Raw genomic sequence first — 57,671 nt, forward strand, 5'->3', positions numbered from 1 at the left:
CCTCCAATACATTTATTAGGGTATAGACTGGATCGTCAGCAGGTAAACCTATTGTGTAAAGATTAAAATTAATAACCTGTTGTCCTTTTTCAAAAAATTGGTTATAATATTGTTTCATGGGCAGTTATATTATAAAATATAACGGGAAAAGATGGCAATATATTTTGTCATTTTTTTTTGCATTAAAAAAAGCGAACTAGTCGCTTTTTTCTTTGGGGGCTATTTACCGACAGCCCCTTTTAATATTTATGCTACATTGTCATATTCAATATTAATATTATCAATATTAGTTTTTATTACCTCTCTTAAATCAACCAATTCTGGATATCCGTAAAAAAAGTTTATTTTTTGACTCGTCACTGAATTATCGTCGGGTTTATCATTCATAACAAAAGAAATGAAGGTCTCGCAAATATCTTCAGCTGTATCAGTCGCGGCATAAGAGGTTACAAAATCCGATTTATGTCTCAAATAGAACAAATATCGGTCTACCGTATTTTGATTTTCAAATCTTAACAAATCCCAAAAACTCATGCTGAACAAATTAAGATAAGAATCCAGTTTTGTAACTACTTCGTAGTCGTAATATGTGTATATATTAGGTTCTTGAGAATATGATACCTGAGTTTCATTAAGTGTTACATAGTGGAAATATTCGTGTATTACTGTCTCATAAAATAATTCTTTATCTGAAGTATCATCTGGATCTACAGAAATGCTCCATCTGCTTCCAATTGAGTCATTTGTTATTACATAACCCAAATTATTCATTTCTCCATCTGAAGTAATCATTAAATTATCAAAACCATTGAAATATTCATAAGGTATTATTGATAGGATTTCATTCCATATATCTGGATATTTTTCTTTTATCCGATGATCTTTTGTACTTAGAGTGACATGAGGAATTTCTTCATAATTAAGATTTCCTTCATCAATCGTGTATACTGCGAGCAAATTCTCGCTCCCACCTAATATATGACGAATAAGCTGTTCTGAGTTCAGTTTATTGTATTTAACTAATATGACCTTTACTTCTTCTACTATTTTTTCTACCTCATTATCACTTATAGTGTAGTCTCTCTCATATTTTTCACAAAGTACATACAGCCTTTCGTAATCAACTGTCGTAATTACAGTTTTAAGATTCTCTAAAACATAATTAGTATAATTCATATTAATAAAAGTGTTGTCATAATTACCGTCAAAATAATATTTAACAGTGTACTCATCCAATTTTTTTATAAGTTCTTTCATGGCCTGTACCTCTTTAGATGAAGGTTTTCCTTTTTGAATATCAATCCTGTCTTCATAGAGAGATTTCCAATTCTTTACGAGCATAGATATTTTTTGTTTTTCAAAGCTGTTGATTTTATTCTCCAGCTCTCCCATGAATATAGTAGCTGCTTCACTATTACTGTATTGTCTCAGAGGCTTTACTAGAGCATGGGAAAAGCTTGTAAGCGAAACTATTAGAATCATTGTCAGGCTTAAAATTTTCTTATTTATAGAATTCATAGCTTCTCCTTTACTTGGCTTTAAAAGTAATTATCTTGAATTTATAATAACATTGATATCGTCAAGTTACAACTTACTTTTACCATTCTTGCGGGCACCTTAAACAAGTTTTTATGATAATGTAAGATTACTATGCCTTATTTAGTGGTATATATCTGATGAATAGTTTTAATAATATTTCTAATCAATCATTAGTCAGAGAGAGGAGTGTCTTATATGCCAAAAGTATTTCCAAATAATAAAAGATGGGAAAGAGGAGGAAGACTCAACCAAAAAAGACAGGTAGAAATGAGTGAGGATGAGAAATCACTTGTCGCAAAATGTGATGGCATAAAACAACAACACCCTTGTAACAATCCTGTTTTTCGCTGTTCTGAGTGTGGAAATTATGGTTGCTCTCAGGAAGTAGCAGACAAATGTACTAAGCAAGGCTTTAAGAATGACAAATGCCTGCATTGCGGTTCAGTCGATACACAGATTCCCGTTATGAAAGATGATCTTGAAAAATTTGTGGCTGAGTGGGAAAATGAAATATAGTGATAAAAAATCTCTCTTTTAAAGTCAAAAGAGAGATTTTTGTTGTAAAATATTAAATTTTTTTAAAACCATTTTTTCTTCTTAAAAAATGCTATGCACATTAAAAATACTGACAAACTAACCATAATAACGAATTGATATCCATTGTGCCAGTTAAATTCAGGCATTTTCAAGTTCATACCATACCAGCCCACAATAAGAGTCAAAGGGAGAAAAATAGATGTTACGACCGTGAAAGTTCTCATGATAACATTTTGTTCAATGTCTACCTGGGCCTGATATGCTTCTCTTACCTGTGATACATAATCCTGAATATGCAAAACAGACAAAAAAAGCCTGTCTATTCTATTATCAAGCACTTTAAAATACCTCATGTGCGATTGTGAAATAAGATCATTATCATTTTCAAGCAGCTCTTCAAAAATACTGTTAAGCTGCTCATAGTATCTTTTTAATAAAGACAAGCTCCTTCTAAATGAAACAATCTCTCTTGCTAAGTCTATTTTGGTGTTTCTTAATAAATCGTCTTCAAATTTAAAAATCTGATCTTCTATATTTTCAAGGTTATCCATATCAAATTTTAAAAGTTCAATAAAAAAAGATGATAAAATCTTTTCTGAGCTGATATGTTCTTTAACTTTTAAATCAAGCATTTCTTTGGCCATATCATCTCTGCATATAAATATAATGTTATTTTCGGTGAAATAGATTATTATCCTGCAAGTTTCCTGGCTTGGATCAAAAACGTTGTGCCAGTCAAAAGCTATTAAGTCAAATCCCTCTAAACACTCAAGCCTTTCTACCGTGTTTGATTCTATTTTATCATAAGCCTGCTTTTCAATCATTTGGCTAACCTTGAAAAGCTCATCAATTTTAATAACCTTAAACATTTTTTATACCTCTACACCATTTTTCACAAGTTTCACTGCGTTTTCTACACCCAACTTTTTCCGAGTTACATTCTGGACATATAAAATGATCATCTTCTTGTTTTACTTCATATATTTTTCCGCAATTACCACACTTTAGCTCACAGTTTCTTGTGGTATAATGACCCCCACCTATCTTTATGGCTTTTCCTTGTGTAAGAGCTATTGCTATTACTTTTCTTGCATTATCAATTACATTTTGAAATGTTTGTCTTGAAATATGCATTTTTTCTGCGCACTCTTCTTGATTAAGGCCTTCAATATCCTTTAATCTAATTGCTTCTAGCTCTTCTATTTTCAGATTCACTTCCTCTATTTCACATTTAGGCTTATTCAAAGGCACAAAATATGTGTCCTTTGGAAAAAATTCTACTCTTCTAAACTTTGTTGGTCTGGGCACAATTATCCTCCTGTTATTTCTCTTTTATTCAATCCCGTGTCTTTTTAATCAAATCATATGAAACTATATATATACTACCATATTTATCAAATTATAGTATATTCAAAATTATTTTTTTATTTTTTCAAGTGACAATATTCATTTGTTTATTGATGCTGCAAGTATGGTATAACTATACAAAGCGTTAATTTTATATACGCTTAAAAACTGATATTTATTTCTTAAATTATTAAGGAGGATTAAAAATGAGCATGTTTTGTTATCAATGCCAGGAAACAGCCAAAGGTACAGGTTGTGAAGTAAGAGGAGTATGTGGCAAAAACGAGGAAGTTGCAAAGCTCCAGGATTTACTTATTTATGTAAGCAAAGGTATATCTGAAATAGTTTTAAAAGGAAATATCGATATCAATTCAATACCTGAAGTAAACCATGAAGTTCTAAACAATCTCTTCATGACAATAACAAATGCCAATTTTGATGAGCAAGCTATAGAAAATCAGATCAACCGTGTGATATCTTTAAGAAATGACTTGAGAGCAAAAGTTTCAGTTTCCGAACTTGGTGATGCTTCTAATTTTGATGTTGGTGATAGGGCCTCTATGCTCGAAAAAGCATCAACTGTTGGAGTTTTGTCAACAGATAATGAAGATGTCCGTTCACTTAGAGAAATGATTATATACGGTCTTAAGGGAATGGCTGCCTATACACACCACGCTCTTAACGCAGGAAAAGAAAATCTCGAAATAAATGCTTTTATTTATGAAGCCCTTGCTTCTACACTTGATGATTCACTTACTGCAGATGACCTGGTTGCTCTTACTCTTAAAACTGGCCAGTTTGGAGTTTCTGCAATGGCTCTTCTTGACGAAGCAAATACTTCTAAATACGGAAACCCCGAAATCACAAATGTAAATATTGGAGTAGGTAAAAATCCGGCAATACTTATATCTGGTCACGACCTTACAGATCTTGAGCAACTACTTGAGCAGACAAAGGGAACTGGAGTAGACGTGTATACTCACAGTGAGATGCTTCCAGCTCATTACTATCCAGCATTTAAAAAATATGACAACTTTGTTGGAAACTATGGCGGTTCATGGTGGAGACAAGTTACAGAATTTGAAACTTTCAATGGGCCGGTTCTCTTTACCACTAACTGTATAGTTCCTCCGAGAAAAGAAGAAATCAGAGACCGAATATTCACTACAGGAACAGCTGGTTATCCAGGAAGCATGCATATTAATGTTGAAGAAAATGGCAAAAAAGATTTTTCAGCTATAATAGAAATGGCAAAGAAATGTCCAGCTCCAACTGAAATAGAAACTGGTTCAATTGTAGGCGGATTTGCTCATAACCAGGTGTTTGCACTTGCAGACAAAGTAGTAGATGCTGTTAAAACTGGAGCTATAAAGAAATTCTTTGTTATGGCCGGATGTGACGGGAGAATGAAGTCAAGAGAGTACTACACTGAGTTTGCAGAAAAACTACCAAAAGATACAGTGATTCTTACAGCAGGGTGTGCTAAATATCGTTATAACAAGCTTAACCTTGGAGATATTGGAGGAATTCCAAGAGTGCTTGATGCAGGACAGTGTAATGACTCATATTCACTTGCTGTAATCGCACTTAAACTCAAAGAGATATTTGGGCTTGAAGACATAAACGACCTGCCAATAGCATATAATATAGCATGGTATGAGCAAAAAGCAGTTATTGTACTTCTGGCACTTCTTTCTCTTGGAGTGAAAAATATACACCTTGGACCAACACTTCCAGGTTTCCTTTCTCCAAATGTTGCGAAAGTACTTGTAGAAAAATTTGGAATAGCTGGAATAGGTACACCAGAAGACGATATAAATTTATTCCTGTCTTAAAATATAACCATAAAAAAAGCTGTATGTTTTTATACGGCTTTTTTTATACACTATAGTATCTCTATTTTCCTGGATCTGTCTTCTTTTTGTTTCTTAGGTATAGTAAGATTCAAAACTCCATTGTCGAGTTTTGCCACAATACCGTTCTCAAGAGCATCAGCTAAATAAATGCTTCTGTTAAGTGAACTATGCTTTCTCTCACGATGGATATAATTCTTCTTTATTTCTTCACTGGATTCATCTTTTTCAATTGAAATCTGAAGTCGTCCTCTATCTATCTTAACTTCTATTTCTTCTTTACTTATGCCAGGAAGTTCAGCTTCTACAACATAGTCATCGTCATTTTCCTGCACATCTATTCTGAAAGTTTCTGCAAGAAGATTCTTTTTTCCCCATAGTCCGTCATCAAAAAAATCCCCCAACATATTGTCGAAATTATTAAAGTCTGACATCAAAACATCTTGCTTTCTTCTGTTCATTGGAACTAGACCTAACATAATAACCTCCTTTCATTTCAAAAAAACTTCATAATATCATTTTACCCCTATTTATTCAATTTAATCAAATGCGTTTTACCTGCGAATCGATTTAATGAAATAAAAAAAGCAGAATGACTTAACATTCTACTTTTTTGAATATATTATATAATTATTTTTGTTCTCCAAAGAATAGATTTATATCGTCTTCTACTGTTCCTATTCCAGCTATTCCAAAGTTTTCTACAAGTACTTTTGTAACATTTGGTGAAAGGAATGCAGGTAGTGTAGGTCCAAGATGGATATCCTTAACTCCAAGAGAAAGAAGTGCCAGTAGTACAATAACTGCTTTTTGCTCATACCAGGCAATATTATATACTATTGGAAGATCATTAATATCTTCAAGTCCAAATACCTCTTTGAGTTTAAGTGCGATTACAGCAAGTGAATATGAGTCATTACACTGCCCTGCATCAAGTACTCTTGGGATTCCACCAATGTCTCCAAGGTTAAGCTTGTTGTATTTATACTTTGCACATCCTGCCGTAAGAATTACTGCATCCTTTGGCAATGCTTCTGCAAAATCTGTATAGTAGTTTCTTGATTTAGCTCTTCCGTCACATCCGGCCATAACAACAAATTTCTTTATTGCTCCAGTTTTAACAGCATCTACTACTTTGTCTGCAAGTGCAATTACCTGAGCATGTGCAAATCCGCCAACTATTGAACCTGTTTCTATTTCAATTGGTGAATCGCATTTCTTTGCCATTTCTATTATAGCTGAAAAATCTTTTTCTTCTCCTATGCTGCCTGGTATATGTGCACAACCAGGGAATCCTGATGCACCTGTAGTGAAAATACGCTCTTTGTAACTATCTTTTGGAGCTACTATACAGTTTGTTGTCATAAGGATAGGTCCATTAAATGATTCAAACTCTTCTTTTTGTTTCCACCATGCATTTCCATAGTTTCCAACAAAATTGTCATATTTTTTAAATTCTGGATAATAATGAGCTGGAAGCATCTCACTGTGAGTATATACGTCTACGCCAGTTCCTTTTGTCTGCTCAAGAAGCATTTCAAGGTCTCTTAAGTCATGTCCTGAAACAAGTATTCCTGGTTTTTTACCTACTCCAATATTTACACTTGTTACTTCCGGATTACCATATGTCGAAGTGTTTGCACCGTCAAGCATTGCCATACCAGAAACTCCATATTTACCAGTTTCAAGAGTAAGCGCCACAAGCTCATCCACTGACAAAGTATCATCTAATGTAGCTGCAAGAGCTCTTTGAAGGAAAGCGTCTACTTCTTCATTATCTTCTTTAAGAACATTTGCATGTTTTGAATATGCTGAAAGTCCTTTTAATCCATAAGTTATTAATTCTCTTAGTGAGCGAATATCTTCATTTTCTGTTGATAAAACTCCCACAATTCTTGATTTTGAATCCCAGTCGCTCTTGTCAGCATTCCATGTTGCTGCTTCAGAAAGACCTGATTTGTCATCAAGCATATTAAGTAATTCAGCTCTTGCGTCTAAAGTTTCTTGTATTTTAGCTACTATTGCTTCGTCATCAAAGTTTGCATTAGTAATTGTTGTAAACAGATTTAATGTAATAATATGGTTTGCATCCTTAGACACAGGTTTTCCTTCTTTACGAAGTCTTGTAGTGATTTCAGATATCCCTTTACTTACCCAAACTAGTAAATCTTGCATTGCTGCTACCTGAGGATTTTTACCACATACCCCTAATCTTGTACATCCCGTAGATCCTGCCGTCTCTTGACACTGATAACAAAACATTAAATTTTCCATTATTTTTTCTCCTTTAGATTTATTGAATTTATTTTTACAATCTTGTTAATATAGTTTTTAACAAACTTATCTTCTAATACATAATATCATTTATAAAAAAATAAAACCGTAACATTGGTTACGATTTTATTTTTTATAATAATTTTTTAATTGAATTATTTATAATTAATGTTTTATTTAATATTTCATCTAATATTTTATGCCTTTCCAATAAATTGGAGAACTCACTTCTGCTTTTTCAGATAATACTACATCTTTCAATGCCCACTTTTTATATTCTTCAAATCCAGTACGATCTATTATATATCCAATATGCTCTTTTCCTCCTGGAGCATCTTTTTCAATATATTCAGTTACATAGCCGTAAGTGTTTAATATTATTTTTGTAATGCTCTCTTCATCAGCCCACTTTATAAAATCTTCACCAAGTCTGGGATTCTTTTTACCGGTCCTTCCCATTAAAGTGAATCTGTAATATTTTTCCTCACTTCTTGTCCATGCTGAATTTGGACAACTAAGTATGCATTCTCCACATCCTATGCATTTTGATTCATTTCGGCGAGGTCTGAAATTTACAGTCTCTAAGGCTTCTACTGATTTTTTCTTACATACTTTAACGCATGCACCGCAACTTACACACCTGTCAGCATTAAACTGTGGCTCTGTCATACCCATTATACCAAAATCATGCATACGCACCTTTGCACAGTCATTAGGACATCCAGTAAGGGCAATTTTAAAATGCAGGTCATTTGGGAAAATAACTTTTTCAATTCTTTGAGCAAAAGCCGACGTATCATAACAACCGTAAGGACATACTCTATTTCCTATACAAGCTGTTACATTCCTGGTTCCCGCTGCAGGGTATCCCGTGCCTTCTTCAATTTGATTTATATCAAGACCTTCAATCACAGGCTGCAACAACTCATTTACCCTGTCTATATCTTCAAATTTTATCCCAGGTAACTCAAATCCCTGTCTGCTTGTGATATGAACCGTACCATTTCCATAAGTCTGAGCAATATTTTGAATTACTGAAAGAAACTCTGCATTCAAATGTCCACCAGGGACTCTTATTCTTGATGCAGTTATTCCTCTTTGCTTGGTTATCCTAAATGCATTCTTTTTCAGTTTTTTAGTATTTATATCCATATCCATCATCCTTTTCTAATCAATCAAAGTCTTTCCCTTTGTGTAATTGAATACGGGACCTTCAAGGCATACATAAACATCTCCAATTTTACAGTGTCCGCATTTCCCTAAGCCACAGCACATTTTTCTTTCCTGAGAAATCCATATATTTTCTTCTTTGAATCCATAATCAATCAAACCTTGCGCGGAAAATCTCATCATTGCTGGCGGACCTACAACAATTGCATTGGCCGTTTCTAAATCTTTTATTTCAAGTTTTGGTATATATTGTGTTACCAGTCCCACCTGACAAGCGCTGTTGTCATCTGCACAATCCACAGTCAATATGACATTCATATTCTTTTTCCAGCTTCCAAAATCTTCCAGAAATAAAATATCATTTGGGGTTTTAAATCCTGCAATGAAAGTCATTCCATTTGTCTGATCTATATTTTTACTGAAATAATCTACCACACCTCTTACTGGGGACACACCTGTTCCTCCTGCTACTACAACAAGTTCTTTACCTTTATACAAGTTTACATCAAATCCATTACCATAAGGCCCTCTAATGAAAAAATGCTGCCCTTCATAAAGTTCAAATACTTCATTAGTAACTTTTCCTACTTTTCTTATCGTGAGATCTACTGTCCCATCACCTATTCCACTTACTGAAATCGGGGCTTCTCCATACTTTGGTATGGACACCTCAAAAAATTGTCCTGGCTTTACTTCTCCTTCGTATTTCATTCTAAAAGTATATTCTATATCTGTATGTTTTATTATCTCTATTATTTCAGAAGCGAAAGGCAAATAATTATTTTCCATTTTCACTTACCTCCTTCATGGCCATTTCCAGTTTATTTATTGTATTTGAAAAAGATATATATTCAGGGCAGACATCATCACATCTTCCACATCCTGTACACATGTGATATCCATTTCTTTGTTTGTAATCAAGTACCTTATGAAGGACTTTAAACCTCATCCTTTGTCCATTTTTCTGACGGTAACTTCCTCCACCTGCAACATCTGTGAATCCATCAACCATGCATGAAGCCCATACTCTTCTTCTTTCTCCTGCTTTCCCATTATCTGTGTAGAATATATCTTGCATAGTAAAGCAAGTACAGGTTGGACATACAAAGTTACACCTTCCACAATCTATGCAACGGGTGTTATACTCATTCCACATAGTGCTTTTAGAAACTTCGATGCTTAAATTTTCTGGTATATTAACTCTGACTACATTTTCAATTACATAATCTGGTTCTACATCCATCTCTTGATTTGAGTTTGATTTAAACAAATTGTCCCACTTGTCATCCTTGCAATCAACATAATATTCATCGTTTCTTTTATCTATACTAAAACTATAATTTTCCGACTTGTTAGTATTCATATCCACGCAAAAACAGTTCTCAAAAGACTCTTTACAACCTATTAGTACAAACTCGACTTTATCTCTTAGCCTTTTGTAATAGAAATCTTCAGGTCCGTTCGCAAGATACATAGCATCTAATCTTTTCAATGAGTGAAGATCGCAGCTTCTCAAAAAAACAATAGTTTTTTTCTTTTCTTCATCAGCATTTTTTATATCTTTTTCTGTAAAATAAAATATAGTTTCTGAAACAGGAAATATTATTTCTTTAAAAGAAAACTGAGATTTTTTGTCAAATACTATCTCATCTACATTGGATATTTCGCCGTAAAGTATGACATCAGTGTCCGAAAAATGACCTGTCCCTTCAAAAATTTTGGGAGCAAATAACCTATATCCATTTTTTAACTCACTAAATACAGTATTTATTTCAGATTTAACAAATTTAAAACCCATTCCTATACCTCTTTCTTTTTGGATATCATATAATAAGGAACAGCTACAAATAATATTCCTCCTGCCATATTTCCCAAAGACACAGTCAAAATATTATACATGTATCCCGAAAAACTTATCGCAGAATCAAAGGGTGCCAGTAATGATATTGTGAGCAAAGTCATATTCGCAATACTGTGTTCATAACCAGACGTTATAAATGCATAAAGGCACCAAAATATCATTATAAGTTTTCCACTTTCACTTTTACATTTAAAACTGCACCATACCGCAAGGCATACTAGAATATTACAAAGCAAACCTCTTAAAAACAATTGTACAAATGGTATACTCATCTTTACAGCAGAAGTTGACGCTATAAAGTCTCCTGCAGGTCCACTTGCAAATCCAGCAGCATAAAATATTAGTGCTATCAATATCGAACCTAACCAGTTTCCTATGTAACAGACTGTCCAGAGTTTGAAAACCTGTGTCCAGCTTATATTTCCGGTCATTGCCCCGGCAGTTAAAACAAGATTGTTCCCTGTGAAAAGTTCAGATCCTGCCATTATAACGAGACTCAGTGCAATTCCAAATGAAACTCCCATTACAATTTTGGCATAGGGCTGACCTGAAAGTAATCCACCAACGTTGAATATCAAAATAATACCCAGACCTACATAAATACCAGCAAGCAATGATGCAACAAAATAACCTTTGGGATTTCTTTTAAAAAAATCACATTTTACTTTTGCCGCACTTACTATTGAAGAAAATTCTTCAGAAAACATAAATACCTCCTTGTTTAATGTTTATCAAGATTATAACAATCAAAACATAATACCGTTGTGATAAATATCACGATTCGTTGAAATATTTAAGCAAAAGTTCTCTGTCTTTAATTATAAACCGGTTCTTACGAATTATTATAAGAGAATTGTCACTTAATATTTTAAGATATCTGGATACAGTTTCTCTTTTGGAACCAACCAAATCAGCAAGATAAGTTATGGTCAGATCAAAATCAATCATTATTCCGTCTTCACAAACTTTTCCATGATCAATAGATAATTTCCATAGCTTTGCAGCTATTTGTTTATCAAGCCTTACTGTACTTGAAGTATTTTTAATCTGATGATAAAGGCGCCTTATCTTAAGTGCCATAGAATCCATTACTTCTTTTGAAAGTTTGAAATCCATTTCCATAGCATTCATAAATGCCACTTTAGAAATGCACAAAATTTTACTATCAGTAAGTATTTCACAGTTTATAGACGCGTATATATCTTGAAGCATTACCTCATTGAGAAATGATCCATTACCATATACAAATATCACTTTTTTTTCATGTTTATTGTTTAGTTTGTACAAGCCTGCTTTTCCAGATACGATAAAATAAAAATTTTCAACTTCCTCTCTGTCAAAGAAAATATGTTCATTTTTTTTATAGTTTCTGATGCTCGCAGAAGGCTCCAACAAATTGAGCGTTGTTTCATTTATGTCCTTTAATATATCTATTCTTAATAGACATTTTCTCGTATTATCCATATGTACCCTCTTTTTAATTAATTCTTAATATAAGTTTTGTTTTATAAAAATAGCTTTAATTCATAAAAGTGAATTAAAGCTATTTTTATATATAGTTATTCGTTTATATTGCTGTTAAGTGCTATAATTTCATTTTTTTGGTCATTTGTTAATAGTTTGTCCGTTACATAAGCTATAATAAATATACCCATAATACTCAATATCAATCTTACTGACATAAATTTTATTCCCATGCTTGCCGCTTCAAATGTTAACAATGGAATCTTTGTTGTTGACCATGCTCCCACAAATATTAAAACGTTAAATAAACTACTTCCTTTTTTAATCATTAATGCTGCTACGGGAAAGGAAGCATATAGCGGTCCAGCTGCTGCACTCCCTAAAAGAAATGATATTAACATCCCTTTAATTCCCGATCCTTTACCTGTAAATCTTATCATAGTGCTTCTATCAACCCACACATCAAGCAGACCAAGAAGAACGAATATTGGCGGTATAACGGAAATCATCTCTTTAATATTACTCTTTGTAATCGTAAAAATCTTTATACCTTTTTCTGGGCTTATAATATATATGAAGACAGCCACAGCTAATAACAAAATTGAAGATTTATATCTTTTAAGTGTTTTTATCATAAAATAACTCCTATCACAACCGCAACTATAATTGAAAACCCAAAAGCCGAAATATTACGTATAATCGTTGCCTTTTTACCAAAAGTCTTAATTTCCATTGGGATAGTTACAATTCCTACCATCATTAACGTTGATACAAAAGCGGCTATTTGCATATATCCTGCTCCATTTTTCAATAAAGCAGAAGCAAGCGGAAAAGCAATAAATCCAGGTATTAAAGTAATTGATCCCAAAATTGCGGCTGTTAAAGTTCCAAACCAACCTGAATTTGACCCTATAATTCCAGATATGTTTTCTGGAGTCAGATAGGCTAATGCAAATCCAATTATAAGCAATATAGATAAAAATTGAGGCAATATGTTTTCAAATGATTTCCATGCCTTTTTCAAGGCTATCTTAGTTTTCTTTTTATCTTTATAAAAAGAAATCCCAAGGCCTCCTGCAGCTATGACATACAATACTAGTGTAAATGACATAATGTCTCCTTAAGTTAAAATTTAATGGTTACCGCATATATAAAAATAAATCCATGCTTTAATTCTAATATTACACTATTTCGATTCTTAATTCAGTAACAAAGTTACACTTTGATTGTATATAAAAAGGACTGAATGACGGATTAGGTATTCAGCCCCACAAATTACAAATTTAAATTATGAATTACTCTTTATATGTGCTGCAACTTTTACATCTTCTCTTGAGATGTGGTTAAAAAACCATCCAGATATAAGATTGTTTATCCTTCCAACCAAAGCTACGTTAGGTCCTTGAGACTCTAAATCTGAAACAATATTTTTTACTTCCTGTACAAAAAATTCATGTAATTTCTTGTGATTGTTATAGTCAGGATATTTGCTCTTAATTTGAAGTCTTTCTTCATCTCCAAAATGTTTGTTTGTATAGTCTAATAAAAACTTTCCTGTTCTACTTATTTCTTCACGTCCTTTTCCTTCAGAACACGCTACAAGAAGTGTATTAGCTGATTCAATAAGCTCTTTGTGCTGACCATCAATAGTGCCATTGCCTGTAAGTAGGCTGTCTTTCCATTTAAATGCCATTTCGTTATCTCCTCTGATTAAATTATTTTATTGTAATTTTTTGTAAATATATTAACTATTTTTTATATGTGTTGCAACTTTTATATCTTCACGTGATATGTGATCAAATACCCACCCCGATATAAGGTTGTTTATTTTACCTACCAAAACTACTGTCGGTCCCTGAGATTCTAGATCTGAAACAAGATTATTAACCTCTTTAACTAGTATCTCATGAAGTTTCTTGTGATTATCATAGTCAGGATATTTACTTTTTAACTGCAGTCTTTCCTCATCACCGAAATGTTTTTTTGTATAACCCAAAAGAAATTTTCCCGTTCTTACAATTTCTTCTCTACCTTTACCTTGAGAACATGCTTCAAGGAGCTCATTCGCTGCGTTAACAAGTTCTTTATGCTGAGAATCAATAGTTGTATTTCCAGTAGTTAAACTGTCTTTCCATTTGAATGCCATTCCTACCTCCATTTATATGAATTACCTTATTAATAACTATTATCAATACTATCACTACTTTACACTTTTATCAACCCATTTAAATCAATTATTTTTGGATTTTAATAAAATATATATAATATTAAAAATTAATAAGGCTATACAAAACAATACAGTATAGATTATTCCCTGGTATTCGCTATAGAATCCAGATGATGAGGTGTGCCTTACATATATGCCAAAATAAGACCAGATCAATACTAATCCATATTCAATATTCCTGAATTTCAATAGCACAAGCGAACCAATAATCGTACCAATTATGAGAACTAAATTTGTCCATATTACATCAGAAATGCCAAAACCACTCCATCCTATACTCACAAGAAACACTGTTATGTTAGCTATCGTAGCCACTGTAATCCACCCAAAGTATATGCCAAACGGAATTCGAATAAAAAATTTTTGTTTAGAATTTAAATTTCTTTTACTGATTTCCTTATTTATATAGTAAAGTGATATCAGTATTACTATCATAAACACAACTGATACTCCAATATAATTGTAATGCCACGAAATTATCCATCCAGCATTTGCAATAGATGAAATTGAAAATGGTAGCGCAACTTTATTTACTAATCTAATATTTACTTTTTCACTGAATTTCTTTAAAAATTCAAATTCATATAAGAGATGTAAAGCAAGCAATAAATATATGATTCCCCAAATTGAGAAGGTAAAACCCGCAGGCGTAAATAAATTTTTGTAAGCATCAGAAACCTCTGATGTCTTTACACCATTAATTGGAATTGAATTGGCCAAAAAATTTACCGCTATCATAATAATGTAACTTACAGTAGTTGTTATTTTTATTTTTAAATATTTGTTTTTATAATTGGACACTCTCATTCCCTCCCTTAATAAAAGAAAAACGCATTAAGGACTATATAAATCCAAATGCATTTTCTATTTACATTTTATTTTTTACAGTATAACATTTCAATGTGAGGTATAGAATCTTCTATGTATTCTTCCGATTCAACTTCAAACCCCAGTCTATTATAGAAATCCTTAAGATAAAGCTGAGCAGATATCCTTATTTTAGTTTCATTCATATTGTGTTCTATAAAATCAATAGCGCTTTTCATAAGAGTATTTGCAAGGTCATTTCCTCTATATTCAGAATCTACCATTACTCTTCCAATAGAAATTTCTTTAAAAGAAATGCCCTTATCTAGTATCCTAAGATAAGCTGCCACTTTGTCATCATCAATCATATACATGTGATATGCATTATAATCTTTTTTATCAAGGTCTTGATAAAAACACTCCTGCTCTATTACAAATACCGCTTCTCTTGCTCTTAGAATTTCATATAATTCTTTAATATCCAAATCTTTAAATCGTTTTATTATAATTTCCATAATTTATTTGCCAAAACTCTATTATATTGACAGTTTTGACATACTCCCTTCTTTTTTAATGGCATATCGCTGGGGCAAGACATATTTATATTTATATTTATATCTATACCAAGTTCTAGTCATTTAATACCCAAATGCATAACTATTATAGTCAATTACAAGAATATTCTATAGTTTAGTTTATTTTAACAAGGGTATATAACTTAAAATTGAGTTTAAGAAAAGGAGGGTAATATGAAATTAAAAGGTAAGATAGCCGTAGTAACCGGTGCAAGTTCAGGAATGGGTAAAGAAATTGCTTATATTTTTGCTAAAGAGGGGGCTATTGTTTATGCTGCAGCGAGAAGAATCGAAAAACTCGAAGAACTTGCTGAAAAAGCAAAAGATTTTGAAGGAAAAATTATTCCCTGTAGTTCCGATCTTATAAATCAAGAAGATGCCGAAAATTTAATCGAATATGCCTATACGAATTCGGGAAGACTCGATATATTGGTAAACAATGCTGGAATGATGGATGATTTCAGCGCAGTGGGTGATGTAAAAGACGATATGCTTAACAAAATTTTCGACTTGAATGTATTTGCAAATTTTTATACAAGTAGAAAAGCAGTAAATATATTTCTTAAAGAAGGAAAAGGAAACATAATAAATATTGCCTCTCTAAGTGGTTTATATGGCGCCAGAGCTGGTGCAGTTTATACTGCTGCAAAACATGCACTGGTTGGGTTAACCAAAAATACAGGTTTTATGTATGCAAAACAAAACATAAGATGTAATGCAATCTGCCCAGGGGGTGTTGAAACAGACATAGGCTCTGGAGAATATATGAAGCACATTAATGAGGATGCCATGAATATAATAATGACAGGCATGGGAGGAAATCCGAGAAATGGAAATACTCCCGAAATAGCTGAAATAGCCCTATTTCTTGCCTCAGATGAATCAAGTCTGATAAATGGTCAATGCATAGTTTCTGACGCAGGATGGTCAGCTTATTAAAACAATTAGAAAAGATGGCATATATTTTGTCATCTTTTTTGACTTTTTTTAGCATTAAAAAAAGCGAACTAGTCGCTTTTTTCTTTGGAACTATTTATCGGTATTCCATTCATCCAAAGCTTTCATCACAGTATCGTAAGTTTGACTCGATATTTCAGGCAAATTACCACCAAACATCTTTTCAGCTGCTTTAAACCCATCTTTTATAGCGTTTTTTATTAAATCAATTTTAGATGAATCTCCTCCAGTTATACTCTTTGCAAAATCAATTATCCTCTCGCTGGTCTTTTTAACTCCCCAGAATCCATCTTCTGCTATATCTGCCTGCGCTTTTAAAGAGGTTACCTTGTCTATTTTTATTTCCTTATCGTCTTCATTAAAAAGCTTCCCATCTCTAAATACCAAAGATGAAGCATTAAACTTAAATCCTTGTTTTTCAACAAGGTCTCTTACCATATTCTTGATATTTGATTTTTGTTCTTCCACACTCATTTTTAAAGCATTAATATCTATTTTGTCTTTGTCTTTGTCTTTTTCTACGACATTTTTCTTGCTGATATTTTTCGTGGGTTCATTTCTTTGTATATTTCTTATTGCATTAACATGTATATCATTCATAAAAAATCCTCCTTCGTTGCTAGTGTCTAATTATACCTTACTCCGTATTTATATATACCCATAAACAGAATTTTTATATATAAAAAAGCACTTTATTATATATAAAACGAGCTGAAGAAATATCTACAGCTCGTAAGTCTTATTGTTTATTTAGATAATGCTCTTCCTATATGTTTTATAAAGTCTTGTGTATTAGTAACAATTGAAGTCGCTGTCAAGGTCCCTCTGTCTGCGAGTTTGTTTACAGCAAACTCTTGAATATCGACTGTATACATATAAACGGGCCTTATAATACCCTCAAATTCATTATAAGACGGCGTCATATTTCCTGTAGCTATAGTAAACAGTGCTGTTGAAACCATTATTATTGTAGATGTTTTTCTTGCATGAACTCTCATAGCATCTTGCGCGTCTCTTACATCATTATACGTCCCAGGAAGAGTAAACCTGTCTCTTATTGTTCCCGAAAGTACAAATGGCACAGAGCATTCAACACAGGCTTTAATTATTCCATCTTTTGCCTTACCTGTCTTTATGAAGTCTTCTACTGAACCTGCATCTCTCACCATGTTTATAGTTTCATAATAATTCCCCATAGTGGTTTGTTCTTTAACAAAAACTTCTTGTCCCCAAACGGTGTCACAGACAGCACATTCAAGATCAAATGCTGCAAGGCTGGTTCCACAAAGTATAGCATCCACATAACCATCTCTTATGAGTTTTTCAAGTGCTGCCCTCGTTCCACGATCCAGACTTATTGCTGACCCAAGAACCCAAGTCACATAACCGTTGTTCTTCTTTTCATTTCTGAGTATTTCATATAATTTATCATAATCTACGGAAAATGCTGTTTCTCTTGATCTTCCACATCTAAATGCAAATGTATCTGAACATTTAAGGCTGGCATTAAATCCGTGCGCATACATATATATGCCTTCACTTCCGTCTTCTTTTCTTCCAATTGCGACCTTGTCACCTTTTTTCAGATTTCTTAATTCAACTATTTTCAAGCTCTCTTTTCCTAATTCATCGTTTACAACGCATGCAGAGTCCATCCTGCTCTGTGTTGCAAGTATCCATTTTCCATTAACTTTGAAATATTCAGGAAAAACTGAAAGAGCGTGATAATTTTCAGGCGAAACCCCTTCTTTGTCAACTTCAACTAATTTAACATCTGGTGCGTTAACAAAAATTTCCAGGTTAAAATCTGGTGCATTATATTTTGGTATATCGAATTTCATATTTCAACTCCTGCTTTTTATAAAAAGTGGATTTTGCTTTTTAATTTATTTAATAAGTCCTCTTTGAACATTTACAACAAAATCCTGAACATTTGTAACGACTGGTTTTACCGCTATATACTCTCTTGCTGCCATTACTTTATTAACCACATTCTCAGTTACATCTACACTGTACATAAATACCGGCACGATACTTCCATCTTCTTTAACCCTGTAACTCGAAGCCAACTCTGCCGCCGATACAGAATGTAACATTGTTGCAAGGCCTATTATAAGAGTTGCTTTGTCTGTCTGTTCTTTCATGGCATTAAGTCCTTGTGGTATGTTAGTGTATACTTCTGGAAGAGGGCCATCGTCTCGTATAGATCCAACAAGTACATAGGGAATATCCAGTTTATCTATAGTTTTGATAAATCCATCTTTTACATTTCCTTCTTTAATAAAATCTCTTATCGATCCCGAACGTCTTACTTCGTTTAATAAATCAAGATGGTTGTAGTGCCCCATAGGCATTGATTCTTGGGTGTATATATTTTGGCCAAGCGCGGTATCTATATAACCTGCCTCAAGATCATGAGTGGCCATTGCATTTCCTGCTAAAAGTCCTTGAACATACCCATTTTCAGCAAGCTCTGATAGGCCTATTCTAGTATAATAATCAAATACCACAGACGGTCCCAGAACCCAGAGTATGTGTCCTCCATTTTCTTTTTCATGTCGCATTAGTTCTATAAGATAGTCATAGTCACCTGTAAAAGAGCTTTCAACAAATCTTATCGGCTCCGAAGCTACACTTTGGTCAAAACCTTCTCTATGAATATAGATTCCATTTTCAACAATAGCTTCTTTTCCTAAAACAACTCTTTCTCCAATTATTAAATCATTAAGCTCTTTTATCACTATTTCATTCCCCTGTACAACAGCAACACAATTTTGTGAATTACGCTTTGGAATTTTCCAGGAATTATTATAATTATAGTAGGTCGGCATATGGCTGGTAAGGTAAAAGCCCGATGGAGCCACTCCATTTTTTGTAACTTCTCCAAATTTTATTTCATTGGAATCTTGAAAGATCTTAGAATTAAAATCCGGCGGTGTAAATTTGGGTAATACAAAAGACATTAGTCTCCTCCTCAATAATTCAATTTATAAATATAAATAAACATTTTTTTAGAAATCTTCTGAAAAGTTGGTTATTTATATAACATCTCGTTTTGTGTATCTATTGGAATTTCAACATTTATAAGCTACAATTATCACATATTTTCGTTGAATATAGTTATTATTATAACATTTTTTATCAAAAATATCTACTCCAAAATTAAAAGTTGTTTAATTAGTTTTAAAAATTCAACAAATACAAACAAATTTTAAAAAAAGACAGGCAGAATTACTCCCACCCAATCTTTTATCCTAATTTATCTCCATTTTTAACAATTCTCTCCGGTTCGATTAATACAACACCTTTTTCTGAATACACTCCAAGTACCAAAACTTCTGATATAAAGTCCGCTACCTGCCTTGAAGGAAAATTCACAACTCCAAAAACCTGTTTTCCCAAAAGATCTTCTATATTGTAACAATCTGTTATCTGGGCACTGGATTGTTTTATTCCAATTTCTTCACCAAAATCCACCCAGAGCTTATATGCAGGTTTACGGGCTTTTTTAAAAATTTCAGCCTTAACAATTTCACCTGCTCTTATATCTATTTTTGAAAAATCATCTAATGTTGCCATTTCTCCTCCAGTCTTTTACAAATAATCTTATTATGTTTACATTATATTACAAAATCAAAAAAAACGATACTACCATAAACTGGTAATATCGTTTTTTTGATTTTATATATATGTTATTGCCTGGTTTATTATTTTTTGTGAAGCTAAAGACTTGCTATGGTATTTAACATTGTCTATAACTAGACAGGTTACAATAGAATTTAGAGTCAAATGCTGTCCTGTTATTTTACTTAACAGCTTAAGCAATTCTTTTTCGTCACTCGAATCAGATTCAAGTCCATTCATCAGCCAGTTTAATTCATCTTTGTTAAATACATTTTCCACGGTATCTTTTATGGTTTCCACATATTCTCCAGATGCATAAATTTTCTTTTGTTCTCCAAGATGTAAGGTACTTCCTTCTTCGAAATTTTTAGGTTCCCATCCATTTGTAAAATAATTAACTTTTTTTGCCTTGTTCCTTTTGATATTATTGTACCAACCTCTGTTGGTTGGACTAATTCCTATTAATGCTTCAGTTCTCATAATTTCTCTCCTCCTGACACAATTTTATATTTTTGTATAAATGATTATATTTAAAACAGCCCTCCTTTGTTCATTCTAATATTCATTATAGTATATATATTTTTAATAATCAACCTTTTTCAGAATATTTATAATTTTATTTGAAAATATAAACATTTTATACAAAAAAACTAACTTGCTTCTTCAGAACTAGATATTATTTCAGTATTTATATTGTTTTTATATTTTAATTCGTCTACTTCATACTCCTTTAATACTGCAAATACTACAGGACTCAGTGCAATTAACCCTATAAGGTTTGGTAAAGCCATAAGACCATTGAAGAGATCTGACAGTCCCCACACTATTTCCAGTGGTATTATCGCTCCTACAAATACAAGCCCTATCCATGCCCATGTATAAATTTTTGTAATTTTTACTCCCGCAATAAACTCTGCACATTTTACACCATAATAATACCAGCCCAGTATTGTTGAGAATGCAAAAAACACAAGTCCAAACGAAACAATATATCCGCCTATTCCTGGTAGCAGAGAATCAAAAGCCGTGGTTGTTAAAACCGCGCCCTGAAGATTTCCCTGTATTTCCATTACTCCTTCTGCGGTCATTGATATAGCAGGAGAAGCAAGAATTACAAATGCTGTCATCGAACAAACTACCAATGTAGCTATAAAAGTACTCAATGATGCTGTAAGTCCCTCTGTTACAGGATTGTTGTTCTTTGAGGCCGCATGGGCAATTGGAGCACTACCCAAACCCGCTTCATTTGAAAATACGCCTCTTGCAATACCCATCCTAAGTACAGTACCAATAACTCCTCCTCCAACTGCTTTGTCTGTAAAAGCATTTGAAAAAATCATCCCAAAAACATGTGGTATATATTGATAATTTGAAAGAATCGCAAAAAGTGATCCCAATATGTACACAATTGCCATTACAGGAACTATCTTCTCTGTTACTTTACCTATGTTCTTAACTCCACCCAGAATAACTACAGCTGTAAGAACTGCCATTACAACGCCTGATATTACCGGGTTGATTCCAAAGGTAATCTCAAGGGATTGTGACACAGAATTGGCCTGAGCCATATTCCCAGTTCCAAATGAAGCCATAAGTCCGAATACAGCGAAAGCTCCACCAAGCCAGCCCACGTTTACTCCGTAATGATCTTGGATTCCATTTTTTATATAATACATTGGTCCACCAGATTTTTCACCGGCATCATTAGTTTCTCTATACTTGATTGCCAGAAAAGCTTCTGCAAAACGAGTCGCTCCACCTATCGCTCCACTTATCCACATCCAGAAAACAGCTCCAGGCCCACCAATAGCAATGGCTGAAGAAACGCCAACTATGTTACCTGTTCCTATTGTAGCCGCCAGGCTGGTCATAAGTGCCTGAAAAGGGCTGATATCACCTTCGTCGTCGTCATTTTTCTCAAAAAGTGACTTTATTGCAACTTTCATTTTTCGAAATTGAACAAATCTTGTTCCAAAACTAAGATATATTCCAGTCCCAACAAGCATAATAATCGTGAACGGCCCCCATGCTATTTCTGCAAGCCTTGCTACATAATTCTCAAATAAATTCATATATTTCCTCCTTTTAAATTACATAGGAGTATATATTAAAGACTACAAAAAACTACACCAGGTTTCAAAAATAACACAAATTCACTATAATTATTTTGAATCGATTTTATTTTCACAATATTGTATTAACCCAAAAACAAATTTTTTGATAGCAACACTACCTTCTATTTCTGATTTTTTTCTTATATAATCCATATGTGTCCTTACTTGTTCAAACTGAAACAGACGATTGGAAAACTCTACGAATGTTTCATTCATATAATCTTCAATACCAATATGAGCGATATTTGTCATTGCAAGCATTATACTTCTTCTCATCCTCTGCTCCATAGATTTTGGTTTTTCAGACAATGTCGTGCATAACTCTCGTAAAGTATAATCATTGAGATTAATACTGTGTGAAATTATGTATTCACAGAGCATTAAAATGTCCTGTGTCCCTTTTTCTCCCATTATTCCTAATTGCATTATCACATCTTTTAATATGCCCATGTACTTTTCCATATCGCTCTTGTCATGGTCATTATCATTAGTCAGCGATGAAGACTTACTTTCTTTTTCCGAAAAATCATTTAGCTTTCTCATCATTCTGATACGTTCTTTAACTTTTTTAATTATACTTTCTACTTCAAGCGCATTTACTGGTTTATTTATAAAATACTCCACACCATACTTGTACGCCCTTCCTATCATATCTTTAGATGACACCTGTGATATCATTATGAATTCCATTTGAGGGTATTTATTTTTTAATTCTTTCACCAGATATAATCCATCTTTTTGAGGAATCAAAAGATCAACAAGTACAATTTCTGGCTGTATGATTGAAATTTCACTCTCAGCCATAAGAGAAGATGTCGAACTTCCCACTATATCTCCAAGTTTCCTGTCTATTATGATTTTTTTTAAAATACGTATAATTTGTATATCATCATCAATCAAATATATTCTCATCAAATCCTCCCTCTAGATTTTTTGCCGGAATTTCAACCAAGAAAGATGTCCCCTCATTTTCTTTGCTTATAAAGTTGATCTCCCCTCCAAGCTTATCCTTTACTATATTCTTTACAAGCGCAAGACCAAGCCCACGGTTTATTTCTCCAGTTGAATAGTTTATTTTCGAAGAGAAGCCTGGCGAAAAAATAAAAGATCTATCTTCATGTGGTATTCCACTTCCAGTATCTTCAACTCGAAAAATGTGTTTTCCATCTACTTTCTTATGAATAAATTTAATTTCTCCTTTTTTATCTATTGCTTCGACAGAGTTATTAATAAGATTTCTAAGTATTGACATGAGATCATAATGATTAAAGGTATAAAAATTATCTCTAGATATAAATTCCAGCGAAATATCTTTCCCACTTGAAACTATAGATTGCTTTATGGTTTCTTTCAGAATTCTTGCTATTTCACTGAAATTCATTCCTGGATCTTCATCAGAATGTTCTAGTATTGATTCTATCCCTCTCACAACAATATCATACTCTTTTTTTATCTCATGGGTATTTGTAGAAATCTCCAGAGCCCGATTACTCCAATTGTTTTCATTCTTTTTTTCAGATATATCGATAAAAAGATTGTATGCACTCCCCATAACTTTTTCAATATGATCCATATTTTTTTCCATCCAATATACTTCAGTTTTGAGCTGAGATGTAAACCATAAGAGTTTTTTATATCGGAGTTCATGCTCTTCTTTTATAAGCAGATTTCGGTAGTATTTATGTGACAATATTATAATCGCTGCAAAAACAGCCCTTGTAACAGCTGCTGTTGCAAGGCCTCTGATTACATACCTGTCTGATACCAAATTTCCTATTCTAAGATACATTTCAAGAATATTTCCTGCAAAATCAGATAACATTATTAAAAAAAACATAGCCTTGAGTGAATATGATCTTTTAATTTTATATGCAATGAAAAAAATCAATCCATAGAGCATGTAAAATGTCATTTCAGGTATAACATTCATAAACTCCTGATCAAATATAAATCTGAATAAAAAAAATGTAAAACTAAGCAATATTCCAAAGCTTAGTGGATTTCGTTCATCATCAAGATATATAAATACAGGAAATAAAACTGCACCAAAGGAAAAATTGAAATTTGATGTGTAAAAATTAATATATAGCCGAGAAGATACAGCAATAACAATTAGAGCAAGTAGCATTTTTTTAACTTTATTCATTGCCGTCTCCCAATTTGTCTATTTTTTTGTTTTTTATTTTCCTGTTTATTTTTCTGTAAACAAATAAGACTATAATCAATATCAAAGCTGTTACAAAGAAGTATGGCAGAAGTGATATTGTTACAACGATTACACTTTGCATAATAATGTATATATTCAATAAAGACTCTCTAAAGCCAGTACCTATCCTTTGTGATATGTTATTGTCCTCAGAAGGTGTAAATAGGTTCACTTCATATAATTCCATACTAACAGTTGAAAAATCAACCTCGTTGTCTATGATTTTAAGTTGGGCAGTTAGCGAATCCATCTGATATCTTACTTGCGACAGACGTTCCTCCAGTTTTATTATGTCCTCAAGTTTCTCCGCTTTATCTATTAGTACAAGAAGTCTGTCAAATTCTGTTTTCAAAGAAGTCAGCCTCGCTTGTGTATCAGTATACTGAGTAGTAACATCTTCTATATTCTCTGATTTATCTATTACATTTCCTAAGTCTGTTGTCTTTTCTAAAAACCAGGATAATTTTTCATTTGGTACCCTTACTACAAGATATGCACTTCGATTATCCTGTGAACCATATCGATTTCCTGATATCTGGGAATTTTGAATGTAACCACCTGTATTTAATAAGATGGTATTTATTTGTTCTAAACTCTTATCAAATTTGTTCGTTTCAATAGTCATATTAACTGTTCGTATAAGTTTTCGCGTCTCTATAATCTCTGGTTTTCCATCAGCAATAAGGCTTTGATTGTTTGTTTCTAGAGATTCTGCACCTGCAGATTGAACCGAATCCTCCAAACTTTTGCTGCTACATCCACTTAGTAAAATTAGACCTATCATAATTACAGCTAAATATCTGAATAATGTTTTTTTCATACTTATTCCTCCTGTAATAAAGATAAAATTAAATATTTATAAGAGTTTCTTTCCATTCACTTTCTTTGAAGCCAATCAAAACATTGGTATCAGTAATAAAAACAGGCCTTTTCACAAGCATACCATCTGTAGAGAGTAAAGTAATCATTTCTTCCTCTGTCATTTCATTCAGCTTATCCTTCAATCCCAATTCTCTGTATATCAGTCCACTTGTATTAAAAAATCTTTTTAGAGGAAGATTGGTTTTTTTATGGTATTGTCTGATTTCTTCAATACCTGGATTTTCTTGTTTGATGTCTCTGTACTCATATTTAATATTGTTTTCCTCAAGCCAGTCAATCGCTTTTTTGCATGTTGAGCACTTGGGATAACAAAAAATTAAGTTTTTCATTTCACACCTCTTTATATATTCATCAAAATTATCGCTACCACTACTAATCCTGTTGCAATTTTATTTTTAAATGAAATCTTTTCTTTAAATAAAACCACTCCAGATCCAGTTATTACAAGTATTGTTCCTGCACCAAAAACAGGAAATGCCAGCGTAGCTTTTATTGTATCAAGTGCCATTATCAGAAAATATGACGTAAACAGATTAGGGATTCCAACCGCAAAGCCTACAGCAATATCTTTTTTTGTTATTTTACATTTTTCTTTAAATATATAGTATGTGCTTATCAAAAACGCACTGAAAAACACCATAAATAAAAACATTTCTTTGTACTCAATCATAGCATATTTTTGGTAAATCTTATTAGAAAATTCGGCCATTCCACCAAGAAAAAAAAGTGCCATCAGGCTAGTGTTAATGCTGAATTTCAAATTTTCTTCTGACGATTGATTAACTAAAATAATAGCAATAATTGTGAGAATTATTCCAAATGTTTGAATAGCTGATGGTATCTCCTTCCAAATAATAATAGAAAACACCATAGGAACAAGAATTCCCAGCTTTGAAAAAGTCCCCGACAAACTTACTCCGTTGTCCTTTACACTTTTTTGATAAAATATAAATGATGAAAAAAAGAACATACCTGCAACTGGCCCTATTATCAATCCCCACATCAGACTCGCATGTGGCGACATTATATAATCGCCTGGACCAAAAGCTTTACTTATTTCACTAAAAAAAGAACCCCCCTGAGGCGCCACCTTATACATTTCTTTAAATATTATCATAATAATACTCGTAACAAATGCAATTAGGTAATTTGCACTTGTTACAACGTACATTTGCGTATTAATTTTCTCACTGTATTTGAAAAGTATGGCAATAGCTGAACTGCATACAATTGCAAAAACCAGATAAATCATCTTAGTTCTCCTTCACGTTAATATAGAGTAATAATATCATTATACCACCAAAAATAAAGGTGCTAATCAAAAATATATGATTCTATCACTTATATGTTTCAGCATTGGCAGGTCATGGGCAATTATCATCAGTGTAATCCCTCTTTCACTGTTCAATTTTTTAAAGAGATGAATTATCTGTGCTTGAATAGAAACATCCAGAGACGATATAGGCTCATCAGCAATAATAAAATCCGGATTGGTCGATATGGCCCTGGCTATTGCCGCTCTTTGTCTTTGTCCTCCAGAGATTTCATAAGGATAACGATCTATCAAATTTCTTTCAAGCTCAACTTCATCCATAAGTTTTAACACAGTTTCTCTTTTTGGAAATTTACCATCTTTAATCCTTATGGGTTCTCCAATTATTTTTTCAAGTGTCATCCCCGGATTAAGAGATGAAAAAGAGTCCTGGAATATCATCTGTTTCCAGTTTGTGTTATCCTTGTTTTTTGTTGTATTAAAAGTTATATTACCCTGGTCCGGGTTATAAATCCCCATAATACACCTTGCAAGAGTCGATTTGCCACATCCAGAGGGACCGACAACCCCAAGTATCTCTCCCTTGTAGATATGCATATCTAAGTCTTTTAACACTGCATTGACTTTTTTCTGGCTCAGATTAAAAGACTTGCTCAGTTTTTTGACTTCTACAAGTTTCTCACTGTATTTCCTTAATTCTTGATTTAGTAGTCCATGGCTATGCCCACTTCGCTTTCCGTAATTTGCATATTTTATGAGCTCTTTAGTGTAATCATGTTCGGGATTAGCAAATACCTTTTCTGTTTTTCCAGACTCTAAAATATTTCCGTCTTTCATTATAATAACTCTGTCGGCTATATCTTCTACAATACTCAAATCATGTGTTATAAAAATTACGGCAATTCCATGTTTTTGTGAATAAGTTTTTATTAACTCCAGAATCTGTTCTTGAACCTCAATATCTAAAAAAGTGGTGGGTTCATCAGCTAACAATAATTTTGGATTTGCAGCCAAAGCAATCGCTATTGCTATTCTTTGCCTCATTCCTCCAGAGAATTGGTGCGGCATCTGTTTGTATCTTAGCTCTACATCACTCAGCCCCACTTCTTCCATCAATCTGTAAGTCTTCTCTATAGCTTGGCTCTTTGTCATTTTAAAATGAATTCTCATGACTTCAGATATTTGTTTTCCAACTGAAATTGAAGGATTTAAAGAAGTAAGAGGATTTTGAAATACCATCGATATGTCTCTTCCTCTAACGCTGCGCATTTCTTTTTCACCAAGCCCCAGCAGATTTACTCCATCCAAAATAATTTCACCACTTTTAACAATACCTTTTTTACATAAAATCTGAAGTATAGTCTTACAAAGCACAGTTTTTCCACATCCCGATTCTCCGACAAGTGCTAATATTTGACCTTTTTGCAGCTCTAGATTTACTTTATTAAGTGCTCTGACTTCTCCTTCCTCATTATTGAAAGAAACCGTAATATCTTTTATAGACAATATGTTTTTCATAACTTCCACCTCAGATTAAATATTAAATCTATACTTCCCATTCATAGACATTCCAAAAAATTCCTACTCCATGGTGTCCAAGAGTCGTATTTTCTGTTATTCCTTTAATATTATCTTTTGCTGCGTAAATTGCGTCTATATATGCAATGAATGTGTAGGCAGGATTGTCAGATAGTTCTTTCTGAAATTCCTTATACAATTTAATTCTTTCTTCATTAACATCTGTTTCTCTGGCTGATTGAAGAATTTCATCGATTTTTTTATTCGAATAGCTTCCATAATTTGCGCCTTTTGATGTAGCAAACACCTTGTAAGTATGGTCATCTGGATCAAAAGGGCTTCCCCATCCTATCAGGTATGTATCCTGATTTTCCCAGTCAGTTTCTGCAAGAACTTTAACGGTCGCATTTACTCCTATATTTTGAAGATACTGGGCGCAAATATTTGACATATCTATTCTCACCTGGTCCGCTTGTCCATTGTTTATCTCAAATTCCAGCTGCTCATCGTCTTTGTAAAAAAAACCATCTTCTTCCCTTATCCAGCCCTCATCTTCAAGCAACTTTACAGCCATTTCAGGATTGTAATCATATTTTTCCATTTCTGTATTATTAAATTCTGTCTTTTGAAGAGGTGAATACGCAACTTCTCCATTGCCTAAAAGCACACTTTCTACTATAGCTTGCCTGTCAATCGCATAACTAAGTATTGAAGGAAGTTCTTTGTGTTTTGAAAAAAACTCGCTGTTGAAATTGTACATTATACCCCTATAGTCAGACGTCTCCATTTTATAAATCTGGTATCCGTCTTTTCCCTCAAACTCACTCATTGATTTTGGAGTAATCTGTGCAAAATCCAGCTCACCACTTTTTAGCTGCAGTGCTCTTGAGTCAGAATCTTCAACTATTTTGAATATTATTTTCTCAATCTTAGGAGCGCCTAAATAAAAATCGTCAAACTTTTCAAGCGTAATGCTTTGTCCAAAATCCCAGTTTGTGAGCTTGTAAGGCCCTGCCCCAACGGGGTTTTGATTGAACTCATGTGTTACAATCTGTTCTCCTGCAAGTATATGTTCAGGCAAAATACCTATAGTAAGATAATCCAGCATAGCCACATTTGCAGCTTTGAGTTTTATAACAAAATTAAAATCATCAATTATATCTATGCTTTCTACGTCTTCAAAATTTGATGCATTTTCTGAATTATTGTCTGGGTTCATTATAGATTCAATTGTAAATTTAACATCTTTTGAAGTAAGTGGTTCTCCATCATGAAACAAGAGTCCTTCTCTTAATTTAAAGTGATATTCATGTTTATCTTTATCATAACTCCAGTTTTGTGCGGCTGATGGAATCACTTTATTGTCTGCATCATGAGCTGTAAGTCCAATAAATATAAGTGAATTTATCTCACCGTGTTCATAAAGTGCAGGGTTTATTGACGTATAATCTGTACTCCCATAAACAAGAGTATTTTGTTGCGATGACTCCTGTGCCCCACATGATGCCATTGTAAGAGACAGCACCGACAAAATAATTATAGCACTTATTCTTCTTGTATATTTTTTCAATTCCTCTTTTATTGATTTAAACATATTTTTATCCCTTCCTATTATAATAAAATCTCATTTTTCTTTCTTCCTTTTATAAATTCTCCTAATTCAGTTATGCATATAATTGTTACTATAAGAAAGAAACCTGGTATAAACAAAATCCACCAATTTCCTGAAAGCATGGCTTTTTGGGAGAGAGAAATAAGAGTCCCCCATGAAACCACATCTACACTAAGTCCTATACCTAGAAAACTCAAAGTAGCTTCCATAGCAATAGCCCCTGCTATTTTACTTATTACTATAAACATAATTGCTGAAATAAAATTTGGTCCCAAATGGTTCCAGAGAATATAAAAAAAACCGCCTCCCATTGTTTTTGCAGCAAGTACATAATCAGAGTTTTTTATCTGCCTAACCTCACTTCTTACTATCTTTGCCACTTCCATCCAACCCGTTAATGCGATTACTATCGAGATTGAAATAATATTGGCCTCTCCAAAAATCGCCTGTATAAAAACAACCATTAAAACCTGAGGTATACTCATAAATATGTCGGATAACCTCATTAGCATATCATCTGCTTTTTCATCTGCAAGCCCCGCTATGCACCCATATGTAACGGCTATAAGGGTTGAAATGAGGGTCGAAAAAATTCCAATAAAAAGTGATATTCTTCCACCATACCAAATCATAGAAAATATATCTCTTCCAAGTGTATCCGTTCCAAAAAGGTGTTTTAATCCCGGGGGTGTGCTGATTTGCGAAAGATCCATAAAATGAGGATCGAGGGGAATAAAAACATCAGCAAAAATGCACCCCAAAACTATAACAAAAAGCACTACAATCGGAATAACTTGCACCTTCTTATTCAAAGTGTTTACCTCCATCAATTTTATCGTGTTTCATTCTTGGATCCATCTTCTCATTTATTACCTGAGCAATCATGCTTGCGGATACAACTGTAAAACCCGTTATAAGGCAAATTACCATTAGCATATTATAATCTTGATACAGCGCACTTTCAAAGCCCAACATTCCTAATCCCGGGTAAGAGAATACCATCTCTACAACGTATGATCCCCCTATCAAATGGGGAAGAAAAACAGCCATAACACTGACAACTGCAGGCATTATATTCTTCATGCAGTGAAAAAATATTATCCGAATTTGAGATAATCCCTTAACCTTACATAAAAGTACGTATTCCTTGCGAATCTCATCAGATAATTTGCTTTTTATAAGATGTGTGCAGTACCAAAGATGGGTAATAACAACCGATGACACCGGCAATATCAGGTGCCTTAATCTATCTGAAAAACCTTCGCTTCCCATGTAAGAATATGCACCACTTGAAGGTAAAATCCCCGTGTTAACAGAAAAAAACATTATTAACATAAGAGCAACAAAAAACACAGGAATACTGCTGCTTGCAATGCCCATCTTATTTATAAATCGATCTAAAATCGTACCTTCATTAATCACGCAAATTATAGCAAGCAAAAAAGCCAACGTAAATATAACTATAAAACTAGAAACAGTCAGATAGAGCGTGTTTAGATAAACTTTAGCAATTACCGCTACAACATCTTGTTTGTACTTGTAAGATATACCAAAATTACCTTTTAATGCGTTTTTTAGCCATCTAAAATACTGGACTATGATATTATCATTGAGCCCCAAATTTATTCTTGCTGTGTTAAGCTGTTTTGGCGTCATTCTTTCCATAGAGTCTCCAAAATAAGATCTGAGCGGATCACCTGGAGACAATCGTGAAATCACAAAAATTACAGCCGATAGTATAAGCAGAGTTATTACTAATTGAAATGTTTTTTTGAAAACATATTTTAAATTGAGCATTTATTACCCCATCCGTTTGATTAGATTTTTATCAAAAAAAAACGAACACAAAAGATTTCTCTATAATCTTTTTATTCGCTCATGCCTTCTAACACAAATTATGATTATTCATTTTTTTATAAAAAATTATTTCTTGATCACAGCAATAAACAAATCCATGGTTTTTCTTCTGAAAACAAACAACTCTTCTGAGTTGAACCTTGTTAATTTTATCATATTTTTATTCATCTAGCAATGAATTTTTAAATAATATGATATCTCATTTGTTGACACATGCCATTTATTTGTGTAGTATATTTTTATGATTATTTTTTAAATTAAAGAACTTTTATATTACTGGAGGAATAGATTATGAAAATAGCTCTGCCATCACGTCAAAACAAAATAGATGACCACTTTGGTCATTGTGAATACTTTACTGTTTTTAAAATAAATGATAAAAAGGAAATTATTGGACAAGAAACTGTTGAATCTCCTGCAGGTTGTGGATGCAAGTCAAATATAGCTACTACACTTGCTGATAGAGGAGTAACAGTAATGTTAGCCGGAAACATGGGACAAGGGGCCGTAAACGTCCTAAAGAACGCTGGAATAGAAGTTGTAAGAGGATGCTCAGGTGTTGTCGAAGAAGTTGCTTTAAATTGGCTAAGTGGGACCTTGTCAGACTCGGGCGATCCATGCAATTCACATGATCATGGTCATGAATGTAACCACTAAAAATTTATTGTCTAAAATCACCCCGTATTTTTTTAAAAATATATATGAGGTGATTTTTGACCATCATTTATTGTGATATTTCATATCCCCCTTTATTATTGTTCTTTGCTCTGTAAAGTGCACTGTCTGCCATGTGAATCATTTCATCGTAATCCATCCCTTTACTTTCTAACCAGACTATTCCTCCTGATATCCCAATCTCACGTATATCTCCTCCTGGAAATTCAAGAGGACTTCTTTTTAAATATTCATAAAATCTGTCAATTTCTTTAATAATCTCATTCCTTGAGCTATATCCAAAAACTAAAACTGCAAACTCGTCTCCAGACCTCCTTCCCAAAACCAAATTTTCTGAATTCCCAAGACTTCTTAATCTGTTAACCGACTCTACAATGTAAATATCTCCCCATTTATGACCATATGTGTCATTTATAAATTTCAGATTATCCAAATCAAACATCATAAGTGCCGCAACCTCTAAATTTGCTTCTTGATATTTATGTTCAAAAATCTGCTGAAAAGCCCTCCTGTTATAAAGTTTAGTTAATGGATCCAAATCTCTTTCGTTTTGAATTTGAATTTTTTCAAGCATTTCCTTTGTAACATCTCTTATAACTCCAGTGGTAGTATTATCATTTTTTGAAATATCAATTTTTATCCACTTTAATGGCCAGTCCTCTATTTTATAAATGCCCTTTTCATTTGGATCTTCAAAGCTGTATATTACATCAAGTATTTTTTGGAAATCTCCCTTATTTATGTACTTGTAAGCATCTTCTTCTGCAATCCCCATTATAGAAAATAAATTATCAGTGACAAAAACTTCTTTACTGGTACTGCTAATTTCAAATGCTCCTATTGGAACATCTAACATCTGGATTATTCCACTCAGTCTGGATGCTGATTTTAACATGTCATCTTTAGCCAATTCCATAGCTTTTGCCAGCTCATCAACTTCTCTAAGACCTGTAGAATCCAAACTTATTTTTTTGTTTTTACCACTTATCCTTACCTTATCAGCCAACTTTATTATGGGTTTTGAAAACTTAAAACTAAAATATATGCTGCCCAGTATTCCTGCAATAAGGGAAATCCCAAACGATAAGAGTATTATACTTTGTATTTTTTTTGCATGCTTGAAAATATAATCTTCTCTCATAAGCCCTATCAGATACCAGGATTCAGATTCAAATGGTGTATTGTTTCGATAAAGTCCAATTTTTTTAACACTTGCATATATTTCTTTTTTCATATTGTGATCTTTTAGAATGTATATGCCCCTGTCATTATCTATGTTGTCAAGTTTCAGAGGAGATTCTAGATTCATTATACGCTTTTGAAATGCACCAACTGAAATTACAGGCATAAGGTCATCTTTTTCGGATTTTTTGTATGCCAGCATATAACCAAGAGAGTCCTGGGGCTGTAAATCAGTTGCGGGTAAAAGCTGAACAAAATAATTTAATGTAATTTCAATACCTATCACTCCTCTTAGATTTTTATCTTTATCAAATATCGGCATGGAGTATGTTATTATATCTAAATCATTTGGTGACAGCCTGAAAGGTTTGCTCCAGTAACCCAATAAATTCGAATCCTTTGTCAAATGATTCTTTGAATATGGTCTTATAAAGAAATCCCGGTTTGCTTCTGTAATTTCATAATTATATTTCCATGTCTGGTCAAGTGGAATCTTGAGATTTTCAGAAATATCAGATGGACCTATAATTGTGTATATGTCATCGTTACTGTAATTGTTACTCAGCGGGTCATAATCTCTGAAATATAGTGCCTGATATTTTTCCTGACTCAAATCATTTCCTAAAATCAAATATACTCCTGTGGCTCGAGTGCTCCTAAGCATATCTATCAGGGTATCAGACACATCAAAAAGTAATGATTCGTCAGACCCAAATTCATTTGAGAGCTTTTCAGAAATTTGCTCTGTAAATGGCTGAAGATTTGTCCAACTATTCTTCATTTCCCTCTCCAGGTAACTTTTTCGACTTATCACAGTTTCATCAAAACTCTTAAGTGCATTGTTTCTTGACTCTTTCAGCACTCCTCCAAGTACAAGGCTTGCACTGAAAAAAAATGTCTGCAATATAATTATCACTATAGCAAAAGTTGTCAGTTTGAAAACTATGGATTTGGTTTTATTAGTAACTATATCATTTTTAGTATACATATATAAGCCTCTCGTTATTTATATCTGATCAGTATCGCCTCTGCTTCACTCACTATATCTTTATACCATTTTTCAAACTCAACTTCACTAATATGGTCATTAATTAAATCTTTGTAAATTTTCCCCGCTGATACTTGTTTACTTATAATCTCTACATCTCTTGTGATTTTTTCGTTAAGCTCTGATTCAAGAAAATTTCTAATTTCAAAACTTCCATCAAAAGGTTTTGTGCTATAAATGCTATACTCATTAAACATTTTATTAGTAGTTAATATTGAAGCCTTTATGGCCGGGTTTGTTATTTTTGCTTCTTGCATTGCACCTATCATTTTAGATTCATTTAAAATTTCGTTTTTTACTGGAAAATACCCAGTTGAGACTGCAAATTTAAGATTATTTTCAGCTGTTGTGAACCATTTCAAAAATTCTGCAGACGCATATTCATGTTGAAAATCACTTTTTGAAATACACATACCCGCACCTTGCTGCATTGCAAAAGGTTTACCATCTCTAAAATAAGGATAGGGAAGTACAAGCGCTTCTATCTCAACAATGTCATCTTGACTAAATGTTACTTCAGTAGGAAAATATCCTGCTCCTGCAGTAGAACCTGTATATGCAATAGTCTTACCCGTTTTCGCATCGTCCGAGCTAAACCTGCCAGTTTTTAAAAAATAGCCATTTAAGTATGGTGTATAGTAGTTATCCCAAATTTTTCTGGCAATATCTTTATCAAAATTAAAGCTTGCAGTGCCGTCTTCATTGTAAGAAAAAATCTCTGTTCCAAGCTGCATAGAAGACATAAGAATATAATTTGTTACTGCATCAATGCCCAAAAAACTATTTCCTGTCTCTTCGTAATATTTCTCCGCAACCCTTAAAATACTCTCCCATGTACTTAAATCAGCTTCAGTATATCCATGTTTTTTTGAAAAAGTTTCCCAATACTTTTTATTAACAAATAGATTTTCGCTGGACTTGGCAACAGGTATTATATAATGCTTTTCTTCATTTAAAAAAACTCCCTCTTTCAGAAATTCTTTTCTATATTCTTGAATCTCTTCGTCCGTAAAATATGATTCCATATCTACAAGACCAATTATTTTATGTACACGTATTGCATTGTCCGGATAAGCAGCAAAAATATTGGGCATATTTTCAGAGCCAATATCATTACTCGCAGCATCAAACACAGCATTGGCAAGCTGACCTACATCCCCATGACTTTTTGTTTCAACTACAATACCCATTTCCATACCAGTAGTTTCATTAAACTCTGATACCATCGCATCAAAATTGTCTTTTATATGACCATTATAATAATGCCATATCGTAACTGTAATTGGGTTGTCTTGATTCAGAGGGTTTATATTCCCGCTTATACTCTGGCACCCATTTAAAGCTATTATAACAACTAACATAAGAACCATTATACTTTTTTTAAAACAATTTTCCATACTCTTCCCCTTGAATTTTTAATTAAACTTTATAGTAAATATCTTCATTATATTATACTACAATACTATAATGTATCGTTAGTAATTTTTCAAAATAATTAAAATCTACCAGATGGCTTGAATTTTAGCTCATTTGTTATTTCTTCCTGACGTTTTTTTCTATATGAATACTTTAATTCTGAAAGTTTTTCATCTATATTTTTTTTAGCAGCACTCATGGAAGCTATCCTGCTGTTATTTTCCGATATCAGAGAAAAACAGATACTTCTGTACAGTGTCAGAAAATAATACTGACGTACTATATCCGAAACAAGAGTCCCCTTGTCCATTAAATATATAGGGACACTGTTAGAGTCCCATTTAAATGATATTTTTGAAAAATCCTGAGGGTTTATTGGAAAGAGAGTTTCTATTACTTCAGTCATATTTGAAGAATCTGTTGTCTTGCAATAGTAGAGTAAAATTTTATTTATGACACTGGTGTCCTTCAAATGATCTATTTTCGTAAGTAATCTTTGCACCACTTCTGAGATGGAATCTTCAGATTGAGGAACTGAAAAATATTCAATAATATTAAATTTCGCCTCAAGCCTGGATATAAGTTGCTTGCCGATTATCATGACATAGTCTTCATTGTCTATATCAATATTATTAATAGCAAACTCAGCAATCCTTTCATTAAACCGCCCCGCAAGTCCAAAATCAGAACCAAATACAATGTGTATTGTTCTTCCCTCAGAAATTTCTTGTATGCTTATGTTTTCATCATCCTTGAGAAGTGCAATATAAAGGGCCATATCAATTACTTCACGGTAAATATCTGATGCATCTGATGCATGCTCAAACTCGAAAATATTCGCAGAAGCATGTGCCTTCATTGTTGTAACAACAGATTTCAAATTTTCTGTCAATCGTATTTTATCATCTATGTTTTTTAGACTTTGCATCCTTGTTAACCAACTCCTTTGTAATTTCTAAAGCTGTTTCTTTAAGAAAGTCATCCCTTATTCTATCATCAATTTTATTCAGCTCGCTTATACTTAGTTGAAACTCCAAGTTTTTTGATGCTGTTTTTATCGCAATTTTCTCAGCCTGACCAATCATTTCAATATCAACATCATCAAAAAGTCCACTGAGCACCGCTATCAAGACTGCAATTTGGTCTGTTACGTCTATAGGCTTATATTGGGCTTGATTTAAAACCTTTCTAATCCTTTTTCCCCTTTCTAGAATTATTTTGGTTTTTTCATCGAGTCTGGCACTAAATGTTGAAAATACTTCTAGCTCACTAAACTGTGAATAGGTTAATTTTAATGAAGTAGTAATCTGGCGGTAGGCAGGTATCTGAGTCTTCCCCCCAACTCTTGATACTGATGTCCCAATATCAACAGCTGGAATATTCCCTTTTTGAAAAATCTTTGGAGATAAGTAAATCTGTCCATCAGTTATAGAAATAAGATTCGTAGGAATATAAGAAGACAGGTTTTCCGCCTGTGTTTCAATTATAGGGAGTGCAGTAATGCTTCCACCACCATATTCTGGTTTTAGATGGGTGGATCTTTCAAGAAGCCTGGAATGTATATAAAATATATCTCCCGGATAGGATTCTCTTCCAGATGGTCTCTCAAGTAATAATGATAGTTCTCTGTATGCCCTTGCGTGTTTTGTCAGATCATCATAGATTATGAGTACATCGTGCCCGTTTTCCATAAAAAATTCTGCAATTGTTGTTGCGGCATATGGTGCAATATATGCAAGCCCTGGTGGATCTTCAGCTCCGGCCATAACAACAATAGTGTAGGATAAAGCATCGTATGTTTTCAACACATCTATAATCTTGCTGACTGAAGAAATTTGCTGGGCAATTGAACAGTATATGCAGATTACATTCTTATCTTTTTGATTAATTATAGTATCAATGGCAATGGCTGTTTTCCCGGTTTGACGATCGCCAAGTATGAGTTCTCGCTGCCCTTTTCCTACTGGAACTATTGAATCAATAACTTTTATACCCGTTTGGAGAGGTTTATTAATGGGAGCTCTGTGCATAATAGGTGGAGCCTCTCTTTCTACCGGCATAATTATTCCGGTATCGATTGGACCTTTTTCATCAAGTACCTTTCCTAATGGATTAATAACTCTTCCCAGGTAATCTTCCGAAACAGGTATACTGGCCACCTTATATGTTCTTTTTACTCTATCTCCTGCTCTTATATTTTCATAATTACCCAGGAGAATTATTCCGGTACGATCTGAATTAAGATTATAAACCATTCCAAGTATGCCATTTGAAAACTCCACCAATTCCTGATATTTAACTTTATATAAACCTTTCACTATTACAATACCCCTGTCAAGTGACAAAACTATCCCATATTCTTCCAGATCAAGGTCCCCCAGAGGCTTTAAAAGTGCATCTTTGACTGATTCTTCTAATATAGATAGTTGTTTTTTAATCATTATCAAGCAGCTCCTTTATTTTTTAGATTCAATGATTCTCATAAGATTGTCTTGAGCTTCCTCAAGATATCTATCAATGTTTGTGTGTAAACTAAACGATGAAAATCTGAGTTCATATCCAAGTATCATTCTTTTATCGGTGATATAAGAAATTTTGTAATCAGCATTAAACTGTCTTTTTAGCTCTGCTTCAATCATTGTTTTGTTTTCATCCGAAATCTCATAAGCGCTCCTTATGACAACATTTTCATCAAAGCCCGGGCTTTTTTCCTGCTGATATTTTTCATTCAAATCATTTTTAAGTGAAGCTAATTTCCCCATAAATACATTAAACATGTTATCGTGTACGCTGTCATAATTAAATATTTTCAAAATATTTTCCGCAATCTTAACTGAATTTTCACCTAGTGATTTTCTGATTTCAAATTCAAATTCACTTTTTTCATCTTCGATTCGGTCATAATAGATTTCCCTCAATTCTTCAGCTTGAGCCTTAAATCCTTCCATCAACTTTTCTTTTTCCTCGACTGCATTTTTCTTAGCTATATCCATGAGCTCATTTTCAGTTTCCCCGATTTCTCTAAGCTTGTTTTCATACAAACTTATTATACTGCTCGCCTCTTCCATCTTCTTATCAGCTTTGCTAAGTTCCTCATTTATCTTTTCTTGTCTCTCTTTCATTGTCTTTAAAACAGGTTTATATAAAAGTTTTGAAAGAATAAATAAAAGTACAAGAAAATTGATAATCTGAGCAATTATCTCAAATATATTTATCTGCATACGTTATTTCACCAACGCATTCCAAAATGGATTTGCAAACAAAAGAATCATAGAGAGGACAAAGCAGTATATTGCAGTTGACTCTATCATCGCGAGGCCGACAAAAAGAGTTCTCGATATTGTATTTGATTCATCAGGTTGTTGAGCAATGGATTTTAATGCCTGAGTCACCGCATTTGATTCTCCTATAGCCGGTGCTATAGAGCCTATGCACAGAGTAACTCCTGCCATAATAATTGAAGTCATACCTATCATTGTTGCTGATTCCATATTGTTCCTCCTTCATTGTTTAATTGCTGAAGCAATGTACACTGCAGCAAGTATGGCAAATATATAGGCCTGAATTGCGCCTGTAAGTAAACCTAACACCTGAATTATAATAGGGAAAAATAAGGGAATAACCCCTAGCAGTATAGCGATTATTATACTCGAACTCATTACATTACCATAAAGCCTTACTGCCAATGATATGGTTCTTGATATTTCACCTATTATGTTAAATGGCAGCATCAATATTGAAGGTTTTGTATACTGCCTTAGATAGTTTAAAAATCCTCTGCTTGAAATCCCATATAAAGGCACTGCCAAAAATACGCACAATGCCAAAGCTATCGTTGTGTTCATAGAACCTGCAGGCGATATATATCCAGGAATTACAGATAAAATATTCGAAATCAGTATAAAAATAAAAAGAGTTCCTATAAATGGGATATATTTCTCTGAATCTTTTCTGATGATATCCTTGATCTGGCTTGATATGGCTACCACTATCAGCTCTGCTAAATTCTGATTCATCATAATCTTGTTTTCTGTTTTTAATTTTCTTGTTATAAAAAATGCAAAAACAGCAATTATTATCATTGTAATCCAGGAAAAAACCAGCGTAGCCGTTATCCTTACAAATCCGTTTTCAAAATAGATAATGCTGCTGGGATCAATACTCATGACTTTTCCTCCTCAACTAATTTTTCATCATCAGACATAAGGCTGTTTCTAACAAAGTACGTTATTGCAATTCTGGCTGTAATCACTCCAATAAGCGCTATTACCATACTCATATAACCACTGTTTCTCAACTGATAAAAACCCGCCAAAAGAACCGCCATTCTTAAAACAAAGCTCATCGTCACAAATAGTACCGGATTTTTTACTTTTGTAATATATTTTATAGTATAATTTAACCCCCCAAAGAAGATTATTCCTAAAACCATACCTGTTAAAAAAGATGTAAGCATGCTATGCCCCCCTTTTACCTACTGCGGTCCGTTTTTCTTAATCCAGTACCACGCATTTAGACAACCAATAATTAAGCCCGTAAATAACAAAACCAGGGTCCACGAAAAACTCTGTGTATATTTTTCATCTAGATATCTGCCTGATAATATTCCTGCGACCACCGGCACAGTTATAGACCATCCTACAATTCCAAAAGCTCCAAGTCCAAACATTACTTCGCTTCCACTTTTCTGCATCTTTATTTTCGTTTTTACTTCTTGGTCAACTTTATCAATTAATTCATTTTCATGATCTGACTTCTTATCTTTCATGGCTTTCCTTCCTGTCAATCAAGCTCAATAAATCTTCGCAAGGTTTCAGCTTCCATTTTTGAAAGAATTTCTCTTATTTTATTATCGTATTCTTTTCGATTATTAATATCTTCAACAAGCTCTCTACTCAAGCTTTCAAGAGACTCTCCTCTTACGGCATACAAGGTGCTCAGATATATAACATCTCCTTTTTTTACCATTATTCCATGACTTAATGCAAAGTATTCAATATATTCACCAGAAAAAACAGTCAGTATTCCAGGCTTTATACTGGATGTGAAATCTATGTGTCTTGGCAGTATCTGGAAACTTCCTTCTCTTCCAGGGAGTGTGACTTTATCTATATCTTTTTCCATAAGGGTTTTATTTGGAAGAATCAGTTTGATTTTCACCTTTCATCCTTTCCTCTCTTTTCATCATCGCATCACTTATATTACCAATCATATAGAAATCACTTTCCTCATATTCCGTAAATTCATCATTTAATATACGATTGCAGCCTTCAAGTGCATCTTCGAGTGATACAAATTTCCCCACCATTCCAGTAAAATGTTCTGTCGTAAAAAAAGGCTGTGTAAGGAATCTCTCTAGTTTTCTGGCCCTATACACGACTTTTCTATCATCAGGAGATAGTTCTTCTATTCCAAGCATAGCAAGAATATCTTTGAGTTCCTCATAAAGTGCCAGTGTCATCCTTATTTTATTTGCAATTTTATAGTGTCTTTCTCCTGCTACATTTAGGCTTAACATCTTTGATGATGAGTCCAGAATATTAACCGCTGGATAAAAACCTTCACTTGCACGCTTTCTTGATAAAACTACCGATGCAGACAGATGTGAAAAGGTATGCGTGGCTGAGGGATCAGTAAAATCATCAGCTGGCACATATACAGCCTGGATAGAAGTAATAGACCCTGTTTCAGTATTTGAAATTCGTTCTTCAAGTTCTGACAATTCACTTGCCAGCGTTGACTGATATCCCACACGCGATGGCATTTTACCTGTTATTCCAGATACCTCAGAGCCTGCTTGAATAAATCGGAATATGTTGTCTATAAGCAACATCACATCTTTCCTTTCAACATCTCTGAAATATTCAGCCATAGTAAGTGCGGCGTGCCCTACGCGAAACCTGGCTCCTGGCGGTTCATTCATTTGTGCAAATATAAGCGCTGTATTTTCAAGAACCCCAGCCTCTTTAATTTCTCTATATAGTTCTTCTGCTTCTCTGGACCTCTCACCTATTCCGCAAAATATGCTGTATCCATTCATTTTTGCAGCAACATTATTTATGAGTTCTGTAATAAGAACTGATTTCCCCACCCCAGCTCCTCCAAACAATCCTGCCTTTTCTCCCTTAGCCAGAGGAGTCATGACATCAATTACTTTTATTCCTGTAAGGAATATTTCATCTTTTGTGCTTCTTTTTGAAAAAGGAACAGGCTTTTGATGAATAGATTTTAAAATTGGATTTTTAATCTCAGGTCCTCCATCTAGCTGCCTTCCAAATACATCAAACATCTTTCCCAAAATTTCTTTTCCTACAGGCACCATAAGAGTATGACCTGTGTCAATTATCTTGTCCCCTCTTGATATACCTATTGTAAATGTTAATGCTATTGCCTGAACAGTATTTTCATCTACATATGCAATAACCTCAAATATAATATCATTTTGTTTTTCCATGATTAACTTATTATTTATTGAAGGAAGGTTCTCCTCAAAAACTGCTTCAATTACACTTCCATGAACAGATTTTATATATCCTAAATTATTCACCAGCTCACCTCCAGTTTTATGTAAATCAATATATTAAAAATATAGACTTCCACCAATAAATTCTCTTAATATTGAATTAAAGGGTACTTTTGATACATCCATAGGTTCACAAAAAGAAAGCAGATTAAGAAGCCTGTTTTTGGTATCCGCGTAGGGGCTGTTATCTTTTATCTTACTCAGCGATTCTTCTGCAAAAGTTCTAAGGGCATTTAATTCATATATGAGGCTTGAGTTGAACATAACGTCAGCTTCTTCTTGAAATTTAAATATATTGTTATATTCTCCAAGTCTTACACTTGCCCACTGATCAAGTGTATCTTCTGGATCTTTTCCTCTAAATCTTTCATCCCTGACAAGCCTTCTCATCATTCTGATTTCTGATGCAGGAATCCTGTTAATCAAATCTATATTTAGACCATATATGGCATGTATATAGATTTTAAACAGCATATTCCTGTTCACCGCTGGATAAAGGGCCGGGTTTAAAGCATGAATACCTTCAAGAATTAATATTTCATCTGGTCCTACCTGTATTGGGTTAGTAGTGCTCAGGCGTTTACCTGTGATAAAATCAAAAATTGGAGTCTCCACCCTTTTCCCTTCTACCAGGTCATGAATCTGACCTTGAAGAAAATCCATATCTAAAGCAGCCAGGGAATCAAAATCATATTTACCATACATGTCTAAAGGAGTCTCTTCTCGGTTCACAAAGTAATTGTCAAGTGAAAGTGGTATTGGTTTTAGACCATTAACTCGAAGCTGTGTCGATAACCTTTCAGCAAATGATGTTTTCCCAGAAGAGGACGGTCCTGCGATAACAAGAACCCTAAGTGCTCTTTTTTGGCTAAGTATCGTGTCAGAAATATCGGCAATTTCCTTTTCATGAAGAGCCTCTGCTATACCTGTAAGTTTTGTGCTTTCCCCGCTCTTTATATAATTGTTCACATCTTCTAAAGTTTCTATCCTTATATTTTTTAACCATTTATGAGTTTTATCATAGGTTGCTGCAAGCTTATCCGGCGGTATAAGTGGTACATCTACCCCCCTGTCTGCATCCCCAAAATCAACTATAAAACCTCCTGCATAGGCCATTATGGAAAAAGCTTCCACAAGGTGCGTCGTTGTTTCACATGGATATAGCATCTTAACATGGTCCTCATCCACCCTATAGCTATAATAGCCAAGCTCATGTCCCAAAAAAACAATATTTTGATCTTTTGACAGCCACTTTCTAAGTTTTATATCAATCTGACTTACTTCTCTTATAGATAAAACTGAATCTACAAGCCTGCAAAACACCCCTTCTTGTATGGAATATGCAATTTTTAAATTTTCTTCTGGAAAAAGCTGTTTTACTACTAATATAAGGCCCAGTTTTATAGTCTGACGGCTGTTGTGAAGATGAGTTTCTATCATATATTGTTCCTCCTGGTTTTATTGTGCCTGTACAGCTGTAATTGCAACTACATTGACTATATCTTCTACACTGCACCCTCTTGAAAGATCATTGACAGGTTTAGCAAACCCCTGGCATATGGGACCAATCGCAATCGCCCCTGCAAGCCTTTCTACAAGCTTATATCCTATGTTTCCAGACTGTAAATCTGGGAATATAAGTATATTTGAGATTCCTGCAACTTTTGATCCTGGTGCTTTTCTCTTGGCCACTGTATCTATAAGTGCAGCATCTGCCTGCATTTCACCTTCTATATCAAGATCTGGTCTGGCACTATTAGCTATCTTTACTGCATTTTTCACTTTTTCTACTAACTCATGATCTGCACTCCCCATTGTTGAAAATGAAAGCATTGCTACCTTTGGATCTATGTTGCACAGTTTTTTTGCACTCTCTGCTGTTGATATTGCTATTGATGCAAGTTCGTTTTCGTTGGGATTTGGATTTACCGCGCAGTCTGCAAATAGAATCATGCCGTCTTCTCCAAATGATATATCTTTCATAATCATTACAAAAAACGATGACACAATACTGGCTCCAGGACCCGTCTTGATTATTTGAAGAGCAGGCCTTAAAAGTTCACCTGTAGTGTGAATTGCTCCTGAAACCATTCCATCTGCAAAATTCATTTTAACCATCATAGTTGCGTAATACATAGGGTCTCGCATAATCGTTGATGCTTTTTCCTCAGTCATACCTTTAGCTTTACGCAGCTTGTAATACTCATTCGCAAATATATCAGTTTTTAAAGAGTTCTCAGGATCTTGTATTTCAACTCCCGAAAGTGATATCTCCAATTTTCCTGCCTTGTCTTTTATATCAGCTTCGTCTCCAATCAAAATTACTTTTGCTATATTCTCAGCATTTATTATTGAAGCTGCAATTAGTGTTCTTTCTTCATTTCCTTCAGGCAATACAATCCTTTTTAGATTACTCTTTGCAACCTCTTTTATACCATTAATAAAACCCATACACAATTCTCCTTTCGTTGTTAATTCGTTTAATTGAATTTGTTTGTAATTTAGATATACCCTTAAATCACACTAAAACTATACCTGTTTACCTATTTTATAAAAAGAAAGAGCACTTATAACATTATTTCGTTATAAATACTCTTTCTTTTCTTATTGCTTTTTTCCTATTCCTTGATCAAACTTTCAAAATTCTTGCTGTATTTTATTGATTTGTCTTTAAATATCCACATGGCTTCTGTATCTTCTATAGTCTCTAGCATTTTATATCCTTCTTCAAAATCCATGCAATAAATGGCAGTGGATAAGGCATCAGCTAGTCCTGAATCCCTGCATACGACTGTCACCGCTGTAAACTTCTCAGCAGGAAAAAGTGTTTGAGGATTTATTATATGATTGTATCTTTTACCGTCCACGCTATAGTATCTTTCATAATCCCCACTTGAAACCATCGATGCATTATCCAGATTAACCAGTTTTAAAATAGGTTCTTCACTTTCACTGTCAGGATTTTGTATTCCAACACTCCACGGTTTATTGGTTTTTTTATTATTATTTATAGCTCTTACGTTTCCGCCTACACTCAATATTCCAGAATCCATGCCCTTTTCCATTATTAATTTACTTATCTGCTCTGTTGCATACCCCTTTGCAATAGAACCTACATCTAGACTCATCAATGGGTCACTTAAATAGACTGTTGACTTTTCAGTATCAATTATAACATTGTTTATATCAGTATGCTTTGCCGCTTCTTGCAAATCTTCAATTGGTGGAAGCTTTGCATTTTCGGGGTCATCTATACCCTTTGTTCTATATTCATGCCAGATTTCAAGTACAGATCCAAAAGCTACATTAGTTTTTCCATCCGTAATGTCATACATGTTTTTAGAAAAAACCAGCATATCTATTATTTTTTGATCTACTTTTACAGGTTTAATTCCTGCGTTATCGTTTATCATTTTAATATTGTTTATTCCATCATAATCATTATATATATCGTATAATTTATGATATTCACCTAAGCCATCATATATATATTGAGCATATATTTTAAATTCATCTTCGTTTTCAGAATAACCGACTATTTTTGTAAAAGTATCGAAAAGTTCGATAAATTCAGCTTCATACCTATTTTTATCGTAAATTTCATTATTTTCACACGCAGTCATTCCCAAAAAAACAAATAATAAAGTTATTATCAAAATAAGTTTTTTAATCAATGTTTTTACCTCAAAATATAAAAGGTAGTAATACTACTATGTAGCAATACTACCTTTTGAAATTTAATTTATACTATACTATTTCGCAGTTGCAAAAGCTTTTGCAACAACTGTCTGGAATTCTGCTATACCAACTGTTACTGAAGCAGTAACGTCAGCATCTGTAGCGTGTCCATCTGCATCAACAGCTATACCACTTACTTCTTCAGAAGTTTTTCCTACTACATATTTAGAAAAAGCATCAGCTTGCTCGTTCCACTCTTTACCTATGCTTGATGCGCTCTTCATTCCATAAGCATCACCTAGTTCATTTTTTGACTGAAGTGCAGCAGTCAAATCTGTAGTTATTTTACCAGTTGCATCAAAATTAATATTTGTTTGTGATGCATCAATTAGTGAGCTTGTTATTACGCCATCTTCAGCAAACGTTGAAGCTGTGTAATATGTGTACACCTGAGCCAGACCATCTTTTGATTCTGCAGCATCAAAATCTGCTGATTTTTCAATTGTAGTTTCAAGTCCAAGACCCAATTTGTCTGTAGCGCTTGCTCCAATATCTTGAGCATTTGTAACTGCTTTTTCGATCGCTTCGATATATGGTCCAACTTTGATTGTAACTGAAGCTGTCATATCTGCATCTGTAAGATGAGTTTCCTCATCAAGAGAGAAAGTTTTTATTTCTTCTACAGTCTTGCCTTCTACAAAAGTTTCGAATGCATTAGCTTGCTCTGCCCAGTCTTTACCTATAGTCGAAGCTGCTGCCATTCCATATTCAGTTCCAAGTTCTTGCTTAGATTTGAATTCCATAGCTTTGTCAGTAGTAAGTTTTCCTTCTTTAGAGAAGTTTACTTTTGTCTGAGCAGTATCGATTTCTGCTTTAAGAATTTTTCCGTCTGCATCTACCATTACAGCAACTGCAACAGAATCAACTTGAGCTATTCCATCTTCATCTGCTGCATCTACTGATTTTTCTGCTGATGATATTACTGCTAATCCCGTTTTTACAGCGTTTTCTGTTACTGCTGGTGTATCTTCAGTTGTTTCTGCTGGTTTGTCGCTGCAACCCGCAAATGCGAATACAGTTAGAGACATAATTAAAACCATTGATAAAATTCTTTTCATAATTTCCTCCATACAATAATATAAAATTTTATATATATAATCTGGATATCTCCAGTTTATACCATTTAAATAATACTACTTATAAAAATTAGCGCTGTTATGCTTGCCATTATAATAACATAATTTTTAATTGCTAGAATAAAAGTGATTTCCTTATCCTGAACCAGTTTGAATTTGATTATATTTTTTCTTACAAAGTATATAGTAATAAAATGAATCATGCACAGTGGGTGCAATATTTTTAAAACAATCATAATAAAAACTGATAAATACGACAAGTAATAAATCCACTCAAACAACACAATCGATTTATCTCCTATAAAATATGGCAGAGTATATCTTTTTACTTTTACATCTTTTTCAAGATCACATATATTATTTGCCAGCATTATATTAGCTGTGGTGCAAAAAGGTACAATTGAAAACAAAATAAATTTCAGCAATGGAATTACACTGAGATATATACTGATAGTCACCATGTTAAAATCAAATTTTAAAAATGTACCTTCTTTTATATTAATGTATATCAATATAAAAGGTATCATGACTCCGTAAAAAAAACCTGATATTACCTCGCCCAAAGGTAACCTTGATATGGCTGCTGGACCATATGTGTAAAATACTCCACAAATAAAACACAAAGCACCCAGAAAAAAAATCGTAATATCTGTCAAGTAAACAAGATACAGTCCAAGTGATGCACTCAAAATAAACATTACATAAATTATCCAAAGTGCAGTTTTTCTTTCAAAACGAAGCATTTGGCCGTTAGTTTTTGTATCAATATAGTTATTAATAGCTGTAGTCGTCATATCAAATATAAAAGCCGAAGCAATAAACACCGCCGTAACTTTCCAGTTTATTTTCTGGTCTACATACTTGAGATATGATAATGTCATTAAAAAAGCAAAAACACTTGTTATCTTAGTCTGTATTTCAACATAATTTAAAAATCTTTTTATCATAATAGTCATCCCTATATAAGTCTGTATGATTTGTCTAAAACAAATCTCAGCTTGTTTGCTTTATCTTCTTCAAGATCCAGATTCTCTATTATGTTTAAGCTTTTTTTATAATATTTTTCTGCTAAAACATGGGTAAACTCTAAACCACCTGATTTTTTTACAGCTGAGTTAATTTCATCTCTGGATAACTTACCTTCCGATTTTTTTTTGAAAAGATCATCTTTTTTTAGTGCATATATGAGCGGAAGAGTAATTACCCCTTGTTCATAATCTGACTCAACCGGTTTTTTTGCAACATCGGTTGTTTCTTCAAAGTCCATACAGTCATCCGTAAGTTGAAACAGCATGCCTATATTTCTTCCCAGTTTTTTATATTTGTTTATTCGCTTCTCGTCGGTTTCTGAAAGTACAGCTCCTGCATAAAATGATGCTTCAAAAAGCGCTGCTGTTTTTCCAGATATTATTCCGAGATATTTAATAATACTCAAATTCATATTGTGATTGTTAATGTGTTGATTTAACTCGCCAATACACACTTTTGATACATACTTTGGCATATTCAGTTTTAGATAATCTTCTTTATTTGAAACCGAAGCCGCAAGTTCAAGAGAAACTGCCAACAGATAATCTCCACATATGACAGCTGTTTTTTTTCCGAATTTTTTCTGTAGAGTTGTTTGGCCTCTTCTCAGATCAGCATCATCAATTATATCATCATGCACTAGAGTAGCCAGGTGGAGAATCTCAACGGCCGCAGCAAAATTTACTGCATTTTTGCTAATCATTCCATCTTTGCCTTGGGCACAAGCTATCAAAGAAAGTGTCCTAATGAATTTTCCTCTTGATATTATCAAATGCTGCGTATATTTTTTTATTATCCTTGGAGAGGATGACAAGGTTTTGTCTACCTCTAGTTTAACAGCTTCTATAGCCTGATCATATGTCAACATATTAGTCATTTCATTATCCTTAATTTTTAATCATTGTATAAATACAGCTTTTTCACAAATTTTATATTTTTCCATTTTTTCTTTAGCCAAGGTATGAAATAATAATCTAATCCTATAGTTCTTCCTGCCCCTATTAAAACTGCTATACCTGCAAATATCATCCAGAAAGTATTTAGATAAAGCCCAGTAGTACAAACGAACATAAACTGGAGTATTATTGAAAGTGCTGCTGCTGGGAAGGTAAGAAGTCCACCTATCAAAGCAAGTCCAATAAGTATTTCTGCAACAACTATGAATGATTGCATGAATATCTGCATTGAATCACTTGAAAGAATTACTGTGTTTACAAACCAGTTCATAAGAGGAATATCAAGTTTGAATGCTATATCAGAAAGCCCTGATTCAACAAGTGTTTTTCCTGAAACAAGAATCATATTAAGCAACCCTATAAAGTCAAAATTCATTATAACTGTACCTGCATTTGCTACTCCATCTGCTGCACCAGGGGCTGCCGTTGCTGCAGAAACTGCATCTGCAACAGCTCCTGCTGTCTGATTGACTGCCTCCGAAGATCCTGCATTCAAAACACCGTTAAACCACGCGTTTGCCCCACCAAAGAAGCCTTCAAGTTTTGGAGCACCCAGCCAACCTTCAAGAACTTTTTTTACTCCTTCAAAAAGCCATATAAAACCAAGCCATACTCTTATTGGTACCATAAGGAAACTTGGAGTTCTGTTTGAAAAGTGGCCTCCCACAAAGCTTCTGCAGTTTCTTATTGTAAAAAATTCATGTTTCATATAACTTATAATCTTATTCCAGCCTAAAACCTGTGCAAAATATACAATATTTATGAAATGTTTGGCAAACATAGCCAGGAATGATGGAAGATTTACTTTTTTGTTAACTCCCCCAACGCTTGCAACTCCATATCTACCACCCACGCAAACCATAAATCCATGATTCTTGTGTTTATATTCTTCCATTTCACCATTTCCTGTTATTGCACATGCAAGGTTGTGCGCTGCAGTATGAGAACTTTGCTCAGCATTTTCTACAACCTGAGGAACCGGTCTTTCTTCACCTTCACATATGAAAAATATGTTATCTCCTACAACATATACATTTTCATTATCAATAGAACGAAGGTATTTGTCTACTTTAACTCTTCCTCTTCCTCCGCCTTCGATTTCTTTAGTAACCGTGTTTGTGATATCAGCCCCTTCAACACCCGCAGCCCATATAACAGTTCCTGTAATATGCTTTGTTACTTCTTCACCACTTTTAGTAACCACATATCCAGGCCCTACTTCTTGCACAAAATTATTAAGAAGAAGTTCTACTCCCATTTTATTAAGACGTCTTTCAACTTTTTTAGAAAGATCTTCATCTAAATTCGGTACCGTCCTTGATAACCCATCCGCATTAACGAGTGTCACTAATTCTCTGTCTATTTCAAATTTTTCACACAGAAAAGGCACATACTCTGCAAGTTCTCCGACCATCTCTACCCCTGTGAATCCAGCGCCTATTACGTGGAAGGTAAGTAGTCTCTTTTTCTCATCCAGGTTAGTTTCACACGCTGCTTTTCTAAACATTTCATGTATATGATCTCTAAGAATTACTGCATCTTCATAAGACCACAACATAAAGGCATTTTCTTTTACCCCTTTTATTCCAAAATCGGTTGGTTTTGAACCAGCCGAAATCACAAGATAATCATATTCGTATTTTTGATTATTTCCTATTACTATCTTATTATCAAAATCAACAGATTCTATTGTATCAAGGTTTACATCAATATCTCTTCCAGCAAAAACTTTTTTTAGGCTGATTTTGATACTTTCTTCATCAACCCGATTTGCCGCAACTTCATGAAGCTCAGTAAGCATAGTATGAAACGGATTTTTGTCAATTATCGTTATACTAATATCATTATGTTTTGCCTTTTTTAATTTCTTCTCCAGCTTTTTGGCAGTAAGAATACCTGAGTAGCCGGCTCCTACTATTACAATTTTAGATCCCATTATAGACTCCTTAATAAATTCAGTTAGCAAAATATAAATTAGATAAATATAAATAATAAAACATTCTTTCGACATTGTCAAACGTCATTTTCATTACCAATTATAGAAAAAGGGATAATCATCCCTTATAACCTATCTCATATGAAATTTCCCTGGTTTTTATTTTTATCAGTTCAATACATTCTTTAAGTTTTTCTCCAGTTAATCTTGACGATGGTCCCAATATGCTCATACCATATTTAGCTTCTCCGCTATGGTCAAATATTGGAGCAGCAATGCATACTATTCCTTCCATTATCTCTTCGTTATCTATAGCATAACCATTCTTTCGTATTTCTTCCAGATCTTTTATAAGTTGTTCTCTATCAGTGACTGTATTTTCCGTTGACTTTTTTATATTTTCCGGAATATAACTTTTGATTTTGTCTAAATCCATGTGCGCAAGTATAACTCTGCCATCTGCCGTCAGATAAAGTGGATTTCTTGAGCCTATAGTGGCCGAAATTTTGATTGAATCCTCTGGTTCTGCTTTAAGTATATACACGATTTCTTCACCGTCTGAAATACCAATATGAACTGTCTCTCCAATCGTTCTACTCAGCATACATATAACCGGTTTTGCGATGTCACTTATATCTATAGAGCCCAAAACCAAATCTCCATATTTTAACAACTCAAGCCCCAATCTATATTTCTGAGTTTTTTCATCCTGACCAATAAAACCATGATATTTAAGTGTGCTCAAAATTCCATGAACAGTACTCTTGTTAATACCAGTTTCATCTGAAATTTCAGCAAGCTTTAATTCTCTACTATTTTTTGAAAAACAGTCCATAATCGAAATAGCTCTTTCTATAGACTGAATTCTACCTGTACTCACCATATAAATAACCACTCACTTTCCCGATTATAATACCACAGAATGTTCGATACATCAACAATTTTTTATCAATTTGATTTTGAAAAATATGTCATGCTGCTTTTTTTTAATTCCCTTACGCTGTGAAGTATTTGATAATCCAAGATTTCATGTTTTTTAACAATTGCTTCAATAAACGTTTCTATCTCGTATTTATTCCTGCTGTGAAGCATGACGTAGAGATTATACGGCCATATTTCATAGGGCTTTCTTTCATAGCAGTGACTTGAAAGATGGCTGGCTGATAATTCCATCCCTACCGTTTCAGTAATGACCTCATCTGTTTTAAATACCACCATAGCATTGTATAAATACCCTGATTTCTGATGTCTCAAAACTGCACCGATTCTTTTCAACTGGTTTGAATCCTTCATTAATTGTAATCTTTCAATGACCTCATCTTCAGATATTCCAAGTTTTTTTCCCAATTCTTCATACGGATTTTCCTCAAAAGGAATGTTTCCCTGAAGCTCTTTTATCAGTTCTTGGTTGATTTTATCCATCATATTAACCGCCTCCCAGTTCAAAAAAAACATTCAATTTGTAATTCTTTAGATTAGGAAATTCGAATATTTGCGTTATTTTAAAACCAGCCTGAAGTCCTTGAACAAAATTCCTTTTTTCATCAGAATCTTCAGCCGAAAACGTAAACCACATGTTAAGCATGCCCGATCTCTGGTAGTTATGGGTAACCGCTTTAAATGAATTTACATACTCAGCCACATTGTCAAAAATATCATCCGGAACCTGAATTCCAAACAATACGCTCGTATATCCCATTCCCGCATTGTTGAAAGTGCCCCCAATTCGTCTTATATAACCCTGCTCAAACAGAGCCTTTATTCTTTCAAGTAATTCCGATCTGCTTATTCCAAGCTGTAAGGCCAAAACTCCGTATGGATTTTTCTCCAGAGGAATCCCTTTTTGAAAAAGGTTGATGAGTTTTATATCTGTAGCATCCATTTTTACCCCCTTTTAAAGCACCATGGTTCTTCTGCAAGATAGTTCCCTTTGTAATAATAAGCTCTTGCTCTGCAGCCTCCGCATATATCTGCGTATTCACAGCTTCCACATTCACCTTCATAATTTTTAATGTCACGCAGCTTCAAAAATACCGGACTTGATTTCCAGATCTTGTCGAAAGCTTCTTCTCTGACATTTCCAGCCCCCACAGGGAGATAAGGGCACACGTTAACCTGGCCTTCAGGCAGTATACAGCAGTAAGCCGTGCCTGCAAGGCAACCCCTTGTAAATCTCTGAGAAAGTCCCATTTCATGTGCCATAGGCATAAACTGGGGAGCGCATGTAGGTTTTAGTTCAAGCGAGGTAGTTCCTTGAAGCTCTAAAACGCTTCGAATCATAGAAAAATAAGCTACTTCCCTGAGGCTGTCTTCTTCCATAGAAAGGGCTCTTCCGGTTGGTACCAGAAAGAACGGATGTATTGCATGAACTCTTTTTTTTTCATAGTAAGATACCAGATTTGCAAACTCTTCCTGGTTTTTTTCTGTCACGGTCATATTTATCTGAACTCTTAGACCAGCTGTAAGTGCATTTTCTATTCCTTCTTGAGCTTTATCAAATGCCCCAACTTGACCTCTAAATTCGTCATGATACTTCTTATCAAGACTGTCTAAGCTTATTGCGACGCCTTTAAGACCATTCTTAAATAATTCTGCGGCCACATCCTTACTCAATAGAGTTCCATTGCTTCCCATGGCCGGGATTAGTCCTTCTTGCCTTGCAGCTGCAATCATTTCGAAAATATCATCTCTAAGCAGGGGCTCCCCTCCGCTTAATATGAGCATTCGAAAACCCGCTTTTTTTATTTCTGTAATCAGTTTTCTGCCTTCTTCAGTTGTCAGCTCATTGCTTGTATCTACGTCTATTCCAGATTCTCTGTAGCAGTGGACACAGTTTAGATTACATTTTTTTGTTGTATTCCACGATATCAGCATATATCCTCCTAAACCCCGATTTCTTCATCGGTAAGATAACAGGCCGGATCAGCAGCCCAAAAATCACCTGTACTCTGGGCTCTTGCCCTAAAATTACCATTGCACTGATTAAGCCATCTGCAGGAAGCACACCTGCCCTTTAAATGTTTTTTCCTGTCTCTTATCATCTCAAGAAACAAATTTCCAGAACCATCCCATATATCTGCAAAACTCATGTTTCTTATATTGCCAAGAGATATATCCCTCGTAAATTGGTCTATATATACATTTCCCTCCCAGTCAACCGAGGATATCGCCATACCTGAACGATTTCCTCCATTGGTGGTTAAAAGGCTCAGTATTTTTTCAGCTCTTTTCTTGTCTTGTTTCTTCATGTATTCGTAAAGATATATACCATCGCAGTGATTATCTACGGTAAGTATCTCTGTTTCTATTCCCCGACTGTGAAATTCCAGCGTTTTTTCTATTATAAAATCAATAGCTTTTCTAGTTTCATCATGTGTCAAATCCTCATCTGTAATATTTGAGCCTCTTCCCGAATATACAAGGTGATAAAAGCAGACTCTTTGAATTTTTTCTTTTTCAATGAGATCAAATATCGCAGGAAGTTCTTTATAGTTAGCTCTATTGAGTGTAAGTCTTAAACCGGTCTTTTGTGCTACTTCACGGCAGTTGTGAAATCCCTCCATTGCTTTTACATAAGCACCAGAAACCCCTCTGAACAAATCATTGACATCCTTTAGACCGTCAAGACTTATGCCTGCATAAGAAATCCCAAGTTTTTTTATCATTTCAGCTTTCTGTTTGTCAATTAAAGTGCCATTAGTAGATATAACCATTCGAAGTCCAATTTTGTTCCCATATTCAAAAAGATCAAAAACATCTCTCCTCATCAGTGGCTCTCCACCAGAAAACAGAAGTGCGGGAACCTTGTATGAAACCAGAGTATCCATGAAAGCCATGGCTTCTTGAGTAGAAAGTTCTCCCGAATCATATGTATTTACAGCCTCTGCATAGCAGTGCCTGCAGTTCAGATTACAGGTACGGGTGCAGTTCCATACGACAATAGGGCCTTTATCTGTAGTTGTTCCTCTCGTGCTTATCTTGGCATCCTTATTATATCTGAGACTGTCTCCAAAATTTTGCTGATCCAAAAGCAATTTTGAAAAACTAATCATAAGCTCCCTCCAAATCTATTATCCTGGCATCTATAGAATACCGGACTGTACACATGTCAAGCAGGTTTACAAAAAAGTCAGTTGTGAGAGTTTCTGCTCTTTTCGTGAATACTCCATGCGGAGAATGACCGTAATTGGTGTTCAGCAGATACTAAAAATTTGCTTTTCAGATAATTACGGAAACCATCAGCCTTTGGTTCAAGCACCGCAAATGATTTTTCATCAGTTTTCTCCCGAGATGCATCTGTGCGTCCTGGTGTAAATGCCACCTTTATGCTGTGCCCCGCGTTCCTAACTGCCTATTGTATTCCTGCACATCCCCCTAAAACAATCATGTCTGCAAGTGAAACTTTTTTAAAGCCAGACTGGCTTTCTTTGAATTCAGCTTGGACTTTTTCTAAAGCAGGCACGGAATCCTGCCAGATAAGTTCTTCATCTGGTACCTCAACAAATACATACACATATTTATAGATACCCGTTGACTGTTGTCAAATATCATTAACGAGTCATTATTTCGCAAAATTCCGATTTATCTGTTTTTTGTAGTGTAATATATTACAAAGAGCTGAACCTGTACACATAAGTGCACAAATTCAGCCCTTTCAAATTACCTGATATATTTATATCTGAGTTCAATTCCTTTTCCTTCTACACTAAGATCTGCATAGGGATTATAATCTGTATTCTTTACAACCTTGTAGAGATTATACAGCTGAGGAAGGAATTCACCCCAGTTGCCAACTTCTTCGGCGCAATGTTCTGCCCATACCAGGCCTTCCTCATGAGTTTCCTTCTTCCTTGTCCCGATTGCCGAGGATTTGCCAGTTACGCCAAAATCCGTCTTTTCCCACTGATGTATCCTGTATCCCATTGGAATCCCTGCTTCCAGGCTTTCCGGGCCAAATCCCAGGCCTGCGACCACCACACAGTGTTCATATATTATATAATCCTTTATCTCAGGAGCAATCGTAGCCAGATCCTCAAATCGTATATATAGATTCTGCCTTGTACCATCATTCCATGTCTGCGGTGCTATATGAACGGATCCAACAGGATTTCCGTGCTTTGGTGCAATAGCCCACTGCAGAGGCTCATGCTGCTCGGGATGCCAGAGTATGAATCCCTTCTCCATATTGCTCCAGAACCAGTCGATCATTCTTGGAGTTACTCCCTCGTGACTCCATTCAAGATGCGTTCCCATATTATCCTGCGTTACTTTCATTTCCATATCAATTCCTCCTGCTCTGTCTTATAATGCCTTATTCTGCGTCTGCGTCATGTCTGCTAAGGCCTGTATGTATATCTCTTTATCGGTACCGGTATTTCTGAAAGCACCATATTCCCATTGTTATTCGATATCTCAATCCACTTGAGATAGTTTTTGTCATCCCTTTCCTTGTAGTCTTCTCTAAGATGCCATCCCCTGCTTTCTTTTCTTTCGATCGAAGCTCTGAAGAACATTTCTGAGCACAGTATCGTACTTCTGCATTCATTTACAGCATTCAGTTCATGTGGATCAACTGCTCTCAATCTTGTAATATCCTCTTTTATTTCAAGAATCTTTCTGAGCGCCTCCTGCAGCCTTTCTTCACTTTTATATCCGCTGTATTCTATTGGTTGCATTACCTGCTTTATTCTCATCATATACTCTGAAGGCGAAATGCTTCCGTCAGACGTGAGAGGAGAGAATATAGTTTTTCTTATTTGCTCTATATCTTTTTCATCTATGCTTCCAAGGTCTGATCCCTTTGCATATTCCGAAGCTGAGGCTGCTGCCACTGTCGCCGTAAATACAGCATGCATAAGCCCAGAGCCTCTGTTTCTGCCAGGCGGAGTAGGAACCGCTCCTGACCACGAGCTTCCATTTGCGCAGATATCACCTGCTGCATAAAGCCCTTCTATGCTTGTTGCCATTTCATGGTCTGCATACAGAGGACTGCATTCACCTATAAGTCCGGGAACGGTCTCCTTGAGCGGATTATCATCCATGTAGCTTTCAAGGCGGTTCTTATAGTACAGCCTGTTCCAGAACTTCTGAGCTACCGGTCTATAGAACGGAGGATCGGCATCTCCGCCATAGCAGCAGAGATTTCTGCCTATAAAGGATCCTGGGAATCCATTCTTTGATGTATCCTCATATATAGGTCCTTTGCCCGCCTTTACATCCATGTACATAAGCACTGACTGCATGCCTCCAAGATCAACTCCACCCACAACAGTCTTGAGGCTTTCATCCATGTCAGCTCTTTCTGTACACAGTTCTCCATCTGCATTTACCAGAACATCCTCAGCTCCATATGCTACAGTCCTGCTCGAGAGCGTCATCATGTTAACAAAGCTTCC

61 protein-coding genes (1 of these 61 running past the window's edge) are annotated in these 57,671 nt (G+C 34.3%); 4 read left to right on the forward strand and 57 right to left on the reverse strand.

The features are described 5' to 3' along the window. Positions 1 to 246 precede the first annotated feature (246 nt). Positions 247 to 1,518, reverse strand: a complete 1,272-nt coding sequence (locus tag G558_RS0107130; RefSeq protein WP_028829565.1) for a hypothetical protein — start codon at positions 1,516 to 1,518, stop codon at positions 247 to 249. Positions 1,519 to 1,734: 216 nt separating this feature from the next. On the opposite strand from G558_RS0107130, the gene G558_RS0107135 reads away from it, so the two are divergent. Further along, on the forward strand, positions 1,735 to 2,055 hold the full coding sequence (locus tag G558_RS0107135; protein WP_028829566.1) for a hypothetical protein: 321 nt from the start codon (positions 1,735 to 1,737) through the stop codon (positions 2,053 to 2,055). A gap of 62 nt (positions 2,056 to 2,117) precedes the next feature. On the opposite strand, the gene G558_RS12660 is transcribed toward G558_RS0107135, so the two are convergent. Continuing rightward, positions 2,118 to 2,945 carry a magnesium transporter CorA family protein gene (locus G558_RS12660; protein ID WP_051188562.1) on the reverse strand — a complete coding sequence of 276 codons (828 nt, stop codon included), beginning with the start codon at positions 2,943 to 2,945 and terminating at the stop codon, positions 2,118 to 2,120. Continuing rightward, a complete protein-coding gene (locus tag G558_RS0107145) occupies positions 2,938 to 3,384 on the reverse strand; it encodes a DUF134 domain-containing protein (protein ID WP_028829567.1) in 447 nt (148 codons plus the stop codon). Before G558_RS0107145 ends, G558_RS12660 begins: the two co-directional genes overlap by 8 nt. 245 nt (positions 3,385 to 3,629) lie before the next feature. Between G558_RS0107145 and hcp (G558_RS0107150) the strand changes: the two genes are divergently transcribed. Further along, positions 3,630 to 5,258, forward strand: a complete 1,629-nt coding sequence (gene hcp / locus G558_RS0107150; RefSeq protein ID WP_028829568.1) for a hydroxylamine reductase — start codon at positions 3,630 to 3,632, stop codon at positions 5,256 to 5,258. Positions 5,259 to 5,308: 50 nt separating this feature from the next. Here hcp (G558_RS0107150) and G558_RS0107155 read toward each other — a convergent pair whose 3' ends face one another. From G558_RS0107155 to G558_RS0107215, 13 genes are all read right to left on the reverse strand, one after another. Further along, positions 5,309 to 5,755, reverse strand: a complete 447-nt coding sequence (locus G558_RS0107155) for an Hsp20/alpha crystallin family protein (protein WP_028829569.1) — start codon at positions 5,753 to 5,755, stop codon at positions 5,309 to 5,311. A 151-nt stretch (positions 5,756 to 5,906) separates the two neighbouring features. Continuing rightward, entirely contained in the window at positions 5,907 to 7,550 is a 1,644-nt protein-coding gene (hcp, locus tag G558_RS0107160) for a hydroxylamine reductase (protein ID WP_028829570.1), read from the reverse strand. Positions 7,551 to 7,739: 189 nt separating this feature from the next. Next, complete coding sequence (gene asrC, locus G558_RS0107165) at positions 7,740 to 8,708, reverse strand: sulfite reductase subunit C (RefSeq protein WP_334290865.1); 969 nt, start codon at positions 8,706 to 8,708, stop codon at positions 7,740 to 7,742. A gap of 9 nt (positions 8,709 to 8,717) precedes the next feature. Then, complete coding sequence (asrB, locus tag G558_RS0107170; protein ID WP_028829572.1) at positions 8,718 to 9,509, reverse strand: anaerobic sulfite reductase subunit AsrB; 792 nt, start codon at positions 9,507 to 9,509, stop codon at positions 8,718 to 8,720. Beyond that, entirely contained in the window at positions 9,499 to 10,518 is a 1,020-nt protein-coding gene (gene asrA / locus G558_RS0107175) for an anaerobic sulfite reductase subunit AsrA (RefSeq protein WP_028829573.1), read from the reverse strand. Before asrA ends, asrB begins: the two co-directional genes overlap by 11 nt. Positions 10,519 to 10,520: 2 nt before the next feature. Continuing rightward, positions 10,521 to 11,288 (reverse strand): formate/nitrite transporter family protein, encoded by a 768-nt coding sequence (locus G558_RS0107180; protein WP_028829574.1) that lies wholly within the window; start codon positions 11,286 to 11,288, stop codon positions 10,521 to 10,523. Between the two features lie 67 nt (positions 11,289 to 11,355). Continuing rightward, on the reverse strand, positions 11,356 to 12,045 hold the full coding sequence (locus G558_RS0107185) for a Crp/Fnr family transcriptional regulator (protein ID WP_028829575.1): 690 nt from the start codon (positions 12,043 to 12,045) through the stop codon (positions 11,356 to 11,358). Positions 12,046 to 12,140: 95 nt separating this feature from the next. Then, complete coding sequence (locus G558_RS0107190; protein ID WP_028829576.1) at positions 12,141 to 12,680, reverse strand: permease; 540 nt, start codon at positions 12,678 to 12,680, stop codon at positions 12,141 to 12,143. Beyond that, the gene (locus G558_RS14110) at positions 12,677 to 13,156 is read right to left on the reverse strand and encodes a permease (RefSeq protein WP_036931774.1); all 480 of its coding nucleotides are present in this window, start codon (positions 13,154 to 13,156) and stop codon (positions 12,677 to 12,679) included. Before G558_RS14110 ends, G558_RS0107190 begins: the two co-directional genes overlap by 4 nt. A 177-nt stretch (positions 13,157 to 13,333) precedes the next feature. After that, positions 13,334 to 13,738: a bacteriohemerythrin gene (locus tag G558_RS0107200; RefSeq protein ID WP_028829578.1), complete on the reverse strand. Its 405-nt coding sequence runs from the start codon at positions 13,736 to 13,738 to the stop codon at positions 13,334 to 13,336. A 51-nt stretch (positions 13,739 to 13,789) separates the two neighbouring features. Next, on the reverse strand, positions 13,790 to 14,191 hold the full coding sequence (locus G558_RS0107205; RefSeq protein WP_028829579.1) for a bacteriohemerythrin: 402 nt from the start codon (positions 14,189 to 14,191) through the stop codon (positions 13,790 to 13,792). Positions 14,192 to 14,275: 84 nt separating this feature from the next. Then, a complete protein-coding gene (locus tag G558_RS0107210; RefSeq protein ID WP_242825215.1) occupies positions 14,276 to 15,073 on the reverse strand; it encodes a tryptophan-rich sensory protein in 798 nt (265 codons plus the stop codon). A 74-nt stretch (positions 15,074 to 15,147) separates the two neighbouring features. After that, on the reverse strand, positions 15,148 to 15,594 hold the full coding sequence (locus tag G558_RS0107215) for a GNAT family N-acetyltransferase (protein WP_028829581.1): 447 nt from the start codon (positions 15,592 to 15,594) through the stop codon (positions 15,148 to 15,150). Between the two features lie 234 nt (positions 15,595 to 15,828). On the opposite strand from G558_RS0107215, the gene G558_RS0107220 reads away from it, so the two are divergent. Then, complete coding sequence (locus G558_RS0107220) at positions 15,829 to 16,593, forward strand: SDR family NAD(P)-dependent oxidoreductase (RefSeq protein WP_028829582.1); 765 nt, start codon at positions 15,829 to 15,831, stop codon at positions 16,591 to 16,593. Between the two features lie 90 nt (positions 16,594 to 16,683). Here G558_RS0107220 and G558_RS12665 read toward each other — a convergent pair whose 3' ends face one another. From G558_RS12665 to G558_RS0107295, 15 genes are all read right to left on the reverse strand, one after another. After that, positions 16,684 to 17,211 carry a hypothetical protein gene (locus G558_RS12665; RefSeq protein WP_051188569.1) on the reverse strand — a complete coding sequence of 176 codons (528 nt, stop codon included), beginning with the start codon at positions 17,209 to 17,211 and terminating at the stop codon, positions 16,684 to 16,686. A 146-nt stretch (positions 17,212 to 17,357) separates the two neighbouring features. After that, on the reverse strand, positions 17,358 to 18,452 hold the full coding sequence (locus G558_RS0107230) for a fused N-dimethylarginine dimethylaminohydrolase/saccharopine dehydrogenase domain-containing protein (RefSeq protein ID WP_028829583.1): 1,095 nt from the start codon (positions 18,450 to 18,452) through the stop codon (positions 17,358 to 17,360). Positions 18,453 to 18,497: 45 nt separating this feature from the next. Next, positions 18,498 to 19,574, reverse strand: coding sequence for a fused N-dimethylarginine dimethylaminohydrolase/saccharopine dehydrogenase domain-containing protein (locus tag G558_RS0107235; protein ID WP_028829584.1), 1,077 nt, complete (start codon positions 19,572 to 19,574; stop codon positions 18,498 to 18,500). Positions 19,575 to 19,860: 286 nt separating this feature from the next. Beyond that, positions 19,861 to 20,190, reverse strand: a complete 330-nt coding sequence (locus G558_RS0107240; protein WP_028829585.1) for a tRNA-binding protein — start codon at positions 20,188 to 20,190, stop codon at positions 19,861 to 19,863. A gap of 102 nt (positions 20,191 to 20,292) precedes the next feature. Then, positions 20,293 to 20,715, reverse strand: a complete 423-nt coding sequence (locus G558_RS0107245) for a hypothetical protein (protein WP_028829586.1) — start codon at positions 20,713 to 20,715, stop codon at positions 20,293 to 20,295. A gap of 170 nt (positions 20,716 to 20,885) precedes the next feature. Continuing rightward, positions 20,886 to 22,307 (reverse strand): alanine/glycine:cation symporter family protein, encoded by a 1,422-nt coding sequence (locus G558_RS12670; RefSeq protein ID WP_071604467.1) that lies wholly within the window; start codon positions 22,305 to 22,307, stop codon positions 20,886 to 20,888. Between the two features lie 90 nt (positions 22,308 to 22,397). Continuing rightward, positions 22,398 to 23,261, reverse strand: a complete 864-nt coding sequence (locus G558_RS0107255) for a DNA-binding domain-containing protein (protein ID WP_028829587.1) — start codon at positions 23,259 to 23,261, stop codon at positions 22,398 to 22,400. Further along, positions 23,242 to 24,495: a sensor histidine kinase gene (locus G558_RS0107260; RefSeq protein WP_028829588.1), complete on the reverse strand. Its 1,254-nt coding sequence runs from the start codon at positions 24,493 to 24,495 to the stop codon at positions 23,242 to 23,244. The genes G558_RS0107255 and G558_RS0107260 overlap by 20 nt, the downstream gene beginning before the upstream one ends. Further along, positions 24,488 to 25,375, reverse strand: coding sequence for a DUF4349 domain-containing protein (locus tag G558_RS12675; RefSeq protein WP_036931775.1), 888 nt, complete (start codon positions 25,373 to 25,375; stop codon positions 24,488 to 24,490). Before G558_RS12675 ends, G558_RS0107260 begins: the two co-directional genes overlap by 8 nt. Positions 25,376 to 25,403: 28 nt before the next feature. Further along, positions 25,404 to 25,766 carry an arsenate reductase family protein gene (locus tag G558_RS0107270; RefSeq protein WP_028829589.1) on the reverse strand — a complete coding sequence of 121 codons (363 nt, stop codon included), beginning with the start codon at positions 25,764 to 25,766 and terminating at the stop codon, positions 25,404 to 25,406. Positions 25,767 to 25,777: 11 nt separating this feature from the next. Continuing rightward, positions 25,778 to 26,689, reverse strand: a complete 912-nt coding sequence (locus G558_RS0107275) for a DMT family transporter (protein WP_028829590.1) — start codon at positions 26,687 to 26,689, stop codon at positions 25,778 to 25,780. Between the two features lie 66 nt (positions 26,690 to 26,755). Beyond that, positions 26,756 to 28,228, reverse strand: coding sequence for an ATP-binding cassette domain-containing protein (locus G558_RS12680; protein ID WP_051188571.1), 1,473 nt, complete (start codon positions 28,226 to 28,228; stop codon positions 26,756 to 26,758). 28 nt (positions 28,229 to 28,256) lie between these two features. Then, a complete protein-coding gene (locus G558_RS0107285; protein ID WP_156888530.1) occupies positions 28,257 to 29,822 on the reverse strand; it encodes an ABC transporter substrate-binding protein in 1,566 nt (521 codons plus the stop codon). Positions 29,823 to 29,839: 17 nt separating this feature from the next. Next, complete coding sequence (locus G558_RS12685; protein ID WP_242825216.1) at positions 29,840 to 30,652, reverse strand: ABC transporter permease; 813 nt, start codon at positions 30,650 to 30,652, stop codon at positions 29,840 to 29,842. After that, positions 30,645 to 31,637 (reverse strand): ABC transporter permease, encoded by a 993-nt coding sequence (locus tag G558_RS0107295; protein WP_028829592.1) that lies wholly within the window; start codon positions 31,635 to 31,637, stop codon positions 30,645 to 30,647. Before G558_RS0107295 ends, G558_RS12685 begins: the two co-directional genes overlap by 8 nt. A 351-nt stretch (positions 31,638 to 31,988) precedes the next feature. Between G558_RS0107295 and G558_RS0107300 the strand changes: the two genes are divergently transcribed. Then, positions 31,989 to 32,354 (forward strand): NifB/NifX family molybdenum-iron cluster-binding protein, encoded by a 366-nt coding sequence (locus G558_RS0107300; protein ID WP_028829593.1) that lies wholly within the window; start codon positions 31,989 to 31,991, stop codon positions 32,352 to 32,354. A 67-nt stretch (positions 32,355 to 32,421) separates the two neighbouring features. On the opposite strand, the gene G558_RS0107305 is transcribed toward G558_RS0107300, so the two are convergent. From G558_RS0107305 to G558_RS14565, 26 genes are all read right to left on the reverse strand, one after another. Next, the gene (locus G558_RS0107305; protein WP_028829594.1) at positions 32,422 to 34,542 is read right to left on the reverse strand and encodes a diguanylate cyclase domain-containing protein; all 2,121 of its coding nucleotides are present in this window, start codon (positions 34,540 to 34,542) and stop codon (positions 32,422 to 32,424) included. A 14-nt stretch (positions 34,543 to 34,556) separates the two neighbouring features. Further along, positions 34,557 to 35,999, reverse strand: coding sequence for an ABC transporter substrate-binding protein (locus G558_RS0107310; RefSeq protein WP_028829595.1), 1,443 nt, complete (start codon positions 35,997 to 35,999; stop codon positions 34,557 to 34,559). A 98-nt stretch (positions 36,000 to 36,097) separates the two neighbouring features. Then, positions 36,098 to 36,946, reverse strand: a complete 849-nt coding sequence (locus G558_RS0107315; protein ID WP_028829596.1) for a F0F1 ATP synthase subunit gamma — start codon at positions 36,944 to 36,946, stop codon at positions 36,098 to 36,100. Beyond that, the gene (locus G558_RS0107320; RefSeq protein ID WP_028829597.1) at positions 36,921 to 38,459 is read right to left on the reverse strand and encodes a F0F1 ATP synthase subunit alpha; all 1,539 of its coding nucleotides are present in this window, start codon (positions 38,457 to 38,459) and stop codon (positions 36,921 to 36,923) included. Before G558_RS0107320 ends, G558_RS0107315 begins: the two co-directional genes overlap by 26 nt. 15 nt (positions 38,460 to 38,474) lie before the next feature. Further along, the gene (locus G558_RS0107325; protein ID WP_028829598.1) at positions 38,475 to 39,239 is read right to left on the reverse strand and encodes a F0F1 ATP synthase subunit B family protein; all 765 of its coding nucleotides are present in this window, start codon (positions 39,237 to 39,239) and stop codon (positions 38,475 to 38,477) included. A 3-nt stretch (positions 39,240 to 39,242) separates the two neighbouring features. Next, positions 39,243 to 39,509, reverse strand: a complete 267-nt coding sequence (locus tag G558_RS0107330) for a F0F1 ATP synthase subunit C (protein WP_028829599.1) — start codon at positions 39,507 to 39,509, stop codon at positions 39,243 to 39,245. Positions 39,510 to 39,521: 12 nt separating this feature from the next. Next, complete coding sequence (locus G558_RS0107335) at positions 39,522 to 40,184, reverse strand: F0F1 ATP synthase subunit A (RefSeq protein WP_028829600.1); 663 nt, start codon at positions 40,182 to 40,184, stop codon at positions 39,522 to 39,524. Further along, complete coding sequence (locus tag G558_RS0107340; protein WP_028829601.1) at positions 40,181 to 40,474, reverse strand: ATP synthase subunit I; 294 nt, start codon at positions 40,472 to 40,474, stop codon at positions 40,181 to 40,183. The genes G558_RS0107335 and G558_RS0107340 overlap by 4 nt, the downstream gene beginning before the upstream one ends. A gap of 18 nt (positions 40,475 to 40,492) precedes the next feature. Then, the gene (locus tag G558_RS0107345) at positions 40,493 to 40,786 is read right to left on the reverse strand and encodes an AtpZ/AtpI family protein (protein ID WP_028829602.1); all 294 of its coding nucleotides are present in this window, start codon (positions 40,784 to 40,786) and stop codon (positions 40,493 to 40,495) included. A gap of 14 nt (positions 40,787 to 40,800) precedes the next feature. Next, positions 40,801 to 41,178 (reverse strand): hypothetical protein, encoded by a 378-nt coding sequence (locus G558_RS0107350; protein WP_028829603.1) that lies wholly within the window; start codon positions 41,176 to 41,178, stop codon positions 40,801 to 40,803. Further along, on the reverse strand, positions 41,150 to 42,565 hold the full coding sequence (atpD, locus tag G558_RS0107355) for a F0F1 ATP synthase subunit beta (RefSeq protein WP_207636205.1): 1,416 nt from the start codon (positions 42,563 to 42,565) through the stop codon (positions 41,150 to 41,152). The genes G558_RS0107350 and atpD overlap by 29 nt, the downstream gene beginning before the upstream one ends. A gap of 33 nt (positions 42,566 to 42,598) precedes the next feature. Then, complete coding sequence (locus G558_RS0107360) at positions 42,599 to 43,981, reverse strand: uridine kinase family protein (RefSeq protein ID WP_028829605.1); 1,383 nt, start codon at positions 43,979 to 43,981, stop codon at positions 42,599 to 42,601. An 18-nt stretch (positions 43,982 to 43,999) separates the two neighbouring features. Further along, complete coding sequence (gene pta / locus G558_RS0107365) at positions 44,000 to 44,992, reverse strand: phosphate acetyltransferase (RefSeq protein WP_028829606.1); 993 nt, start codon at positions 44,990 to 44,992, stop codon at positions 44,000 to 44,002. A 167-nt stretch (positions 44,993 to 45,159) separates the two neighbouring features. Beyond that, on the reverse strand, positions 45,160 to 46,215 hold the full coding sequence (locus G558_RS0107370; protein WP_028829607.1) for an FAD:protein FMN transferase: 1,056 nt from the start codon (positions 46,213 to 46,215) through the stop codon (positions 45,160 to 45,162). A 78-nt stretch (positions 46,216 to 46,293) separates the two neighbouring features. Then, positions 46,294 to 47,337, reverse strand: a complete 1,044-nt coding sequence (locus G558_RS0107375; protein ID WP_028829608.1) for a hypothetical protein — start codon at positions 47,335 to 47,337, stop codon at positions 46,294 to 46,296. Positions 47,338 to 47,402: 65 nt separating this feature from the next. Further along, entirely contained in the window at positions 47,403 to 48,302 is a 900-nt protein-coding gene (locus tag G558_RS0107380; protein ID WP_028829609.1) for a UbiA family prenyltransferase, read from the reverse strand. Between the two features lie 11 nt (positions 48,303 to 48,313). After that, positions 48,314 to 49,261 carry a polyprenyl synthetase family protein gene (locus tag G558_RS0107385; protein ID WP_036931777.1) on the reverse strand — a complete coding sequence of 316 codons (948 nt, stop codon included), beginning with the start codon at positions 49,259 to 49,261 and terminating at the stop codon, positions 48,314 to 48,316. 17 nt (positions 49,262 to 49,278) lie between these two features. Continuing rightward, positions 49,279 to 51,276: an NAD(P)/FAD-dependent oxidoreductase gene (locus G558_RS0107390; RefSeq protein WP_028829611.1), complete on the reverse strand. Its 1,998-nt coding sequence runs from the start codon at positions 51,274 to 51,276 to the stop codon at positions 49,279 to 49,281. A gap of 118 nt (positions 51,277 to 51,394) precedes the next feature. Then, positions 51,395 to 52,159 (reverse strand): IclR family transcriptional regulator, encoded by a 765-nt coding sequence (locus G558_RS0107395; RefSeq protein ID WP_036931779.1) that lies wholly within the window; start codon positions 52,157 to 52,159, stop codon positions 51,395 to 51,397. A gap of 65 nt (positions 52,160 to 52,224) precedes the next feature. Further along, a complete protein-coding gene (ahbB, locus tag G558_RS0107400) occupies positions 52,225 to 52,701 on the reverse strand; it encodes a siroheme decarboxylase subunit beta (RefSeq protein ID WP_028829613.1) in 477 nt (158 codons plus the stop codon). 1 nt (position 52,702) lies between these two features. Then, positions 52,703 to 53,158 carry an Lrp/AsnC family transcriptional regulator gene (locus G558_RS0107405; RefSeq protein WP_028829614.1) on the reverse strand — a complete coding sequence of 152 codons (456 nt, stop codon included), beginning with the start codon at positions 53,156 to 53,158 and terminating at the stop codon, positions 52,703 to 52,705. A gap of 2 nt (positions 53,159 to 53,160) precedes the next feature. Beyond that, positions 53,161 to 54,150, reverse strand: a complete 990-nt coding sequence (locus tag G558_RS0107410) for a radical SAM/SPASM domain-containing protein (RefSeq protein ID WP_028829615.1) — start codon at positions 54,148 to 54,150, stop codon at positions 53,161 to 53,163. Between the two features lie 8 nt (positions 54,151 to 54,158). After that, positions 54,159 to 55,328 carry a radical SAM/SPASM domain-containing protein gene (locus tag G558_RS0107415; protein ID WP_028829616.1) on the reverse strand — a complete coding sequence of 390 codons (1,170 nt, stop codon included), beginning with the start codon at positions 55,326 to 55,328 and terminating at the stop codon, positions 54,159 to 54,161. 299 nt (positions 55,329 to 55,627) lie between these two features. Further along, positions 55,628 to 55,789, reverse strand: a complete 162-nt coding sequence (locus G558_RS14455) for a hypothetical protein (RefSeq protein WP_207636206.1) — start codon at positions 55,787 to 55,789, stop codon at positions 55,628 to 55,630. A gap of 146 nt (positions 55,790 to 55,935) precedes the next feature. After that, positions 55,936 to 56,556 carry a hypothetical protein gene (locus tag G558_RS0107425; RefSeq protein WP_028829617.1) on the reverse strand — a complete coding sequence of 207 codons (621 nt, stop codon included), beginning with the start codon at positions 56,554 to 56,556 and terminating at the stop codon, positions 55,936 to 55,938. 56 nt (positions 56,557 to 56,612) lie between these two features. Beyond that, positions 56,613 to 57,671, reverse strand: partial view of an FAD-binding protein gene (locus tag G558_RS14565; protein WP_028829618.1) — the 3' portion only. 672 nt of this gene lie beyond the right edge of the window; the window shows 1,059 of its 1,731 coding nt (coding positions 673–1,731); the start codon falls outside the window, past its right edge; it ends in the stop codon at positions 56,613 to 56,615.

The sequence above is a fragment of the Proteocatella sphenisci DSM 23131 genome, assembly GCF_000423525.1.
Classification (GTDB): domain Bacteria; phylum Bacillota; class Clostridia; order Peptostreptococcales; family Filifactoraceae; genus Proteocatella; species Proteocatella sphenisci.

Coding starts and splice junctions, on each gene's coding strand:
- G558_RS0107130 (WP_028829565.1), bottom strand. CDS start 1,518: ATGAATTCTATAAATAAGAAAATTTTAAGCCTGACAATGATTCTAATA.
- G558_RS0107135 (WP_028829566.1), top strand. CDS start 1,735: ATGCCAAAAGTATTTCCAAATAATAAAAGATGGGAAAGAGGAGGAAGA.
- G558_RS12660 (WP_051188562.1), bottom strand. CDS start 2,945: ATGTTTAAGGTTATTAAAATTGATGAGCTTTTCAAGGTTAGCCAAATG.
- hcp (WP_028829568.1), top strand. CDS start 3,630: ATGAGCATGTTTTGTTATCAATGCCAGGAAACAGCCAAAGGTACAGGT.
- G558_RS0107155 (WP_028829569.1), bottom strand. CDS start 5,755: ATGTTAGGTCTAGTTCCAATGAACAGAAGAAAGCAAGATGTTTTGATG.
- hcp (WP_028829570.1), bottom strand. CDS start 7,550: ATGGAAAATTTAATGTTTTGTTATCAGTGTCAAGAGACGGCAGGATCT.
- asrC (WP_334290865.1), bottom strand. CDS start 8,708: ATGGATATGGATATAAATACTAAAAAACTGAAAAAGAATGCATTTAGG.
- asrB (WP_028829572.1), bottom strand. CDS start 9,509: ATGGAAAATAATTATTTGCCTTTCGCTTCTGAAATAATAGAGATAATA.
- asrA (WP_028829573.1), bottom strand. CDS start 10,518: ATGGGTTTTAAATTTGTTAAATCTGAAATAAATACTGTATTTAGTGAG.
- G558_RS0107180 (WP_028829574.1), bottom strand. CDS start 11,288: ATGTTTTCTGAAGAATTTTCTTCAATAGTAAGTGCGGCAAAAGTAAAA.
- G558_RS0107185 (WP_028829575.1), bottom strand. CDS start 12,045: ATGGATAATACGAGAAAATGTCTATTAAGAATAGATATATTAAAGGAC.
- G558_RS0107190 (WP_028829576.1), bottom strand. CDS start 12,680: ATGATAAAAACACTTAAAAGATATAAATCTTCAATTTTGTTATTAGCT.
- G558_RS14110 (WP_036931774.1), bottom strand. CDS start 13,156: ATGTCATTTACACTAGTATTGTATGTCATAGCTGCAGGAGGCCTTGGG.
- G558_RS0107200 (WP_028829578.1), bottom strand. CDS start 13,738: ATGGCATTTAAATGGAAAGACAGCCTACTTACAGGCAATGGCACTATT.
- G558_RS0107205 (WP_028829579.1), bottom strand. CDS start 14,191: ATGGCATTCAAATGGAAAGACAGTTTAACTACTGGAAATACAACTATT.
- G558_RS0107215 (WP_028829581.1), bottom strand. CDS start 15,594: ATGGAAATTATAATAAAACGATTTAAAGATTTGGATATTAAAGAATTA.
- G558_RS0107220 (WP_028829582.1), top strand. CDS start 15,829: ATGAAATTAAAAGGTAAGATAGCCGTAGTAACCGGTGCAAGTTCAGGA.
- G558_RS12665 (WP_051188569.1), bottom strand. CDS start 17,211: ATGAATGATATACATGTTAATGCAATAAGAAATATACAAAGAAATGAA.
- G558_RS0107230 (WP_028829583.1), bottom strand. CDS start 18,452: ATGAAATTCGATATACCAAAATATAATGCACCAGATTTTAACCTGGAA.
- G558_RS0107235 (WP_028829584.1), bottom strand. CDS start 19,574: ATGTCTTTTGTATTACCCAAATTTACACCGCCGGATTTTAATTCTAAG.
- G558_RS0107240 (WP_028829585.1), bottom strand. CDS start 20,190: ATGGCAACATTAGATGATTTTTCAAAAATAGATATAAGAGCAGGTGAA.
- G558_RS0107245 (WP_028829586.1), bottom strand. CDS start 20,715: ATGAGAACTGAAGCATTAATAGGAATTAGTCCAACCAACAGAGGTTGG.
- G558_RS12670 (WP_071604467.1), bottom strand. CDS start 22,307: ATGAATTTATTTGAGAATTATGTAGCAAGGCTTGCAGAAATAGCATGG.
- G558_RS0107255 (WP_028829587.1), bottom strand. CDS start 23,261: ATGAGAATATATTTGATTGATGATGATATACAAATTATACGTATTTTA.
- G558_RS0107260 (WP_028829588.1), bottom strand. CDS start 24,495: ATGAATAAAGTTAAAAAAATGCTACTTGCTCTAATTGTTATTGCTGTA.
- G558_RS12675 (WP_036931775.1), bottom strand. CDS start 25,375: ATGAAAAAAACATTATTCAGATATTTAGCTGTAATTATGATAGGTCTA.
- G558_RS0107270 (WP_028829589.1), bottom strand. CDS start 25,766: ATGAAAAACTTAATTTTTTGTTATCCCAAGTGCTCAACATGCAAAAAA.
- G558_RS0107275 (WP_028829590.1), bottom strand. CDS start 26,689: ATGATTTATCTGGTTTTTGCAATTGTATGCAGTTCAGCTATTGCCATA.
- G558_RS12680 (WP_051188571.1), bottom strand. CDS start 28,228: ATGAAAAACATATTGTCTATAAAAGATATTACGGTTTCTTTCAATAAT.
- G558_RS0107285 (WP_156888530.1), bottom strand. CDS start 29,822: ATGTTTAAATCAATAAAAGAGGAATTGAAAAAATATACAAGAAGAATA.
- G558_RS0107295 (WP_028829592.1), bottom strand. CDS start 31,637: ATGCTCAATTTAAAATATGTTTTCAAAAAAACATTTCAATTAGTAATA.
- G558_RS0107300 (WP_028829593.1), top strand. CDS start 31,989: ATGAAAATAGCTCTGCCATCACGTCAAAACAAAATAGATGACCACTTT.
- G558_RS0107305 (WP_028829594.1), bottom strand. CDS start 34,542: ATGTATACTAAAAATGATATAGTTACTAATAAAACCAAATCCATAGTT.
- G558_RS0107310 (WP_028829595.1), bottom strand. CDS start 35,999: ATGGAAAATTGTTTTAAAAAAAGTATAATGGTTCTTATGTTAGTTGTT.
- G558_RS0107315 (WP_028829596.1), bottom strand. CDS start 36,946: ATGCAAAGTCTAAAAAACATAGATGATAAAATACGATTGACAGAAAAT.
- G558_RS0107320 (WP_028829597.1), bottom strand. CDS start 38,459: ATGATTAAAAAACAACTATCTATATTAGAAGAATCAGTCAAAGATGCA.
- G558_RS0107325 (WP_028829598.1), bottom strand. CDS start 39,239: ATGCAGATAAATATATTTGAGATAATTGCTCAGATTATCAATTTTCTT.
- G558_RS0107330 (WP_028829599.1), bottom strand. CDS start 39,509: ATGGAATCAGCAACAATGATAGGTATGACTTCAATTATTATGGCAGGA.
- G558_RS0107335 (WP_028829600.1), bottom strand. CDS start 40,184: ATGAGTATTGATCCCAGCAGCATTATCTATTTTGAAAACGGATTTGTA.
- G558_RS0107340 (WP_028829601.1), bottom strand. CDS start 40,474: ATGCTTACATCTTTTTTAACAGGTATGGTTTTAGGAATAATCTTCTTT.
- G558_RS0107345 (WP_028829602.1), bottom strand. CDS start 40,786: ATGAAAGATAAGAAGTCAGATCATGAAAATGAATTAATTGATAAAGTT.
- G558_RS0107360 (WP_028829605.1), bottom strand. CDS start 43,981: ATGATAGAAACTCATCTTCACAACAGCCGTCAGACTATAAAACTGGGC.
- pta (WP_028829606.1), bottom strand. CDS start 44,992: ATGGGTTTTATTAATGGTATAAAAGAGGTTGCAAAGAGTAATCTAAAA.
- G558_RS0107375 (WP_028829608.1), bottom strand. CDS start 47,337: ATGAAAAGAATTTTATCAATGGTTTTAATTATGTCTCTAACTGTATTC.
- G558_RS0107380 (WP_028829609.1), bottom strand. CDS start 48,302: ATGATAAAAAGATTTTTAAATTATGTTGAAATACAGACTAAGATAACA.
- G558_RS0107385 (WP_036931777.1), bottom strand. CDS start 49,261: ATGACTAATATGTTGACATATGATCAGGCTATAGAAGCTGTTAAACTA.
- G558_RS0107390 (WP_028829611.1), bottom strand. CDS start 51,276: ATGGGATCTAAAATTGTAATAGTAGGAGCCGGCTACTCAGGTATTCTT.
- G558_RS0107395 (WP_036931779.1), bottom strand. CDS start 52,159: ATGGTGAGTACAGGTAGAATTCAGTCTATAGAAAGAGCTATTTCGATT.
- ahbB (WP_028829613.1), bottom strand. CDS start 52,701: ATGATGGATAAAATCAACCAAGAACTGATAAAAGAGCTTCAGGGAAAC.
- G558_RS0107405 (WP_028829614.1), bottom strand. CDS start 53,158: ATGGATGCTACAGATATAAAACTCATCAACCTTTTTCAAAAAGGGATT.
- G558_RS0107410 (WP_028829615.1), bottom strand. CDS start 54,150: ATGCTGATATCGTGGAATACAACAAAAAAATGTAATCTAAACTGTGTC.
- G558_RS0107415 (WP_028829616.1), bottom strand. CDS start 55,328: ATGATTAGTTTTTCAAAATTGCTTTTGGATCAGCAAAATTTTGGAGAC.
- G558_RS0107425 (WP_028829617.1), bottom strand. CDS start 56,556: ATGGAAATGAAAGTAACGCAGGATAATATGGGAACGCATCTTGAATGG.